Genomic DNA, 57030 nt, shown 5'->3' on the forward strand with positions numbered 1-57030 from the left:
CGGCGAAAACCCTGCGCCGCCCCGGCGCTGGTGAGCAGCATATTGTTGGGCCCTGGCGTGCCGCAGGTAACCAGAGCAAACCCCGCCAGGGGCAGTAACCAGTTCAGATCCATCTCAACCTCTTGTCGATGCAACGCCCCCGTTATGGGGAAAGCCTTCTAATATGCAGAGCCAACCCCGTGGCGACAAGTCAGAAATGCCTCTTTCTAGGCCACCTCCCCCATCAGCACAACACGGCTCAATACCAGAGCATCACCACGCAGAGCGCCGTCAGCAGACCGAGGGATCCGTTGAGTCGGCGCCAGCCCCGATCCGAGCTGATCCAGTTGCTCAGCTGATGGCCGAACAGTACCCAGACAAAGCAGACCGGCAGGGCCACCAGCACAAACATGACCATCACCGCCAGCTGACTCGACCAGTAACTGGCGCCGGGCAGGCTGAACAGACTGATGGCGGAGATCCCCATCATCCACGCCTTGGGATTGAGGAACTGAAAGCCCAGCCCCTCCAGCATGGTTAGCGGACGGGCGCGCCGGGCCGGATCCCCCGGCGCACCAGCCACCGCGATACGCCACGCCAGCCACAGCAGATAGAGGCTGCCGAAGATCTGCAAACCGAGGCGTAATAAAGGCCAGCGCTCGAACAGGGGATAGAGCCCCAGCGCCAGCACCAGTTGCAACACCGGCTGCCCCAGCCCCACCCCAAGCAGATGTGGCAGGGTGCGACGCACCCCGAAGTTAGCGCCGGAGGCCGTCAACATCAGGTTGTTGGGCCCCGGCGTACCGCAGGTGAGTACGGCAAAACCGAACAGGGTGACATACCACTCCATCGTCATATTGTGACTCCTTGCTTGCCACATTGTATCGATACAATGTGTGCTATTTGGTTGTTATCAGGTTGAAATTCACGCTATATTGACAGCAAATTTTGATCAATGGATTTATTGTCACCATGACAATCTGGGCACCCGACCTTGCGGCCTTCGATGGCCCCCTCTACCTCAAGCTGGTCAAAGCGATCGAACAGGGGATCGCGAATGGCGAGCTGCCACCGCAGACCCGATTGCCTACCCACAGATCCCTAGCGGATCGTCTGGGTGTCACCGTCGGCACAGTCACCCGCGCTTACAGCGAGGCGGAGCGGCGCGGCCTGCTGGCCGCCCGGGTGGGCCACGGCACCTGGGTCAAGGGAGCGAACACGGATCCCGCCAATGAGTGGGTGATCCGCCAGGAGGAGGGGCACCGCATCGAGCTGTGGCAGAACCTGCCGGTGCAGCTGGATCGGGCGGCCATCATTCGCCCCATGCTGGGGGAAGTGGCGGACGGGGATCTCAACGCCCTGCTCGGCTACGACAAGGAGGCGGGACGGCCGGATCAGCGCCAGCAGTTCGTCAACTGGTTGGCGGAGCAAGGGGTGGCCTGCAGTGAGGATCGCCTGCTGTTCAGCCACGGCGCCCAGCACGGCATCATGCTGGCGCTGCTGGCGACCGGCTGCGTGGGGGAGACCATCCTGTGCGAGGGGCTGAGCTACCCCGGTATGCTGGGTAACGCTCGCCAGCTGAAGAATCAGGTGGTGGGGCTCGCGATGGACGAGGAGGGGCTGCTGCCCGAGGCGCTGGACGCCGCCTGCCGCACCCGCCGGGCCAAGCTGCTCTACCTCACGCCAACCCTGCAAAACCCCACCACCGCCATCATGAGTCTGGCGCGGCGGGAGGCCATCGTCGCCATCGCCCGTCGCCACGATCTGCTGATCATCGAGGATGACGTCAACGGCCTGCTGCCCCAGCAACCGGTGATCCCTCTGGTCAATCTGGCGCCGGAGCGGGTCATCTATCTGGGTAGTCTGGCCAAGATCGCCTGCGGCGGTCTGCGGGTGGGCTTCGTGCTGACGCCCCCCGCCCTGCGCAGCGCCTTCGCCCAGACCATGCGGCTGTCGAGCTGGATGGTGAGCCCTCTGCTGATCGAGCTCGCCTGCAAAATGGTCAGTCAGCGCCAGATCATGCCGCTGGTCGAGCAGCAGCGGGAGATCCTCAAACGCCGCGGCGAACTGCTGCGCCACCTGCTGCCTGCCGCCCGCTGGCAGCCGGGCAGCATGCACGCCTGGCTGCCGCTGCCGGAGCCCTGGCGCAGCCAGCAGTTTGCCGCTGCCGCCGATGCCCTTGACGTTGGCGTGGCGAGCGGGGAACACTTCGCCGCCGGTCAGTTTGCCGCTCCGCAGGGGGTGCGCCTGAGCCTGAGCCAACCCGCCACCGACGCCCGGGTCGGCGAGGGGCTGGCCCGTCTGGCCCAACTGCTGCAGGGGACGCCCCCCAGCAATCCCCTGCTATAGTCAGGCCAGCCGACCTGACCTTCACGCTTCATCGTCATTGCCAAGGAGATGCTGTGCCCCCCATCAGAGCCGCCCTGCTGCTTGCCACCCTGTTGCTGGGTGGCTGCGCCTCGTCAACGACCCACCAGCAGCTGGGGGCCGCGCTCAATGAATTGGAAGGGGAGTTGCAACGACTGGAAGAGGAGCTGGCGGCGATGAACGGCCTGCACTATCAAAAGGCGATCGATGCGCCGCTCAGTTTGCGCCGCGCACTCGGGGCGCCGCAGCCCACGCCAGAGGGACTGGTGCCGGTGGCCAGCAAGCTGGAAGATGGGCCACTCCTGCGCTATCAATACCGACTGCCAGCGGGGATGGCGAGCCTGCCCCAGGACAACCTCTGCCAGCGCTACGAGTTCGAGCTGCGCCATCTGGGCCGCCTCGGCAAACTGAAATTAAGCTGGCTGGGGGAACAGGGCAAGGGGTCGCGGCTGATCCGCCAGAGCGACTGCCCCTTCGGGACGCAGATCCGCCCTCGGCAATAACAGGTTGCCGCCCTGATAGGTGGCATAACCGATTGAAATAACAGCCCATAGTGCGCCCTCCAGCACACTGCTGGCTACTGTCAGCTTTTCACTCAGCGAGTGCTGTGCCTATGTTCCTCTTGGGTCTACCATAATCAACCTAATGGTTTGCTCACAGGAAGTACCTGCATGACGATACTGCTGCTCGAAGAGGATCCCCTGCTCCGTAGCGCCATCACCCGGGAACTGACCGAACAGGGGGTGCCCGCCGACCGGATCCACTACCACAGCCATCCAAACCACGAGCGCAGTGGCCTGCTGGCCCTGCTGCAACAGCACGCCTTCGACGCCATCATCTGTCAGCAAGACAAGCAGCAGGATCTTGACGGAGCACGGCTGCTGCACGAAGCGCACTATCTCGGCCTGCTGCAACCCGGTTGCGTATTGCTGCTGCTCGATGCCGATCAGAGCGAGCAGGAGTTTCTCCCCTCGGATCTCTACTTCTCCCTCTATCTGCCCCTCCCCTTCATGACCCAGCAGCTCACCGCGGTGCTCGGCCAGCTGGTGAAGTTAAGCAACCTGACCCGCACGCTGGCCGCCCCCATTCTGCTGCGGGAGTGGCAACTGGCTACCGCCCTCTGTGAGGACCTGCTGTTTCAACGGGAGAATCGCTCGCTGACCCCCTGGCTGGATCGGCTCAAGGGCTACCTGCTGCTGCAATCAGCCGAGCGGATCACTGCCGCCCAGCACTATGCCCTCTGTGCCAACGAATATCAGGCGAGCTGGCCAAGGGCCGGGCTCTTCTACGCCATGCTGGGGCTCGGCAAATTGCAGAGCGCCCAGACCGACTTGCAGCGCCATCAGGCCAGCGTCTCGATGGCCACCCGGCTGGAGCTGCAACTCGCCAGCCAGCTGCATCAGCATCACTGGTTGGCGGCCTGGGAGACCATGGGAGAGCTGCTGCGGATCCGCCCCCATCAGCCGCGCTGGCATCAGCTGGCGATGTTGCTCGGGCTGGTGCTACAAGATGAGGAGAAGGTGCTGGAGCAGGCCAATAGCCTGACCCTGCGCCACTTCGGCGAGCAGCGCGTCCGGCTCGCCATCGACAGCTTCATGCTCAATGCCAGTCTGGCGGTGCTGTGGCACGCCCCTTCCAGCAACCGGATCCGCTCCCTGCAACAGGAGTGGGAGCACCTCAAGCGCACCGTCCACCTGCAACCCCACGAATATGAGCTGCTGCAGGCGTTGATGCTGGGGCTGGATTACCGATTTGACGAGGCGCTGATCCTGATTGCCCACCACCAGCCGGATGAGGGGAGCGACAACCACCTCACCCTGCTGCTCGGCTTTGCGGTCAGCCAGTTCTGTGGTTTGCCCCACCACGCCCAGCGCTACCTGACCCAACTGACCCAATACCGCGTCAGGGTGGCGCCCCACCCGCTCACTCGCCAGCTGTTCCACCATCTGGTGACCGAGCTGGGCCAGCGCCTGACGGCGAGAGAGCAGCGGCTGAGCGAACTGCGCCAGCTGCGCCACAAGGCGATGCAGGCCAGCCAATATCAGACAGCCCTGCAAGCGGGCTTGCAACTGCTGGAGGAGTTCCCCGCCCTGCCGGGCGATGCCTGGCAACTGCTGGAGCTGCTGCAACACTGCTGGCCAGCGGGTATGGCCGCCCCCAGGGTGGCGCTGCTGGTCGATACTCTGGAGCGGCGCCTCAAGCACAGCCCCGCGTTTCTCGATCAACATGCCCAGCAGTACCAGCGCACCCTGCAGGAGATCCGCACCCATCTTCAGCCGCACCTCTCCGGCAGCGGCCCCTCCTGCCTTGTCGCAGGGCAGCCCGAGCCGTGATGATGCTGGCGGCGTGCAAACCGGCATTGTCGGCAAAGCCAATATAGAGAGAGGGGAGCCTTGGCTCCCCTCTCTCTATTTGTTCTCTGTCAGCTGATGGTGCTTAGTGCCAGACTCAAACCAGCGCGTCACTCTCCAGCGCCGCCTTGAGAAAATCTTTCCAGCTGATGATGCCGACCAGGGCGCCATTCTCCAGCACCGGCAGGCAGGAGACCCCCTTCTCCAGCATCAGCTTGACGCCGTCGCGCACGGTGAGATGGGGAGCGATGGTGACGAGCTGACGACTCATGATCTGGTGGGCCCGCTTGTTGAGGGTTTCGGTATCACGGCTCATCTCGGCTTCGGAGTCGAGATAAGGGCTGATGGCACGGAACAGATCCCGATCCGAGATGACCCCCACCAGCTCCTCCTCTTCCAGCACCAGCAGGTGGCGAAAGTGAGCCTGCTCGAAGATATCCTTGATGACACTGAGTCGATCATCCATTGAAACGGTGGCGACCCGGGTCGTCATAATATCCCTGATATGCATGCTAACCTCCCGTAACCAAACTGGTTTCTCTGTTATGGCATGTTTTTGCAGCGCCAGCCAGTGGCCAGCCCTTCGCTACAGTGCAAATCAGCGTCATTTCACGTAAGATCCGCGCCAGTTTTTCTCCTCCATTTTGAGCAAGCAGATCCCACCCATGATAGTTGCCAGTCAAATCGAACTGATCCGCGGCGGCCGCAAGCTGCTGGACAACGCCTCCGCCACCATTCACCCCGGCCACAAAGTGGGTCTGGTGGGCAAAAACGGCTGTGGCAAGTCCACCTTTTTTGCACTGGTACGGGGCGAGCTGGCCATCGACAGCGGCACCTTCAGCCTGCCCGCTGGCTGGCAGATCGCCGGCGTCGCGCAGGAGACCCCGGCGCTCGACTGCTCCGCGCTCGAGTACGTGATCGACGGCGACAAGGAGTTCCGCTCGCTGGAAGCCCAGCTGGTACAGGCCGAGCAGGATGACAATGGCTTGTTGGTGGCCGAGCTGCACGGTCGCCTCGATACCATAGGCGCCTACAGCATTCGCGCCCGCGCCGCCGAACTGTTGCACGGCCTCGGTTTCAGCGACGATCAGCTCAGCTCGCCGGTGCGCAGCTTCTCCGGTGGCTGGCGCATGCGCTTAAACCTCGCCCAGGCGCTGCTCTGCCGCTCCGATCTGCTGCTGCTCGATGAACCGACCAACCACCTGGATCTCGATGCGGTGATCTGGCTGGAGAAGTGGCTCAAGGGCTATCAGGGCACGCTGGTGCTCATCTCTCACGACCGCGATTTCCTCGATTCGGTCATCAGCCGCATCATCCATATCGAGAACGGCAAGCTCAACGAATACACCGGCGGCTACTCCGACTTCGAACTGCAGCGCGCCGAACAGCTGGCCCAGCAGCAGTCGATGTACGAGAAACAGCAGCGGGAGATGTCCCACATGCAGGCGTATGTGGATCGCTTCCGCTACAAGGCCTCCAAGGCCCGTCAGGCCCAGAGCCGCCTGAAAGCGATGGAGCGGATGGAGAAGATCCTGCCCGCCCACGCAGACTCCGAATTCAGCTTCGAGTTTCGCGAGCCGTCTGCCCTGCCGACCCCGCTGATCGCCATGGAGAACCTCTCTGCCGGTTACGGTGACAAGGTGATCCTGGAGAAGATCAAACTCAATCTGGTACCGGGTTCGCGCATCGGTCTGCTCGGTCGCAACGGCGCCGGCAAGTCCACCTTTATCAAGATGCTGTCGGGCTCCAACCCGCCGCTCTCCGGCAAGCTCGAAGTGAGCGCCGGGGTGAGCATCGGCTACTTCGCCCAGCATCAGCTGGAGACCCTGCGTCTCGATGATTCCCCGCTCGATCATCTGGCCCGCCTCGCGCCGGACAAGACCGAGCAGGAGCTGCGCAACTATCTGGGCAGCTTCGGCTTCCACGGTGACAAGGCGCTCGACAAGGTGGCCCCCTTCTCCGGCGGCGAAAAAGCGCGGCTGGTGCTGGCGCTGATCACCTGGCAAAAGCCGAACCTCCTGCTGCTCGATGAACCGACCAACCACCTGGATCTGGAGATGCGCCACGCCCTCACCATGGCGCTGCAAGGCTTCGAAGGGGCCATGGTAGTGGTCTCCCACGACCGTCACCTGCTGCGCACCACCACAGATGACTTCTATCTGGTGCACGGTGGCCGGGTCGAGCCGTTCGACGGCGATCTGGACGACTACCACAAGTGGCTCGGCGAGCAGGAGAAAGAGGCCAACGCCAAACCGGCCGATGGTCCCGTCGCTGCCAACTCGGCAGTGGCGCGCAAGGATCAGAAGCGGCGCGAGGCGGAGTTTCGGCAAGCGACCCGTCCCCTGCGCCAGAAGCTCGAAAAGCTCGAAGCGAGCATGGAGAAGCTGCAAGGCAAGCTTGGCGACATCGAGAGCCAGCTGGCCGACCCCGCCATCTACGAAGAGAGCGCTAAAACCAAGCTCTCCGATCTGCTCAAATCCCAGGGCCCCCTCAAGGAGCAGCTGGAAGAGGTGGAGCTGGAGTGGATGAGCCTGTCCGAAGAGCTGGAAACCATGGAGCAGGCCTTCTTTGCGTGACGAACAACTGATGGCCAGCGAGCGGGTCGCGGTCCACGAATTGCCGACGCCGATCGGCTTCTGGCACTGGAGCGGCAAGGTCTATGGTGAGCGCAGCCAGGATTGGCTCACCGTGCAGGAGCAGGGGGGCAACGTCAATCTCGCGCTGCTGCTGCACCGGCTCGATCAGCTCGGCATCGTGGTCGATCTGACCGACCTGCAACCGGCGCTGGTGCAGACCGAAGCGGTGCTGACCCCGTGGCGCGCCCTGCGCCAGAGCGCCAAAACGCGACTCGACGAGCAGCAGTATCAGTCGATGCTGGCCCACGAGCTGGAGCTGGAGCGGCTGCAACAGGGCGTCCTGTTGCAGATCCTGCGCAGCCTCTCCCTGTTTCGCGGCAACAGCCGCAATTTGTTGAACTATCTATCGTTACTGGGTGCCCAGCAGGGCCCCCTCAGAGATCTAATATGCTGAGCTACCGCCACGCCTTTCACGCCGGCAATCATGCCGACGTGCTGAAACATGCCGTTCAGGCCCTGATCATCGAGTCCCTCAAGAAGAAGGAGAAACCCTTCATCGTGCTGGACACCCATGCCGGTGGCGGTCTCTACGACCTGCGCGGCGACTGGTCCCAGAAGAAGGCCGAGTATGCCGACGGCATCGGCCGCCTGTGGGACGAGCGGGCCCAGTGGTCTGCCATGGCCCCCTATCTCGGCGTCATCGAAGAGATGAACAGCGATGGCCAGCTGCACTACTACCCCGGCTCGCCGGAGCTCTCCCGTCGCCTCACCCGCGAGCAGGACAAGCTGGCGCTGATGGAGCTGCACAACAACGAGGTCGAAGACCTGCGCGCCAACATGGGTTACGACCCCCGCGTGGCCGTCCACCACCGTGACGGCTTCGAGGGGCTGATCGCCCTGCTGCCGCCGACCCCGCGCCGCGGGCTGGTGCTGATCGACCCGCCCTATGAGCTCAAGGAAGATTACTTCGCCGTGGTCGACACCCTGAAAAAGGCGCAGAAACGCTGGGCGACCGGCATTTACGCCCTCTGGTATCCGATCCTCGGGCAGGAGGCGGACAAATCCCGCGACATGCTGCGCGCCATCAAGCGGGAAAACTTCGGCAACGTGCTGGTTGCCGAACTGGAAGTGGCCGGTCAGACCGCCGACTGGGGCATGAACGGCTCAGGCATGCTGATCATCAGCCCGCCCTGGATGCTGGACGAGCAGATTGAAGCCTTCCTGAAACCGCTGTGCGCCAAGCTGGCGCAGGGCACCGGTGCCCAGTACAAGGTGGAGTGGCTCAACAAGGCCGAAGGTTAATCCCCCGCCCCACAGCGACCACAAAGTTGAAACGCAAAAGCCCCGTCACGGGGCTTTTGCTTTTGGTGCGGCCAGTGTGTGCGGCAGCCTGAGCCTGCGCCCTCTATGAGCGGGCGGGCAGATCCTGTTTCAGCGCAACCAGCAACAGGGCCAGCAGGCCAAAGGGCGGAAACAGACAGAGCAGGGAGCAGATAAGGGTGATCAGCGCCGGATGCTCGCTCTTGCGGCGCGCCAGTCGCCAAGCGATGACGCCGACGATGACCATCAGCAACGCAATGAACTGGCCAAGCAGGGTGGCATTGATATTCATGAAAGATCCTTTTTCATGGGCAAGTGTGAAGAACCTGTACTTTATCGCCTTGGTTGCGATTGGCAACCGCTGAACCGCACCGGCCACTCGCCCGTTGATAGGTTCTCTCTATTTTGGCAATAGATGAGAATGGTTTTCATTTAATCTCATTTCGGCGGATACTCTCATCATCAACAGAGGGAGCCGCCATCATGAAAAAGACCATCAGCTTTGCCATCCTGCACTTCGGTGTCGCCTTTACCGTGGCCTACCTGCTGACCGGTGAACTGCTGACCGCCAGCCTGATTGCCCTGATCGAGCCCGCCGTCAACACGGTCGCCTTCTACTTTCATGACCTTGGCTGGCACAAATTCAAGCCAAATCACAGCCTGCAGGCCAAGACCAGCAGCTTCGCGGTGGTCCACTTCTCGGTGGCCTTCGGAGTGGCCTTCCTGCTGAGCGGCGAGCTGCTCACCGGCGGCGTGATGGCGATGATCGAACCGGCCATCAACACCCTGGTGTTCTTCTTCCACGAGCGGCTGTGGCGCGCCCGCAGTCAGCAACTGGCGCTGGCCTGATCAACCGGGCAACCCGCCTCCCCCCTTTATCGCGGCCACAAAAAACCCGACATTCCGGCCAGGAGTGTCGGGTTTTTCACATCAGCAAAGATCTCTGTCTGGATGCATCATCCGATGCCCCATCAATAACGATCAGGCTTTCTTGCAGATGGGATCAACGATAAAGGCATTCTGATCAAACTTCTGCCAGGCGCCGGTGCCGACCCCATCGACCACCAGAATGGAGACCACGCCGAAATCGACAAAGATCCCGAGCAGAGTAGTGGCATCGAACGACTTTGAGACCGGCACTGTCACCGAGTAGCAATCCGCGCTTTTGACCGTGATGGTGTAATTCTCTTTCTTCTTGAACGAGGTGATCACATTGCCGTGGCCCAGCAACATATCGTTGACGTAGATCTCCGCATCGGGATCCTGACTGCGAATGGAAACCTGCTGACTTGTGCCGTTAAACATGGCCGCACAACCGGACAGCATGATGGCCAGCAAGGCCCCCGTCATCAACCTGAACATAGCTAACCTTCTTGTTATTAAGAAAAGGCCGCAAATCTAGCACGCCTCTAGAACTGGAGTGAAAGTACAATGTTGCAGGCCTGCCTGAATGCTCAAAATAGCGACCACTCCTGACCAGTTTTTAAACAAGCCGGCCTCATCCAGCAACAGTTCCCTTCCCCACTGGAGTACCGCGGCAAAACCGGTCGCCAGCACATGCTGCAGAGCAAAATGCGCTCGGCTCCCCTGCTGCATTGCCCTGAAGAGTGTGCTGTAGTAGGCAGATATGCCCTCCTCATTGCTGGAATCTATCGATGAACAAGACCTTGCTTGCCACCCTGCTGTTTGCCCCTCTGCTGGCCAGCGCCGCAACCCCCTCCTTTGACTGCACCAAAGCGTCCGGGTCGGTCGAAACCCTGATCTGCAAGGATGCCGGACTGGCCGCCCTTGATAACGAACTGGCGGCACTCTACCCCAAGGCGATTGCCGCGCTCTCTCCTGAACAGCTCAAGACAGAGCGCGCCATGCAGCGCGGCTGGATCAAGGGGCGTAACGACTGCTGGAAGGGGCAGGATCTGCGCCAGTGTGTGGAGGATAACTACCTGCTGCGGATCACCGAACTGCAGATCAGCGGCGGCCAGTTGATGGTGCCGGCACCGGTCAATTACAAGTGCGGCAAGAACGTCATGCTCTCTACCTACTTCTATAACGATGCCAAGCTGCCCGCCGCAGTGATCAACCTGAGCGAGGGCGACAAGCAGCAACAAGTGCTCGCCTATGAAGCCCCCAGCGCCAGCGGTGCCCGATATGAAGGGCAAAATCTCACCTTCTTCACCAAGGGGGACGACGCCACGCTGGAGCGTTACGGCCAGCCAACCCTCACCTGCATGGAAAATCCGACCAAGGGCTGAGGCTCATAGGGGCGGCTCGTTTTGCCGCCCCCCACCTTGACTAGATAGCGATATCCAGCGGTTTTCCTTCCCGCACAATCCGCAACTTGAGCGACCCCGGCTTGCCGGTGCTGAGCAGTTCACGCACCTTGTCGATCTCGAGGGGACGATAAGCCACCCCGTTGATCTGCTCCAGAATATCGCCGTTGGCCAGACCATAGGGGGCAAGATCCCGTTCGTCGCTGTAGTAGATCTGCAGATGCTCGCCATCAAAACGCACCCCGATATTGCGCAGGATTGGGGGCACTTTGCGCGCCAGGCTGTCGGCGTCGTAGCAGAGCATCATCCGCCCGGGCATGATCGCAAAGCGATTGAAGCGGTTAACAAAATCCAGCCCCAGACCATACTGCTCATTGCTGTTTTCCGACACGCGCAACTCACCGAGCTGGCGCTCATCAAAGTGCAGGCCGGTGAGGATATGGTCACGCCCCTCCACCATACCGCTGGCGTCCACCCCTTTGCGTGGCGTGGCATCTTCGCCAGAGATCGCCTTCTGGCTCGCCATAAAGTCGATAAAGGCATGGTCGGCATAGCTCTGATCGGCCCCGGTATCCAGATACATGCGCACGCTGCTCTCGCCGTGGGTCAGATACACTGCCGGGGAGCGGTTGTAGCTGTCTTCATAGCCGATGCAACGCTCGAACGTAGCTGCCGACGGTGCCGTCAGCAAAACAGTTAGCTGATGCTTGTCGCGATCAAACACCCAGTTGAAACGGCGGATGGTGTCGATCCCGAGGATGCCATCAATACGGCTGCCGAGAGACTGGGAGAAAAGATCGAAATCAACGGTTGCCCACAGATCGCTGTCATCAATGGTGACCGACCCCAGCGAGAAGGGCTGCGGCTCAACAAAACCAAGCTGCTCGCTGCCCAGTTGGCTCGAAACGCTGTTCACAGTGGCAAAATCAGCCTGATAGGCCCTGGGCAATTCGCTTAAGGTCAGCGCCTTGAAACGGCTGGCCAGACGACGATCGATAAAGGTGATACTGGCCCCGGTATCCAGCAAAAACTGGTACTGCTCACCAGCGATGGTGACGGGGATCAGGGGGGCACTTTCGTAATGCACTGTCAGCACCGGGCCGGGTGCATTGCGCTTGGTGGATGAATCCGGGGCTGTGCAGCCTTGGACGACGAACAGGGCCAACATGGCCAGCGCCACTTTTAACTGCGACTTCATAACTCTCCTTCCCGATAGCAGATGCCCCCGCAACGCCACCGCATAATGCTATCTTGTTGATTTATAGATAAATAAGCTATTTAAGCGGGGAGTACGGACAATAACAAAGAGTTTTATGCTGATTCAAGCCAGATATGACCATTAATATTCTATGGAGATAGTTCAAGAATGGTTGTTCACGCTATCTCGGCGCGTCATCAATCGTGGGTGAAAATTGATTAATTTATTGATCTTGCACAGAAATCCTCAATATTGAGCTTTCTCTCCACAGCGCCATGGTTAATATTGCCATTTGGCGACACTTGCCTCGTCGGAGTCTCCCATGAGCCATGCCAACCCCATCCCGTTGGTGAAACGCAGCAGACTGGAAGCTGAAATTCAGGGGCGGTAGCCATGCCACTTCCCCTGCCTGCCAAGCCGGTGCCTCACCCACAACATGCAAATCAAGGTGGTGTATGGAAACACAAACTTTGCAGATTGTTCAGGACTTAAATAATTGGCAATCGACAAATTGTCTGTATTTAGGCAGCTAATTAAGTCAGAGTCATTTAAATCACTCCCCTGATTGAATTAACACTATTCTATCACTCGCCATAGAACCATAACATGAACCATAAAGAAATTGCCGATGCAATTAGAAACAAAAAATTCTCAGAGCTTACCTTATTAGATTGCCCTATTTTGTTAGAGCAAAACAAATATTATTATGGATTTCGCTATTTTTTACTAGATGCAAAAGGCATTGATACATCTACAGCACTGGATGACATACTTAAAAAACATGGAAGTCTAAGTAAAGCATATGAGTATCTAGGGACGATAGCTAGAGATATCTATCCTAATATTGGAGATGAGTATATATCCGAATCATATTTTCAACGAGCAGTTTATTATGATATAAACAATACTAATGCTTGGTGGAGTCTATATCGTTTAAACAATGACAGCGATGCGTTTTTTAAATCACTGAAACTAGATTATGACGCCAATAATTTTGGCTTAGTGTCAAAAAAACTGAATGATACATATCTGTCTCTTTCTTATATGCCCTCCGATCGTCAACGCAAAGATGACTGGTCTTTGCTTCTTCAAATAACCCAAGATGATAGGGTATCTCTAAATGATAATGGTAAACAAATCTTGGCACTGGCATATTTTCATCTAGGTGATTTTGAAAATGGCATAGATATAATAAACTCCCTCAGCAAGGTACACTTAAATATTGCCAGCAAATATTACACTGCACATAAAATAGATAAAGAAACCGTAATATCAAAAATTTCAACACATGAAAAAGCAAGATTTTTGCTCGAAGAGCCTGAAAAACTATATAAAGAATATTTGGATGATGTAAAAGAAAGTGAACAATCAATATTAAAGTCATCATTAATGGAGATAGCATTTAAGGCAAAACTCCATTCAGATGTCATAAAAATTTACTGTACTAACCAAGAGAGTGATGAACCTTTCACATATAAACTTAAATCTAAGACGCTCTTCGCTATTTCAAAATTTTTATTGGGTGAGAATGTTGACAATGGTATATTGCAAGAGATAAAAAATCGCTCACATATTATTGATATTGAAAGCACTGGCCTCTATAAGGTGTTTTTACTAGCCATGCATTTAAATACGCTAGAAGGATACTTCGCTGAACATCGAGTCTTAGAGACCCCCATTCATTTCAATCATGAATATCAAAGTGCTCAGGAGTTGTTAGATGACCCCGAGTTGACAGCTCACTTTTTATATGATGACCTGTATCAAAAATATAATAAGCTAGAAGAGGACTGGAATTACACGCAAAGCACTAGCAATTTAAAACAACTATTAGAAAAAGAAAGGGATAGTTTATCAAAAAACGAAAGAATAAATATCTTCCGTTTAGAGATACAAAATGAAAATTATGAAAGCGCCTTTAAAAGGATAAATGAATTTCATGATAGATATGAGCCAACGATAACTACTTATAATTTACTTGGCGTTTGCCTAGAAAGGCAAAATCAGTATTCTGATGCTTATCATTACTATAAAGCTGCATTAGAATTAATGAAAAAACACTCTGAATATAGTTATGTTATTATTGGCAATTATTTAAAATGTGCGAACAAAATAAAACAAACCATACCTGAAGGTGAATACAGCTCACTAAGAGAAAAACTAAATTTAGGTTTGGTGAGTGAGTTTATATGGAATATGTCTATAGGTGGTAGACATCGCATTATTTACAAATACTACCCGTTCAATATAAACACAATCGATGCTCTAGTTAATCAATATTTTTATTTTCCGTCAAAAGATCATCTTAATGATCCTATTGAGCTTCCAACCCTAGATGGCATAGGGGGAGATCAGTTAATAGACAGTGATTACAGAATCTGCTCATTCACCGATAACAACAATTCTATGCTAATGTGGTCTCATTATACTCAAAACCATGAAGGCATTATGATTGAATATAAATTTGGACATGAATTACCGGAAGGAGTTGGTGTTAGTAAAGTTGAATATACAAACGAGCATAAAAAAAACAAAGAGCAGAGTAAATATTTATTCAACCAATATTTATTAACTAAAAATAGAGATTGGTCATATGAAAAAGAAATTAGACTTATATCTTATAAAAGAGATAAAGTTTATTTTGAGAAATGCAATCACATTCAACGAGATAGAAATAAAATACATGCAGAAATACTAAGCATTACTTTAGGATGTAAATTCCCTGAAGCAAAGTTAAATCTTATCAAAAACATAATATCCACCATTAACAACAGAAAGGGCGCACATGAACCCAAAATAAAAATGCGAAAGGCCATGATATCTAAAGACAATCCATTTAAATTGGAGTATTTCGATCTTAACTTATAGGTTCACAATGATTCTATACACCGACAAAAATTAAACTGTGAAAACACGTCAATTTATTACTCCATCACATCCTTCTATATTTCATAGGTATTAACAATGACTGACTTCAAGCCCGTAGGTTCGATTAGCGAAGCGTAATCGGACGTTCGCGGTCACAATATGTCGTGATAGCACCCGTTGCCTTTAGGTACCGACTTTCAGATGGCATCTTTATTCACCTATAGCTTTGCTGGTGTAACACATCCCAAGGAGATTTATGAAGCCTGACTTAACCGGCACTCGGATTATACTGCGCACCATTGGCCCGCAGGATGCCGCCGATCTGTTCGAGATTTATGGCAATCCGCTGACCATGGAGTTTGCCTCTGATCCCTGCTTTACCTCTCCCGCCATGGTGGCGCAGATGATGGCGAGCGTGGTGCGGCTGGAGCAAGCGGGTGAGTCGCTGGAGTGGGCGATTGTCGAGCGGGAGGGCAACAAGGTGATCGGCACCTGCGGCCTGCACAGTTTCAGCGAGGCGGGCCGCTACTGCGAGGTAGGCTGCCTGCTCAATGCGGCCTATTGGCGCAGAGGGTTTATGTCGGAGGCGCTGGGATTGCTGTTCGCCCACGCCAGCACACTGGGAGTCACCTGCCTCACCGCAGATATCGATGCAGATAACGTCCGCTCTATCGCCCTGTTTGAAAAGCTGGGCTTCAAGGCGCATGCAGGGCGCTATCAGCGCATGCTCCCCTTTATCTGACCCGAAACCAGAGGCATAACCCCCTCGCCACTCAGGCGTTGTAGCAAAGCCCAGCTGTAAAAAACAGACAAAATAGAACTCCCACCTTTCCAGCTATCACCATTACATTCACGCCAGTTACAACCCTCTTACCGGCCACGGGGCGCTTGTCATATACTCTTGTGCTCTTATGACACGCCGGGGAGGCGTTGATATGCAATCACAGACTCACACCTATATCGTCAATGACAGCCCGCAGCCTTGCCTGCAGGCCGGTTCGGGCGAGCCGCTGTTGCTGATCCATGGCGCGCTGGCCAACCATACCCTCTGGCTCGAACATATCGAGCAGCTCTCACGTCACTACACCGTCTATGCTCCCACCCTGCGCCACTTTGGCGAGGCGGGCAAAAACGGGCCTTTTGGTCTGGAGACCCACGCCAGTGATCTGCTTGCCCTGCTGAAACAATTGCCGTGCGGGCCAGTGCATCTGGCGGGCTGGTCATACGGGGCGGATGTTGCCCTGACCGCTGCCCTGATGGCTCCGGAGCAATTCATAAGCCTCTATCTGGTTGAGCCAGGCTGCCCGGGAGCCCTCGATGAACAGGGGATCGCTGCCTTTATGGCCGATGCCGGAGCCATGTTTGGCCCCGTGTTTGGCCAGGTTGCGGAAGGCTTGCTGCAAGAGGCCGTGGCGACCCTGATCGATGGTTCGGGTGGTCATGCAGGCTATTTTGCTGCACAACCGCTCAAGTGGCAGCAGGCACAGTTGGCAGAAGCCGATAGCCTGCCCAAGCAGTTGAGCCAGAGCGAGCGACCAGATTGGTCCCCCGGGCGCCTTGCCATGCTCAACATGCCCACCTGCATCGTGCAGGGCGTAGATACCAGAGCGCTGTTTGCGCTGGTCTGTGAGGCTATTGGCAACGCCATTCCCGCCTGCGATCGCTTGCAGGTGCCAAACGCCGGGCACCTCTACCCCATCGAGCAGCCCGCGCTGTTTGTGCAGCATCTGCAACGCTGGCTTGAACAGCAGGCATAAAAAAACCGGAACCCAGGGGTTCCGGTTCTTTTCATTCCAGCCGAGGCTGGCAAACCAGCAAATTAAGCCTGGTTTTTAACTTCTTTCAGACCGCGGAAAGGAGCTTTGGCACCCAGAGCTTCTTCGATACGGATCAGCTGGTTGTACTTGGCAACACGGTCAGAACGGCTCATGGAACCGGTCTTGATCTGGCCAGCAGCGGTACCAACAGCCAGGTCGGCGATGGTCGCGTCTTCGGTCTCACCGGAGCGGTGGGAGATGACGGCAGTGTAGCCAGCGTCTTTGGCCATCTTGATGGCAGCCAGAGTTTCGGTCAGGGAACCGATCTGGTTGAACTTGATCAGGATGGAGTTGGCGATGCCGTTGTCGATACCGCGCTTCAGGATCTTGGTGTTGGTTACGAACAGGTCGTCACCAACGATCTGGATTTTCTTGCCCAGTTCAGCAGTCTGGTAGGCGAAACCTTCCCAGTCAGACTCGTCCAGGCCATCTTCGATGGAGACGATCGGGAACTTGGTGGTCAGGTCAGCCAGGAAGTCGGAGAAACCGTTGGAGGTGAAGACACGACCTTCGCCTTTCAGGTTGTACTCTTTCTTCTCTGCGTCGTAGAACTCGGAAGCAGCGCAGTCCATAGCCAGGGTGATGTCGGTGCCCAGTTTGTAACCGGCAGCGGCAACGGCTTCAGCGATAACTTCCAGCGCTTCGGCGTTGGATTTCAGGTTCGGAGCGAAACCACCTTCGTCACCAACTGCAGTGTTGTAGCCCTTGGACTTCAGCACTTTGGCCAGGTTGTGGAACACTTCTGCGCCCATGCGAACGGCTTCTTTCAGGGTCTTAGCGCCAACCGGCTGGATCATGAACTCCTGGATGTCGACGTTGTTGTCGGCGTGCTCACCACCGTTGATGATGTTCATCATCGGCAGCGGCATGGAGTAAACACCCGGGGTGCCGTTCAGCTCGGCGATGTGGGCGTACAGCGGCATGCCTTTGGCAGCAGCGGCAGCTTTGGCGTTAGCCAGGGAAACAGCCAGGATGGCGTTGGCGCCGAACTTGGATTTGTTCTCGGTACCGTCGAGGTCGATCATGATCTGGTCAACGGTGGCCTGGTCCTTGGCATCTTTACCCAGCAGAGCTTGAGCGATCGGGCCGTTTACGGCTTCGATGGCTTTCAGCACGCCTTTACCCAGGAAACGGCTCTTGTCGCCGTCACGCAGTTCCAGCGCTTCGCGGGAACCGGTGGACGCGCCAGACGGAGCGGCTGCCATACCAACAAAACCACCTTCCAGGTGAACTTCGGCCTCAACGGTCGGGTTACCACGGGAGTCGATGATTTCACGACCGATCACTTTAACGATCTTGGACATGTGTATTTCCTCAGGTTTCGTAAAAAAACAACAAAAATATGCCAAAAAAAGCGGCTGTGGCACAGTGCCCCAACCGCATTTATTTTCAATTACTTCAAATTACGCTTCTGATACTCGCCTGCCGCCTTCACAAAACCGGCGAACAGAGCGTGGCCATCACGAGGAGTAGAGGTGAACTCCGGGTGGAACTGCGCAGCCACGAACCAGGGGTGATCCGGGATCTCGATGATTTCCACCAACTTCTTGTCGGCGGAGAGACCGGTCACTTTCAGACCTGCCGCTTCAATCTGCGGCAGCAGCTTGTTGTTTACTTCGTAACGGTGACGGTGACGCTCGTAAATGGTCGGGCTGCCGTACATCTGACGCACTTTGGAATCTTCGACCAGGTGGCAGAGCTGGGAACCCAGACGCATGGTACCGCCCAGATCGGACTTCTCGGTACGGGTCTCGACGTTGCCCTCTTCATCCACCCACTCGGTGATGAGGCCGACGACCGGATACGCGCAATCTTTCTTGAATTCGGAGGAGTGAGCCCCTTCCATGCCCGCCACGTTGCGAGCGAATTCGATCATGGCAACCTGCATGCCGAGGCAGATACCCAGGTAGGGGATCTTGTTCTCGCGGGCATACTGGGCAGCCAGAATTTTGCCTTCCACACCGCGCTCACCGAAGCCACCCGGCACCAGGATCGCGTCCAGACCTTCCAGCAGCTCGGCGCCACGGGTCTCGATGTCCTGAGAGTCGATGTACTTGATGTTGACGGAGTGACGGGTCTTGAGACCACCGTGCTTGAGCGCCTCGTTGACGGACTTGTAGGCGTCCGGCAGGGAGACGTACTTGCCGACCATACCGATGGTCACTTCACCAGTCGGGTTGGCCTCTTCGTAGATAACCTGTTCCCACTCGGACAAATCAGCTTCTTTGCACTCCAGACCGAAACGCTCGGTGAAGTAGGAGTCCAGATTCTGGGATTTCAGCAGTGCCGGAATCTTGTAGATGGAGTCGACGTCTTTCATGGAGATGACGGCGCGCTCGGGCACGTTGCAGAACAGGGCAATCTTGGCGCGCTCGTTGGCCGGAATGGCACGGTCGGAGCGGCAGATCAGCACATCCGGCTGGATACCGATGGAGAGCAGCTCTTTGACGGAGTGCTGGGTCGGCTTGGTCTTCACTTCACCGGCAGCAGCCAGGTAAGGAACCAGCGTCAGGTGCATGAACATGGCGTTGTTGCGACCCACTTCGGCAGCCAGCTGACGAATGGCTTCGAGGAACGGCAGGGACTCGATGTCACCTACGGTACCGCCCACTTCGACGATGGCAACCTGATGGCCTTCGGCACCGGCAATCACCCGCTCCTTGATGGCGTTGGTGATGTGCGGGATAACCTGAATGGTGGCGCCCAGATAGTCACCACGACGCTCTTTACGCAGTACGTCGGCGTAGATACGGCCGGTGGTAAAGTTGTTGCGACGGGTCATCTTGGTGCGGATGAAACGCTCGTAGTGGCCCAAATCCAGATCGGTTTCGGCCCCGTCCTCGGTTACGAACACTTCACCATGCTGGGTCGGGCTCATGGTGCCCGGATCCACGTTGATGTACGGGTCCAGTTTCATGATGGTCACATCCAGACCACGGGCTTCCAGAATGGCTGCCAGAGAAGCTGCGGCAATGCCTTTGCCGAGGGATGAAACAACGCCACCAGTAACAAAAATATATTTGGTCGTCATGCTGAACCTGAAAGAAGTTTAGGGAATTTTAAGGGGTGCTTCGGGGATGAAGCAGGACGGGGAAACAGTATACCAAAAACCCCTCTCCCAAACAATGAGCAAAAATCTATCAGGCTCACCGCCCCCCCATCTTGCGCCAAATCAACTTTGCTCGGTTTCCTTCGCCTTATCCCAAGCGGCATCGAGCTTTTCGAGGGTGCAATCGGTCATTTTCAAGCCTTCTGCGGCGATTATCTGCTCAACCTGACGAAAGCGACGTTCGAACTTGGCGTTGGCGCCGCGCAGCACCTGCTCCGGATCCTTGCCCAGATGACGCACCAGATTGACGGTGGCAAACAGCAGGTCGCCGAGCTCGTCGCTCACCCGCGCCTCGTCCACATCGGCCATCAATGCCTCTTCCATCACCTCGTCGATCTCTTCGTGGATCTTGTCCACCACAGGCCCCAGCGTCTTCCAGTCAAAACCGACAGTGGCGCAGCGTTTCTGAATTTTGGCGGCGCGAGTCAGGGCCGGCAGCGAGAGCGGGATATCGTCCAGCACGCTCTCTTTGTCGAGGGCTGCCCGCTCTTTGGCCTTTTCCGCTTCCCAGTTCGCTTTTACCGCTTTCTCGTCGCCAAGGTCTGCATCGGAGAAAACATGGGGATGACGGCGAATGAGCTTTTCACTCACCGTATCCACGATATCGGCGAAGTCGAACAAGCCCCGCTCTTTACCCAGCTGGGCGTAGAACACCACCTGAAACAGCAGATCCCCCAACTCCCCTTTCAGCCCCTGCCAATCTTCGGTCTCGATGGCATCGGCCACCTCGTAGGCCTCTTCCAGGGTGTGCGGCACTATGGTCTGGAAGTTCTGTTTCAGATCCCAGGGGCAGCCGTTTTGCGGATCACGCAAACGAGCCATGATGTCGAGCAGTTGGGGCAGATCGTAACGTTGGGACATGGGATATTCGCTTTCGATTCGTTCAAAAAGGGTCGTAAATGCAGACCGGCCACTGGGGCCGGTCGGTTCGCTATCAAAGCCGCTTGGCGCTAATTACATCATTGAGCTGACTGAGCTTGGCCAACGCCCGGTTGAAGGCATTGATGTTGTAAATCTCCAGCTCCATGTCGATCTCGGCGGTCTGCTCGCGCACGTTGGAGCGCGAGCGCACCCCCATCACATTGATCTTCTCGTTGGCCAGCACGGTAGTGATATCGCGCAGCAGGCCGGAGCGATCGTTGGAGATGATCCGGATGGTGAGGCCGTAGCCGCCGGAGTAGTTCTCCCCCCACACCGCATCGATCAGCCGCTCAGGGTTGCGCCGTGACAGCTCCTTGAGCTGCTCGCAATCTTCCCGGTGGATGGACACCCCGCGCCCCATGGTGATAAAGCCCTGAATGGAGTCCCCAGGGATCGGCTGACAGCAGCGGGCAATATGGGTCATCAGATTGCCAACCCCTTCCACCACGATATGGTCTTTGGGCTTGTGGCGCATCGGCGCATTGGCCTTCTGCTCCAGCTTCTCCAGCAGGCGGCGATCTTCCTCTTCCGCCGTCGGCTTGTTGTAACAGGTGTCGAGATAGTTGAGCACCTGGTTGATGCGGATATCGCCGCTGCCGATACCAGCCAGCAGATCGTCGGTGCTCTCCAGATTGAAGCGGCGCAGCATGTTGCCCTTGTCGATCTTGGACATGCTGAGGTTGTGGCGATCCAGCTCCTTCTCGAACAGCTCGCGACCGGCCACGATATTCTTGTCCCGATCCAGTTTTCTGAACCAGGTCGCCACCTTGGCCCGCGCCCGGCTGGAGCGCAGGAAGCCGGCGTTGGGGTTCATCCAGTCGCGGCTCGGGTTGGGCTCTTTCTGGGTGATCACTTCCACCTGATCCCCGGTCTGCAGCGCGTAGGTAAACGGCACGATGCGGCCGTCAATCTTGGCGCCGATGCAGCGGTGGCCGATCATGCTGTGGACGTGATAGGCAAAATCAAGCGGGGTGGCGCCTGCCGGCAGGTCGATGACATCCCCTTTCGGGGTGAAGACGTAGACCCGGTCCTCGAACACCTGACTGCGCAGATCTTCGAGCAGGGAGCCGCTCTCGGAGAGATCCTCCTGCCAGGCGAGCAGCTTGCGCAGCCACTCGATCTTGTCTTCGAAGGTGTTGGCCTTGCCGCCAGCCTGCGCCCCTTCCTTGTAGCGCCAGTGCGCCGCAACGCCGAGCTCGGCATCCTGATGCATCTGGTCGGTACGGATCTGGATCTCGACAGTCTTGCCCTCCGGCCCCACCACTACGGTGTGGATCGATTGGTAGCCGTTGGGTTTGGGGTTGGCGACATAGTCGTCAAACTCGCGAGGAATGTGGTGGAACTGGGTATGCACGATACCGAGCGCCGCATAGCAATCCTGCAGCCGCTTGGTCACTACCCGCACCGCGCGCACGTCGAACAACTCGTTGAATTCGAGGTGCTTCTTCTGCATCTTGCGCCAGATGCTGTAGATATGTTTCGGCCGACCGTACACCTCGGCGTCAACTCCCGCCTCTTTCAGGCCATTACGCAGGGATTGCACAAACTCGCGGATGTAGCGCTCGCGGTCGAGCCGCTTCTCGTCGAGCTGCTTGGCGATCTGTTTGTAGGTATCCGGGTGCAGGTAACGGAAGGCGAGATCTTCCAGCTCCCACTTGAGCTGGCCGATGCCCAGACGGTTGGCGAGCGGCGCATAGATGTTGGTGATCTCCTGGGCCATCAGCACCCGGGTCTCTTCATCTGCCGTCTTCGCTTCCCGCAGGCAGGCGATCCGCTCCGCCAGCTTGATCACCACGGCGCGCACATCCTCGACCATGGCGAGCAACATGCGACGCACGTTGTCGACCTGCTCCGGCGAGGTTTCGCTGCGATGGAGGGTCTGCAGGGAGCGGATGGCCTCCATCTCCAGCACCCCTTCCACCAGCTTGGCGATCTTGGAGCCGAAGTCCTCGTCCATCCGCTCCTGGCTGATGAGACCGGCTTCGACGAAGGGGTAGATGATGGCCGCTTTGAGAGTGCCGATATCCATGCTGAGCATCTGCAGGATGCCCACCATTTCGATGCCACGCACCAGCAGCTTGCTGGTCAGCGCTTCGTCACCGAGCGTCAGACAATACTGGTAGACGGTTCGCAGCTGATCCTTTTCACTGTCACTCAAGGAGAGCGAGCTAACCCACTCTTCCAGGGTGAAGTTGTCTTTCAAATGAATATCGCGAACCGCAACCATGGTATCAATCCTTTAAATTATCGGGCCGAAAGCTGTCACTTTCTCCCCTCATGAGATTGCCTCAAATGGGGATTTCCAGCGCACTTTTCAAGGCATATTGTCCAGAAAGACAATAGAGTGCGCCAACAGGCCCTGCCGAACGACGAGGGTCTAGATTACCCCAATCACATCAGCTCAAACAGACGCAGACACGCCAGATTACATATCCGCATCGCCGTACCGATGAGCAGGATTACTTCATATACACACCTGCTCAAAGAGTAACGAACATGCCGGATGACCTATCCGGCATCGCCGAACTGATGAGTCATTTACTCCCGTTCAAACAGCGCCATGGACTCCAGATGACCGGTGTGAGGGAACATGTCGAGCATGCCGAGGCGCACCAGACGGTAACCCCCTTTCACCAGCACCTGACTGTCCCGCGCCAGGGTGACCGGGTTACAGGAGACGTAGACCACCCGCTTGGGGGAAAGTTTCACGACGTGTCCCATCACTTCCAGCGCACCGGGGCGAGCCGGATCCAGCAGCACCAGATCAAACCCTTCCCGCGCCCAGGACATGCCGACGATGTCATCGCTCAGGTCGGCCTTGTAGAAACGGGCATTGGTGATGCCGTTGCGACGGGCGTTCTCTTCGGCCCGCTGCACCATGGCCAGTTCACCTTCGACACCCACCACTTCGCGAGCCTGACGGGCCAGCGGCAGGGTGAAGTTGCCTATGCCGCAGAAGAGATCGAGCACCTTGTCATCCTTGCTCGCCCCGAGCCATTTCAGCGCCTGCTCAACCATGCTCTGGTTGATGGGGCCGTTGACCTGAATGAAATCACCGGGAGCAAATGCAAGAGACAGGCCATCCAGCGAGTAGGATGGTGAAAATTGTTGCTGCAGCGCTTCGATGCGATCATCGGCCGCCTGCAGGTAGAGGTCGATCCCCTGCGCTTTTGCAAACTCCACCAGCAGGGCGCGATCCGCCTCATTGGGGCGGCCGGTGTGACGCAGCAGCATCATGATCCCCTGCTCGGCCTGGATAAGCTCGGCATGGCCCAGTTCGCGCTGGCTCTTGAGGCGATTGAGGCATTCACGCAGCGGGGCAATCAGCGCAGAGAGCGGCTCGGCCAGGACAGGGCAACTGTCGATCTCCACCAGATCGTTGCTGTTGCGGCGGCGGAAACCGACCCGGGTGCAGCGACCGTTCTTGTCAAATTTGATGGCCAGACGACAGACCCGGCGATAGGCACGATCTTCACCGGTCAGTACCGGCTCCAGCGCCGGCGCCTTGATGTTGCCCAACCGCTCGAACAGGCTGACCAGTCCCGCCGCCTTGGCGGCTTGCTGATCGGCAACCGACATGTGCTGGGCACTGCAACCGCCGCACTCGCGATAGTGGCTGCAGAAGGGGGCGATACGATTGGCCGCCGGAGTCACCACCTGTTGCAAGGCGGCGTGACCATACTGTTTTTTCTCTTCGGTGATGCGTGCCTTGACGGTCTCGCCGGGCAGCGCCCCTTCGACGAAGATCGCCTTGCCCTGATGGCGACCGATACCGACGCAGTGGTGATCGAGGGTGTCTATCGTAAATTCAATGCGTTGGAGCTGGGTGGACTTCTTTTGGGGCTTGAAAAACTGGGCCATAAAACTTGGTGCCTATAGGTGGCTATGTCATGATTGTGGAATCTGCTGCCGGGTATTGTCCCACAAGAATAATAGTATGACCAAATACGGCCACAGAGCCCGTGTATTGCCATCAACCCTATCGCCAACCCTGTTCACTGGTGGCCTGTTCGTATGACCAAATATGGCCTGAGAGCACGCGTTCTCGCCTTCACCATCCTGCCAACCCTGATCATCGGTGGCCTGATGGCCGGTTACTTCACCTTCCACCGCTACCAGCAGCTGGAAAACAACCTCATTGATCAGGGGATCAACATCATCGAACCGCTGGCGATCGCCAGTGAATACGGGATGACCCAGCACAGTCGCGAATCCCTCAAGCGGCTGATTGGCCTGACCCACCGCAAGAACTCCCCCTTCATCAAGTCCATCGCTGTCTTCACCCAGGACAACCAGCTGTTCGTTACCTCGAACTATCACAGGGATTTCACCCGACTCAGACTGCCCGATGGCGAGCCTATTCCGGATCTGACCAGCGTGACGTTTCAGGGGGACGACATCATTTTGCGCACCCCGATCCAGGCTGAAACCAGTCTGGATGGCTTCCCGCTACCCAGCGATGTAGAGCCGCCGATGATCGGCTACATCTCGATGCAGATGGCGACCGATAGGGCCATGCTGCTGCAGTACCGCGACACCTTCTTTGCGGTGATCATGGTGCTCATCGGGGTCGCCTTCAGTACCCTGTTTGGCTTCCGGCTGGTCAAGAGCGTGACCCAGCCCATCACCAACATGGTGCAGGCAGTGCACAAGATCAGGGAGGGGCGGCTCGATACCCGGGTCAGCGGCCAGCTCACCGGCGAGCTGGATATGCTGAAAAACGGCATCAACGCCATGGCCAAGGCGCTCTCCGAATATCACGAAGAGATGCAGCAGAATATCGATCAGGCCACCTCTGACCTGCGCGAAACCCTGGAGCAGATCGAGATCCAGAACGTCGAGCTCGACATGGCCAAGAAGCGGGCGCAGGAGGCGGCGCGGGTCAAATCGGAGTTTCTGGCCAACATGTCCCACGAATTGCGTACCCCGCTCAACGGGGTCATCGGTTTTACCCGCCAGTTGCTGAAAACCAGCCTGACCCCGAGCCAAACCGACTACATGCAGACCATCGAGAAGTCGGCGCGCAACCTGCTTGGCATCATCAACGACATCCTCGACTTCTCTAAGCTGGAAGCGGGCAAGCTGCAGCTGGAGCATATCCCGTTCAGCCTGCGCGACACCCTCAACGAGACCATGCACCTGCTCGGCCCCAGCGCCCACGACAAACAACTGGAGCTCTCCCTGCGGGTGGATGCCGATGTGCCGGACTACCTCACCGGCGACCCCATGCGTCTGCAACAGGTGCTGACCAACCTCACCGGCAACGCCATCAAGTTCACCGAACAGGGCAACGTCGATGTCCATATCGAGCAGACCGGCAGTGGCAACCACAAGGTGAGGCTCAACGTCCAGATCCGTGATACCGGCATCGGCATCTCCCAAGAGCAGCAACATCAGCTGTTCCAGGCCTTCAATCAGGCCGACTCCTCCATCTCCCGCCGTTATGGCGGCACGGGCCTGGGCCTCGTCATTACCCAGAAGCTGGTGCAGCAGATGGGCGGCCAGATCCGCTTTGAATCGGAGCTCGGCAAGGGCTCCATCTTCTCGTTCAGTCTGGATGTGGAGGTCTCCCCCCTGCCCCAGACCGATCAACTGCCGCTGGATCGGATCCGTGGCAAACGGCTCTGGCTGCTGGAACCGGATCCCTTCGCGCAAGCCTCCCTGCTCGCCCTGTTGGCGGAGTGGCACCTCGACGTGCACCCACTGACCAGCGATGATCCCTGGCCCGAGATGAGCGAGCAGGAGATGGTGATCATCGGCAGCAGCACCCTGCATACGCCGCAGCAGGTGATCGGCCGTCTCGACAGACTGAATGGCCAGCAGCAGAACATCATAGTGCTGCTCAGCAGCCACGAGCCGGCGCTCTATGAAGCGATGCTGGCCCATGGCGCCCAGCACTGCCTCTCCAAACCGGTCAACCACCGCAAGCTGCTGCACGCCCTGCTCTCGCCGGAATCGAGCCGCCAGAAGCTGCCCGCCCAGCCTGCGCCGCGCCAGTTGCAGCCAATCAAGGTGCTGGCGGTGGATGACAACGCCGCCAACCTCAAGCTGATCGCCGCCATGCTCAAGGAGATGGTGAGTCAGGTGGTGGTGTGCAAAAACGGCAAGGAGGCGGTCAAACAGGCCCAGAGCCAACCGTTCGACATCATCTTCATGGATATCCAGATGCCGATCATGGATGGCATCAGCGCCACCCAGGCGATCCGCAACCAGTCCCTCAACACCACCACCCCGATCGTGGCGGTGACCGCCCACGCCATTCCCGGAGAGCGAGAGCGGCTGATCCGCCAGGGGATGGACGACTATCTGGCCAAGCCCATCGACGAGAGCATGCTGGCCCAGCTCATCACCGACTTTGCCCATCGCCGTCACCAGAATAATGGTGCCCAACAGATCGACTGGACACTGGCGGTGCGGCAGGCGGCGGGGAAAGAGCATCTCGCCAGAGAGATGCTGACCATGCTGTTGGCCAGTTTTGACGAGGTCGAGCCGGTGCTGGATAGCGCGCTGGCTGGAGAAATTGAAGATAGCGAGGTGCTGGCCCAGCTCCATCGCCTCAACGGCGGCTGTGCCTATTCCGGGGTGCCGGGGCTGCAACGGCTGCTCTCCCAGCTGGAGCAACAGCTGCGTGACGGCGTGCCGGTCAGCGAGCTGGAACCCGAGCTGCTGGAGCTGCAAGATGCGCTGGAACTGGTGCGCCAGGAGGCGCCCCGCTATCTCGGCAAGGCTTGATGAGCTTGACCTGAACTGTATCGGCCCCCGCTTTTTCTGACGCGAGGGCCGCCAGATGGTAAAGTTGCGCCGTTTACACAGGAGTCAGCATGACCAACAACGATATTCTGCGCCGTCTGCGCTACGCCCTCACCATCAGCAACGACCAGATGGTCGAGATGTTTGCCAAGGGCAACCTGACGGTCACTCACGCCCAGCTGCACAGCTGGCTGATGAAAGAGGCGGCGGAAGGTGAAGAGCAAGAGGCAGGCTATGTCGCCTGTCCCGACTCGGCTCTGAGCCAGTTCCTCGACGGTTTCATCATCGCCCGCCGCGGCGTGCGGGAAGATGCACCGGCCCAGGTGATCCCGAACCGGATCAACAACAACATGATCCTGCGCAAGCTGCGCATCGGTCTCAACTTCAAGGAAGAGGATATGCTCGGCACCCTCAAGCTCGCCGACTTCAACCTCTCCAAGTCCGAGCTTAGTGCACTGTTCCGCTCCAAGGATCACAAGCACTATCAGGATTGCGGGGATCAGATCCTGCGCAACTTCCTGATCGGTCTCACGGCCAAATACCGCGGCTAACCAGCCGCGCGACTGACCAGACCGGGCCTTCGACATGTGCCAGCGACTCACTCCTCCCACGTTCAGCAGACTGGCTGTGGCAGGGGGATGGCGCTGGCGCTGTCTTCTTCCCCTCTTCTTTCTGCCACTGGTTCTGCTGCTGGGCGCCTGTACCCCGTCCGAGTACCAGCTCTCGACCCGCTATCAGAGCGCCAACCAGAACGAGCGGATCGCCTTTCTGATCCTCCATTACACCGATGAAGACGATGCCAACTCCTTGCGCCTGCTGACCGAGCTGGAGCACAAGGTGAGCGCCCACTACCTGATCCCCCGCGACAGCCACGAGACCCCGCTACCGGTCTATCAGCTGGTGCCGGACAGCGCGCGCGCCTGGCATGCGGGACGCAGCCGTTGGCACCAATATGCCGGGCTCAATGCCAGCTCCCTTGGCATCGAGATCGTCAACCTCGGCTATCCAGCGGAAGATGAGCCGCTGGCCCCCGATGCCCGCCGCTGGCAACCCTATACCCCGCAGCAGATAGCTGCCGTCGGCGCCCTCAGCCGGGAGCTGGTCGCCCGCTACCAGATTCCACCGACCCAGGTGCTGGGCCACAGCGATGTCGCCCCCGAGCGCAAGCAGGATCCCGGCCCCCACTTCCCCTGGCGCCAGCTCTATCTGACGTACGGAGTCGGCGCCTGGCCAGATGAAGGTCGGGTGGCCGAGCTACTGGCCAGCCCCTTGCCCCACTGGGATGCGGCCATGTGGCAGCAGCAGCTGGCCCGCTATGGCTATGGCCTGCCCCGGAGCGGCCAGTGGGATGAACAGAGCCGCGCCGTCATGGGCGCCTTTCAGCTCCACTTTCGCGCCAGCAAGGTCGATAGCAAACCGGACCGCGAGTGTCAGGCCATCCTGATGGCGCTGCTCGAAAAATACTTCCCCTAATACTCATCCATTGCCCCCGTTGCTGCGTACTGTTTGATAGCCGTTAGCTATCAAACAGTTAGGCACAAGCAATTGTCCCTGCATTTTGCAAGGCGTTATTCTGACTGCGTTCCGAAAGAGAATTTCAAACCGATTTCCAAATCTGGAGGTGAATGATGAAAAGCCCGATTGGTCTTGATACTGCTCAATCACAAGCCCTGGCAGCCGAGTTGAACAAATTGCTGGCCAGCTACCAGATCCTCTACATGAACGTGCGCGGCTTCCACTGGAATATCCGTGGCAACCAGTTCTTCGAACTGCACCTGAAATTTGAAGAGATTTACAACGACCTGCTGCTGAAAGTCGATGCACTGGCCGAGCGGATCCTGACCCTGGATGGCGTGCCCATGCACAGCTTCAGCGACTACCTGCAAGTCTCTGCCATCCCGGAGCAAAAAGGGCTGCACGATGGCCGCGCCTGTGTCGAATCCCTGCTGGAGAGCTTCCGCGAACTGCTGGTCGCCCAGCGCCGTATTCTGGGCCAGGCCGCCGAAGCCGGTGATGAGGGCACTGCCTCCATCCTCTCCGACTATGTGCAGCAGCAGGAAAAACTGGTCTGGATGCTGCGCGCTTATCTGGCCTGATAGTGAACCAAGCCGACTACAGCGTACGTATGCTGGCTTGAGTAAGTACCGGGCCGAAAGCTCCTGACCAGACCACGTCCCAATCCGTCTGATTGTTATGTTCTGTTGCAAACCTGAGTTGTCTCTCCTTCTATCCACCCGCTTGCCGCCCTGTTTGGGCGGCTTTTTTTGTTTTTGATCTGCATCAAGGGAATCTTAATTGGCAAATTGAATGCCTATTAAGTTTTTCGCGAGAGGAATAGAATCGCCACAAAACAGACAACTGAAATGTCCAATTAGGAGAGACATGATGTTTTGTGTGCAATGTGAACAGACAATTCGTACCCCGGCAGGCAACGGCTGTGCCTACGCACAAGGCATGTGCGGCAAGACGGCGGAAACCTCGGATCTGCAGGATGTGCTGATCTACACCCTGCAGGGGCTCAGCGCCTGGGCGCTGGCCGCCCGCGAGCAGGGCATCATGGATCGCGAGGTCGATGCTTTCGTGCCCAAAGCCTTCTTCGCCACCCTCACCAACGTCAACTTCGACTCGAATCGCATCGTGGCCTACGTCAATCAGGCCCTCGCCTATCGCCAGCAGTTAGCCAATCGTCTGACCGCCATGGCGGTGCAGGTCAACGACTTGCCACAGTCCGCTTACTTCGAACCCGGTGCCGAACTGCTGGAACAACTTGCCCATGCCGCGCCAGCCGCCCCCAATCGGGGCAAGAGCGAGGTGAACGAGGACATCATGGGGCTGCGTCTGCTCTGTCTCTACGGCCTCAAGGGTGCGGCCGCCTATATGGAGCACGCCCGGGTGCTGGATCAGCAGAGTGACGAGGTGGCCGCCGAATTCCACCGCATCATGAGCTGGCTCAGCACAGATCCGAGCGAAATGGGTCGGCTGTTCAGCTGTGCCATGGAGATCGGTCAGCTCAACTTCAAAATCATGGAGATGCTGGATCTGGGTGAAACCAGTGCTTTCGGCCACCCGGAACCGACCCGGGTCAGGGTCACGCCGATCCCCGGCAAGTGCATTCTGGTCTCCGGCCACGACATGATGGATCTCAAGCTCATTCTGGAGCAGACCAAGGGGACCGGCATCCATGTCTACACCCACGGTGAAATGCTGCCCGCACTGGCCTACCCCTTCTTCAAACAGTACCCCCATCTGGTGGGCAACTACGGCTCCGCCTGGCAGAACCAGCAGAAGGAGTTTGCCAACTTCCCGGGCGCCGTGGTGATGACCTCCAACTGCATTATCGACCCGAACGTGGGCAACTACAGTGACCGCATCTTCACCCGCTCCATCGTCGGCTGGCCGGGCGTAACCCATCTGGAGGGGGATGATTTCTCCGCCGTGATCGCCAAGGCCCAAGCGCTGGAAGGCTTCAAGCACACCGAGCTCGAGCACTTCATCACCATCGGCTTTGCCCGCAACGCCCTGATGCAGGCTGCGCCCGCAGTGATTGAGAAGGTCAAAGCCGGGGAGATCAGCCACTTCTTCCTGGTAGGTGGCTGTGACGGCGACAAGGCCGAGCGCGCCTACTTCACCGAGTTTGCCAAGGCGGCGCCGCACGACAGCCTGCTGCTCACCCTGGGCTGCGGCAAATACAAGTTCAACAAGCTCGACTTTGGCGACATCGGCGGCATTCCGCGTCTGCTGGACGTGGGTCAATGCAACGATGCCTACTCCGCCATCCAGTTGGCGCTGGCACTCTCCGAGGCGTTCGAGTGCGGGGTCAACGATCTGCCGCTGACGCTGGTGCTCTCCTGGTTCGAGCAAAAAGCCATCGTCATTCTGCTCACCCTGCTCTCCCTCGGGGTGAAAGACATTCGTACCGGCCCGACCGCACCCGCCTTCCTCACCCCGGCGCTGCTCAAGGTGCTGGAGGAGCAGTTCGGCCTGAAAGGGACCACCACCGCCGAGGCTGACTTGGCCGAGATCCTGGCGGCCTGATCGGCACCTCATGTTGTAAGCGTTTGGCGAGCCGTCCGGCTCGCCTTTTTTCTGGACCCGGCTTTTTCATCAGACGTTTTTCGAACCGTTTCAAACCTAAGGAGCCTTGTGATGACCTATCTCACGCTCACCTGCATTGGCCGCCAACAGAACACCCACGACGTCGTGAGCTGGCAGCTGGCGCCGCTTTCTGGCAGCCTCCCTCCCGTACTAGCTGGCCAGTGCATAACCTTGCACACCGAGATAGACGGCCAGCCGGAGTACCGCGCCTATACCCTCTCCTCCAGCCCGCAGGATGCATGCTGGCAGGTGACTATCAAAGATGTGGGACGAGTCTCCCGCCATCTGCATCAAACCCTGCAAGTGGGCGACGAGATCCGGGTGGATGGTCCCTTTGGCGACTTCAATCTGACCGCCTTGCCCTGCGAACGACCACTGCTCTTGAGCGCCGGTTCCGGCATCACCCCCATGTGGTCCATGTTGCGGAACGAGCTGGCCAAACGGCCGGATGCCGATATCCGCTTCATTCATAGCGCCCGCTCGCCAGCAGATGTGATCTTCGCAGATGACTTGGCTGCAGTGGCTGAGGCCCATGCCGGTGTACGCCATGCCCTGATTCTGGAAGATGCCCCAGCAGATCACCCCTGGATTGGCAGGCTCACCCCCGCCATGCTGGCCGAACTGGCCCCAGATCTGCGCGAACGCCATGTCTATCTCTGTGGCCCGGCCCCCTATATGGCGGCGGTCAGGACCATGCTGACGGAACTGGGATTGCCGCCGGAGCAGCTGCATCAGGAGTCCTTTGGTCTTCCCCCCGCAGAGCCCGCCACGACCACCAACGAGCACTTCTGGCTGACCCTGAAAAAGAGCGGCAAAAAGGTGAAGATCCTGCCGGGTCAGACCCTGCTGGCGGCGCTGGAAGCGGCGGGCGAAACCATAATGGCGGCTTGTCGCGCCGGGGTATGTGGCAGCTGTCGTTGCACCACCACAGGTGACATCGAGCGCCAGAGCGTGATGACCCTGAGTGCGCAGGATCTGGAGAGCGGCGTTGCTCTGGCCTGCTCCTGCACCGCAAAAGGGGATATCGGCCTCGATTATTGAGGCGTGGTGAAGGCTTTTGTGAGGTGCGGTGAAAGCGTCATCGGTATCCCAACCTTTTCCCAAGTAGACAGGGGCGCTAGACTCTGCCCCAGTTTCACCAGAACACGGGATAAAAAATGACAATACTGGTCACAGGGGGCGCCGGCTATATCGGCTCCCATACCCTGGTTGAACTCTTGAACGTCGGGCAGCAGGTCGTGGTACTCGACAACCTCTCCAACTCCTCACCGGAGTCACTCAAGCGGGTCGAGCAGATCACCGGCAAGCCGGTCACCTTCGTCGAAGGGGATGTGCTGGACAGAGCCTGCCTGCAGCAGCTGTTCGCCAACCACCAGATCGAATCGGTGATCCACTTCGCCGGTCTCAAGGCGGTCGGGGAGTCGAGCCAGATCCCGCTCACCTACTACCAGAACAACATCAGCGGCACTCTGGTGCTGTGCGAAGAGATGGCCAGGGCTGGCGTTTTCCGGCTGGTATTCAGCTCCTCGGCCACCGTCTATGGCGATCCCGCCTCGGTACCGCTGCGGGAAGATTTCCCCACCAGCGCCACCAACCCCTATGGTCGCTCCAAGCTGATGGTGGAGGAGATCCTCCGTGATCTCGCCAAATCCGATCCCCGCTGGGCTATCGTGCTGCTGCGTTACTTCAACCCGGTCGGCGCCCACGAGAGCGGCCTGATTGGTGAAGATCCCAACGGCATCCCCAACAACCTATTGCCCTATATCAGCCAGGTGGGTGTCGGCAAGCTCAAGGAGCTGGGGGTATTTGGCAACGACTACCCGACCCCGGATGGCACCGGCGTACGTGACTACATCCATGTGGTGGATCTCGCCATCGGCCACCTGAAAGCACTGGCGCGCATCAAGAGCGACACCGGCGTCTTCACCTACAACCTGGGCACAGGTCAGGGCTACTCGGTACTGGAGATGGTCAAGGCGTTTGAAGCGGCCAGCGGCCGACCCATTCCCTACCAGATCAAACCCCGTCGCCCGGGCGACATCGCCGAGTGCTGGGCAGAGCCAACGCTGGCCCGTGCCGAGCTGGGCTGGCAGGCAGAACGCGGTCTGGAGCAGATGATGGTCGATACCTGGCGCTGGCAAAGCAACAACCCGAACGGCTATCAAGGCTGATCTCTCGCGGGTTGATAACAAAACGCCCCGACATTTTCATGTCGGGGCGTTTTATTTTGCGACGTTCAATCAGTGGGTCTGACTGCGCAGCAGCGGCACACGGGCCAATCGGGGGGCGATGCGCTCTATCAGCCGATCCGCCAGCGGGGTCAGCAGCAACCAGGGCAGACAGAGGGTCGCCAGCCCCAGTGCGCCGACGTAGACATCGGTAAACCAGTGGGCGCCAGCCAGAATGCGCGGCGCGGAAAAGATCGGCACCATCAGCAATGCGGTGACTCCCGCCCAGCGCGGCAGATAGCGCAAGGCATAGCCGGCGAAGATCATCAGGAACAGAGCGTGATCGCCGGGGAAGCTGTCACCGGAAGAGTCCTTGGTCGGAATAGCACTGATCTGGGTCACCCGCAGCGCATCGGCCACCATCAGGGTCGGGCTGGGTCGCTCCACCGGCAATCGGTGACCAAGCTGGTTGATCACCAGTGCACTTAGCAGCATCACTATACCCATCGCCACCAGCTGGCGACGGCCCGCCAGATCCCGGGCGAAGAAGCAGCGCGCCAAGATCAGCCCCATACAGGCCAGCACCGCCAGATCGAACAGCCGGTTATTGGTGATGGCCACCAGATCGGCCCACAGAGCCGACTGTCCGAGCCAGCCGTTAACGGTGTGAAAAATCGTGAGGTCCCACTGATCCCAGGGACCGTGAGCGGGCAGCGCAGCCCAACTGATGGCCACCAGACCACCGACCAGATAGCAAAGCAGGAACTTGCCCATGGGGACTCTCCTTTGGAAAAGGGCGATATCGTAAAACTGTAGCGTGCGTCACAAAACCGAAGAATTGTAAGAAAGTGCGACACAATATCAAGTCTCAAATAAAGCCTGCCAGCCCATTCCAATCTCGCATATCCCAACAGCGCCAAGATTTCTGCCTCCGGTGCTGCATCTGTGGGCCTCTCACCATGAGTGCGGCTTGTGCCACCACCGCAACACCCCCTAGAATGCGCACTTCCCTTTACTGCGAAAGGAAGCGGTATGCATATTCACATTCTCGGGATCTGCGGCACCTTTATGGGTGGTCTGGCGGTGTTGGCAAAACAGCTTGGTTACCGGGTGACCGGTTCGGATGCCAACGTCTATCCCCCCATGAGTACCCAGCTCGAGCAACAGGGCATCGAACTGACCGAAGGCTATGACCCCTCCCAACTCGATCCGGCGCCGGACCTGGTGGTGATCGGCAACGCCATGAGCCGCGGCAACCCCTGTGTTGAATATGTGCTGGACCGTAATCTGCCCTATATCTCCGGCCCCCAGTGGCTGCTGGAGCACGTGCTGCAGGATCGCTGGGTACTGGCCGTTGCTGGCACCCATGGCAAGACCACCACCGCCAGCATGTTGGCCTGGGTGCTGGAGTACGCCAAACTGGAACCCGGTTTCCTTATTGGCGGCGTGCCGGGCAACTTCCCGGTCTCCGCCCGTCTCGGCTCTGCCCCCTTCTTCGTCATCGAAGCGGACGAGTATGACTGCGCCTTCTTCGACAAACGCTCCAAGTTCGTCCACTACCACCCGCGCACCCTGGTGATGAACAATCTGGAGTTCGACCACGCGGATATCTTCCCGGATCTCGCCGCGATCCAGCGCCAGTTCCACCACCTGATGCGCACCGTGCCGAGCAACGGCCGGGTGCTGTTCCCGCAAGCCGATGACAACCTCACCGCCGTGCGCAAGATGGGCTGCTGGAGCGAAGTGGAGCTGGTAGGTCAAGACGACGCCAAGTGGCAGGCGGTCAAGCTGGCCGATGACGGCTCCGCCTTCGAGGTGTGGCTGGATGGTGAAAAACAAGGCGAGGTGCACTGGGAGTGCATCGGCGAGCACAACGTCAACAATGGCCTGATGGCCATCGCTGCCGCCCGCCACGCCGGTGTCATGGTGGAGCATGGCATCGCAGCCCTCTGCCAATTCAAATCCCCCAAACGGCGGATGGAGCTCAAAGGCGAAGTGGCGGGCATCAGCGTCTATGACGACTTTGCCCACCACCCCACCGCCATCGAGACCACCCTCGGCGGCCTGCGCGCCAAGGTAGGCTGCTCACGTATTCTGGCGGTGCTGGAGCCTCGCTCCAACACCATGAAGCTGGGGGTTCACAAGGAGGAGCTGGCTGGCTGCTTCGATGGCGCCGACGAGGTGTTCTTCTTCCAGCCGCCCAACATCGGCTGGGATCTCGGCGAGGTGACGGCCCATATGACCCGTCCGGCCAAGGTATTCAACGATCTGGAGACCCTGATCAACCGGCTGGTGGCCGAGAGCCGCGATGGCGACCATATTCTGATCATGAGCAACGGCGGCTTCGGTGGCATTCATGACAAGCTGATCGCCCGCCTCAAGGATTACCACGGCGAACTATGAACAAAGCGATCACCCTGGCGCTGACCGGCGCCTCCGGCGCCCCCTACGCCCTGCGCCTGCTCCAGTGTCTGGTGCAGGCGGACTATCGGGTCTACCTGCTCGCCTCATCGGCAGCTCGTGTGGTACTCAAGACCGAGCAGCAGCAGGATTGGCCCGGCTCGCCGAAAGAGCTCTCTGCCTATCTTTGTCGCCAATATGGCGCCAAGGAGGGGCAGATTGTCGCCTGCGGCAAGGAGGAGTGGTTCTCACCGGTGGCCTCCGGCTCGGCCGCGCCCAAACAGATGGTGGTCTGCCCCTGTTCCATGGGCACCGTCTCGGCCATTGCCAACGGCACCTCGGACAACCTGCTGGAGCGGGCAGCGGATGTGGTGATCAAGGAGCGCGGCCAGCTGATCCTGGTGCCCCGCGAAACCCCCTTCTCGGCGATCCATCTGGAGAACATGCTGAAACTGGCACGGCTCGGAGTGACCATCATGCCCGCTGCGCCCGGTTTCTATCATGAGCCGAAAAGCATCGAGGATCTGGTGGACTTTATGGTTGCCCGCATCCTCGATCATCTCGGTGTCGAGCATGAGCTGACCCGCCGCTGGGGCTATGGCCACCAGTGAGGTGACGGCCATATCCGGCCATAAAAAAAACGGCGCCACTCAATGAGTGACGCCGTTTTTTCGTTAAGCCGTGTTAGCGAGCCTGAATTGGCGCCGTCACGTACTTGAACAGGAAATCAGTCACCTCTTGGCGCACCGGGCGCTGAGGTTGATTGATCATCTGCATCATCACATAGCCAAAACCGGTCAGAGAGCGGGCCAGATCTTGTGCTGACAGCACGCTGGTGATCTCCCCTGCATCCATGGCGGTTTGCAGCTCGCTGGCGATCAGCTCAAGGCACTGATCGAGCAGCCGGGTATAGCGGGGCCATACCTCTTCCCGAACCGATGAGCTCCACTCCAGCCAGATACCGGCATAATCCGGTTGATCGTAGGCGGCATCGACAGAGAGGCGTACATGACGCTGGATCTTGTCGAAAATGGAGCCCTGGTCACCGTATGCCTGCGACAGCATTTGGTTCACAAAGCGTTCGATCTCGGCCAGCACCTCATCTACCAACTCCTCGCGGGTGTTGAAATAGTTGAAGACGGTAGCCACAGAGACCTTGGCCTGTTCGGCTATCTCGGCGTGACCTGCACGGCCAATGCCGCGACGGGAGAACACCTCGATGGCACATTCCATCAATTGGGAGCGACGAGCTTCCGGCGACAGCCGGGTACGACGTCTTATTTCTGCGCGTGGTTCCATAGTTTTTATCATCTAATAGTTATTGATTATGGTGTTTATAGTATTTTAACTAATCATGCCTGAGTGCCTGCTAACTCTATCAATTAAAATAAGCCGATAAAAGCACCACGTATCTCTAGCACCCTTCAACATGAGTGGTAGAATCATCGGTTTTGATATTCATGAACGGCCAAATCCCCTTTGGCCTTATGGGAGTAAGTGATGAAACACACCGTCGAGGTGATGATCTCCGAGGCTGAAGTAGCCGCCCGGATCGCCAAATTGGGTGAAGAGATCACCGCCCGCTATCAGGGTTCTGACGAAGTCGTGATGATTGCGCTGCTGCGCGGTTCCTGCATCTTCCTGGCCGATCTCTGCCGCCAGTGCCAGCTGCCCCTCACCCTGGACTTCATGACCGCCTCCAGCTACGGCTCCGGCATGCACAGCACCCGTGACGTCCGCATCCTCAAAGACCTGGACGACGACATCAAGGGCAAGGATGTGGTGATCGTGGAAGACATCATCGATACCGGTTACACCCTCAACAAGGTGCGCGAGATCCTCTCCCTGCGCGAGCCAAAATCCCTGGCCATCTGCACCCTGCTGGACAAACCCTCCCGCCGCGAAGTGCAGGTGCCGGTCGACTGGATTGGCTTCGCCATTCCGGACGAATTCGTGGTCGGCTGTGGCATCGACTACGCCCAGAAGTACCGCAACCTGCCGTTTATCGGCAAAGTGGTACCCCAGGAGTAAGCCAGGTTCAGAAATATCACGGGTGAAGCGGCCTTGCGCCCTTTACTCTGTGCAGGCGGCCTTGGCCGCCTTTTCTGTATCGAGCCGGATTCAACCATCACAGAGGTTGCAATGAACGCACTGGAAATCAGCGGCCTGAAAAAGACCTATCAGGGGGGCGTCGAAGCCCTTAAAGGCATCGATCTTACCGTCAGGCAGGGGGATTTCTTCGCCCTGCTCGGCCCAAACGGCGCGGGCAAGTCCACCACCATCGGCGTCATCAGCTCGCTGGTGAACAAGAGCGCCGGCAAGGTGAAGGTGTTTGGCTACGACATCGACAGCGATCTGGAACAGGCCAAGGCTCAGCTCGGGCTGGTGCCGCAGGAGTTCAACTTCAGCCAGTTCGAGAAGGTGATCCAGATTGTCACCCATCAGGCCGGTTTCTACGGCGTGCCCAAGGCGGAAGCCAAGATCCGCGCCGAGAAGTACCTGCGCCAGCTCGATCTGTGGGAGAAGCGCGACATGCCTGCCCGCACCCTCTCCGGCGGCATGAAGCGCCGCCTGATGATCGCCCGCGCCCTGATGCACGAACCCAAGCTGCTGATCCTCGATGAACCGACCGCCGGGGTCGATATCGAGATCCGCCGCTCCATGTGGACCTTCCTCAAGGATCTCAACGAGCAGGGTGTCACCATTATTCTCACCACCCACTATCTGGAAGAGGCGGAGATGCTCTGCCGCAACATCGGCATCATCGACAAGGGTCGTCTGATCGAGAACACCAGCATGAAGAATCTGCTGGGCAAGCTGGGTCGCGAGACCTTCCTGCTCGACCTTGCGCCAGGTTCTGCCGTACCCGAGGTGCCAGAGTTCAACGGCCGTATGCCGGATGAACGCACCCTTGAGGTGGATCTCGACAAGAGCCAGTCACTCAACAGCCTGTTCGAGCAGTTGTCGAACCAGCAGGTGCAGGTCGTGAGCATGCGCAACAAGGCCAACCGACTGGAAGAGCTGTTCGTCAATCTGGTCGAAGAGGGGAGAAAAGCATGAATCTGGCCATCTATTACATCGCCTTCAAGAGCATTCTGGCCAAGGAGGTGAGCCGCTTTACCCGGATCTGGATCCAGACCCTGGTGCCACCGGCCATCACCATGAGCCTCTACTTCGTCATCTTCGGCAACCTGATCGGTTCGCGCATCGGTGACATGGGTGGCTTCACCTACATGGAGTTCATCGTGCCCGGCCTCATCATGATGTCGGTGATCACCAACTCCTACTCCAACGTCGCCTCCTCCTTCTTCAGCGCCAAGTTCCAGCGCAATATCGAGGAGATGCTGGTCGCGCCGGTGCCAAACTACGTCATCATCGCCGGTTACGTGGGCGGGGGCGTGGCACGCGGCCTCTGTGTCGGCCTCATCGTCACCCTGGTGTCGCTGTTCTTCGTGCCGCTGCAGATCCACCATCTGTTCAGCGTCTGCTTCACCGTGCTGCTCACCGCGATTCTCTTCTCGCTGGGTGGCCTTATCAACGCGGTGTTTGCCAAGACCTTCGACGACATCAGCATCATCCCCACCTTCGTGCTGACACCGCTCACCTATCTGGGCGGGGTGTTCTACTCCATCAGCCTGCTGCCCCCCTTCTGGCAGAGTGTCTCCCAGGTGAACCCCATCATCTACATGGTGAACGCGTTCCGTTACGGCTTCCTCGGCATCTCCGATGTGCCGCTCGGCACCGCCTACCTCATCATCATCGGCTTTATCGTGGCCCTCTACGGTATCGCCTGGTGGCTTATCTCCCGCGGCACCGGGCTGCGCCACTAATGACCAAAACGGGCACCTCGCGGTGCCCGTTTTCATTGTCCGGCCCACCTCAGGATGACCTAGACCCGGATGGCGTGATCCTTTAGCAGCCGGGCGGTGAGCTCAAGCTTCTCGTTGCGCTCGGCAGCCCGCTCGGGAACCGTGACGCCCCCCTGCTCATCGACCCGCTCCTGACCGAAGGCATCGTCGATAGCCTGCGCCATGGCGGTGCGACCAGCAGCGAGCTCGGGATCGATCAGGCTCTCCTGCATCCGGATCCGGTTCTCGCTGGCCGCCAGCTGCAGTTCATCCAACTGGGTGGCGAGAGTGACAATCCGGTTATCGACCCGCTGGGCCAGTTCGAAGAGACGGTTTTCATTCCCTGCCGCCATCGCCAGTCCATCTAGCTGCTCCCCTTTGCGCTGATCAAAGTTGCTTACCGCACGAGCAGCCAGCTCCAGTGCATACGCCTTGGTTGCCATGGCGTTGACTCCGCCCTCCCAACCGACATCTGACCCCACCCCCAGCGTCACGCCAAGGGTAGTATGAAACTTGGCTCCCTCCGGCCCGAAAGCCGCAGTGGCACCGGCCGATGCACCGACACCCAGATTGGCGGAGGCGCGTACCTTGGCCGAAAGGCTATAGGCATCCGCATACTGACTCTTGAGCAGATTGAGCTGGGCACTCCCCTCTGCTTTCATACCAGCAAAGGCCGAGGCGTTGGCCGTTACGCTGACCACTGGCCCATTGGGGGTCATGATAGCCGCTGCACCGGCCTCCAGCTTGGCATTGGCGACCACCTCGGCCGAGCCTGCCAGCTTGGCGTTAAGCAGGTTGCCGATAGTCCAGCTCCCCTCAACCGACAACCCCAGCCTGCTCACCAGCTCGGCACTGGCCCCGATGCGCAGCAGACTAAGGTCATGGGGCCCCGGTGTGTAACGCGATCCGTCGGTATCATTGACGATCTTGTTCACCGGATTGAACACCAATGAGCCCTCCGCCTTGCCAATCACCAGCTCGGCCTTGGCACTCGCCTTGTTCTCCTGGGTCAGAGCCACCTTGCCGGCAAACTCTCCTACCGGCGTGTCGCGACGCCCCTCCCACTTGCCAATCTCGATCTTGGCGAAAGCCTCCACCAGCGCACTGGTACTGACCAGCCCGAGCCCGCCAAAGGCCTTGTGGCTCACGGGCTCACCCGGTTTCAGCTCCTTGCTGGCAGCAGAGAGAGAGCTCTTGAGCTCGGCCCGTACACCACTCTGATAGTGCTTGCCTGATGCGGCCTCTCCCTGCCAGAGCGCCTTCTCCTGCGCCTCGCGCTCAAGCCAGGGCTCATCCAGTCCATCCACAAGCGCGGTCAGCAGCTCGGTCCTGAGCAGGCCAATCTCCCCCTGCTTGCTCACCTGCTGCTGAATGCTGAGATCCAGAACCTCCTTGAGGTGGCCCAGCTCCAGTAGCTGACTGTGGGTCAACAGGATATCGCGACCATTCTCCTCGGCAGTGGCTTGGGGCTTGAGCTCACCCAGTGCGGGCAGAGCCTGACGCAAGGTCCCGCAAAACAGCTGCCACTCGTGGCTTTCTGCGACCTCTTCACGGGTCGGCACCCGCTCCAGCCGCCGCGCCATCATCCCCTCACTCACCCCGAACATCAGATCGAGTCCCCCTTGCAGCTCCTGCTTGAACAGGTCGTTGGCCCCCTCCTGTTGCAGGCGAGCCAACTCGCTGCACCACTGGCGGACCTGCTGGTTACTCTCGATAGGCTGATTGACCCTCCCCTGTTCGTTGCAGACCCACGCCAGCTGAAATGAGGGAGGCTTGCCACCCTGTGCCAACGCCTGACGGCGGACAGCGATGTCATCGACCAGTTTTTGCAACACGGGATCCTGCTGACGGGAGCGGTTCTTGCCCGAGTCGATCCAGAACTGCAGCACCTGTTCGATCTTCGCCAACCCGGCCAGTGAAGGCGTTGGCTGGGCCTGGTAGTGCCGCACCGCCTGCTTGACTGCCTTGAGTTCCGGGCTCTGCCGATGGCCAATACCACGGCGGATCCCCCTATCGAACTCCCGGTTACCAGCATCCAGCAGCCGTAGTCTGGCGTTGCCAAGACAAGCAGTAGCAGGTGGAGTGGCATCAGGGCTTGTCTGCTGATGACGGCTTACATCGATATCCGGGGAGGCAATTTTCATGGCAAGAAACCTGCGTTGATGAGAGAGAAGATCCTCAGCGTACGCCACCCCCCCTTGTCACCCTGTCAGCGATGGTCCCGCTTTTTTAGGATTCGGACTGACCCGTAAAAGATGTCTGTCAGCTCACAATTTCGGCACAATCATTCGCCCCGCCGACCAAAAACGCTAAAAAAATGACGACAAGTGATAAGCAGCCACCGATCAGCCGCATAGGGTGTCACTCTCCCCCTGCCCGAGGTTTGGCCATGTATCACGCTCTCATCACCGCCCTGTACACACAACTTGGACTTCCGCTTCCGGTGGCCGGACAGACAGCCACCACCCTGACCATCAACGACGAACTGGTGCTGACGCTGGCAGAGGATGAGGACCATCTGGTGATCTATCTGCTGCTACCGGGCCACGCCATGCCCAACACGCCCCTGCTCAACCACCTTGGCGACGAGCCGGTGTTTCTGCTGGATCAGACCGAGCGGGGAGAGACCCTGATCTGGGCCCGCGAGTGGCTCGATCACCTGACGGTCGACAGCTTGTTGGTACTGCTCGAGCGGGCCATCGAGCTGGCTGCCGAACTGCTGACCCACCAGCACGACCGGGAGCAATCGACACAGCCTCAGCATCCCGCCTCCACAACCGCAACCATCAGGGTCTAGCGCCCCCCCATTCTGGTCACTGCCCCGCAAAATCGAGATTTATCTTGTTCGGCATGGGTTTAGTCATTGCGGCTCCATCGGTAATTGTTAGAATTTACCCCCTCTCTATAAAGAGGTAGAACATGCCTGCGTTGTTGCGCATGCTGGCCAATCTGGCTCTGGGAGGATTCTTCCTCGCCTCCGCCGGGTTCAAGCTGGTCTCCCCCGCCCTGTTCATCGAGCAGATCGCGGCCTTCGGGCTGATCTGGCCGTCACTGATCCCGCCAGTGGCCTGGGGGCTGATTGCCCTTGAGCTCTGCGCAGGGCTTGCGGTCATCGCCAACCGGCGCTGGGGACTCTGGCTGGTGATCGGGCTGCTCGCCCTATTTATTCCGGTGTTGGGCTATGGCGTTGCCATCGGGCTCGACATCTCTTGCGGCTGTCTGGGCAGGGCTGATCTCAGCTCGTTGCCGGAGGCCATTGTGCGGGATCTGCTGCTACTGACGCTTGCGGGCGCCCTGCTGCGAACTTCCCGCCCCGTTTTTCCCGTACTAAAGGAGTAGTGACATGATGACATTGCGATCCCGCACCCTGCTGGCCTCGCTGATCGCCGCCAGCTTTGCCCTTGCGGGCTGTGGCGATAACCAGTTCGAGCAGGAGGTGAAGCTGGAGCAGTCGGCTGTACAGCTGGCACAGGAGGCGCAGCAGGGGGGCTATCAGCTGCTGACCGTGGCCGAGCTGAAGACCCGGATGGACAAGGGTGAGGAGTTGGTGATCATCGACACCATGCCCTATGAGGACTCCTACAAGAAAGAGCACATCCCGGGCGCCAAGAACTTTGTCTTCGTGAAGGAGGCCAAGTCCGGCGACAACTGGAGCGAGATTGTCGAGGGGAGCGGCACGGCGGAGCAGTTCCAGGCGCTGCTGGGTGAAGACAAGTCCCGCCCTGTGGTGATCTACTGCGGCTTCGTCAAGTGCGGCCGCAGCCACAACGCTGCCGCCTGGGCGGTGACTCAGGGCTATCAGCAGGTCTATCGGGTGCCGGGCGGCATCTTTGCCTGGAAAGGGGCCGGTTACCCCGTCTCTGCCGAGTAACCGCGTTTGCCCACAAGGCAACACAGCCGATATGAAAGAAGCCCGCAACTGCGGGCTTCTTTCATATTACGTGGCACTCAGGGTTAGCTGGCGGCCTGCGTCTGCACTGTCTCCACGTTGGCCAGCTGTTGCTTGCCCAGCAACCGCTTGGTGATCATCGCCGCCATGATGGAGCCGTTGACGTTGAGGGCGGTGCGGCCCATATCCACCAGCGGCTCGATGGCGATCATCACCCCCACCAGCGCGATGGGGAAGTTGAGGGTGGAGAGCACGATCAGCGCGGCGAAGGTGCCGCCACCGCCGACGCCAGCCACCCCGATGGAGCCCAGCGCAATCACCGGCAGCAGAGTCAGCAGGAACAGGGGATCAAACGGGTTGATACCGAGCATGGGAGCAATCATCGCCACCATCATGGCCGGATAGATGCCGGCGCAGCCGTTCTGGCCGAGGTTGGCACCGAACGAGGCGGCAAAGTTGGCGATGCTGGCGGGCACCCCAAGACGCTGCTGGGTCTCGATACTGAGCGGGATGGAAGCCGCGCTGCTGCGGGAGACAAAAGCGAAGGTGAGCACGCCCCATACTTCCCGCAAATAGTGCAGCGGGTTCTGGCCGATCAGCAGCAGGATCACCATGTGCACCGCAAACATCGCCAGAATGGCGACGTAGCAGACCAGAATAAAGCCGAGCAGGCTGAGGATCTCGCTCAGGGGATAGTGGGCTACCACCCGGGCGATCAGCGCCATCACCCCATAGGGGGTGAGCGCAATAACCACCCGCACCATCTTCATCACCCACAGTTGCAGGGTGTCGATGGCCACGGCGGCGCGAGCACCAGCCTGTGGATGCTCCGCCTTCAACTGCAGCAGGGCAACCCCCGCCAGCACGGTAAAGATCACCACGCCGATCACCGAGAGGCTACGGCTACCCGCCATATCGGCGGCAAAGTTGGTGGGCACCAGCGAGAGCAGCAGGGCCGGCAGAGTCTGGGCACTGTCGATGGTGCTCATGCTCTGTTGCAGGGTGGCGCTGTCGCTACCGTGACTCAACAACCCGGCTGCGGTGAGACCGCTCAGGTGGGTAATGGTCATCCCCACCACACCGGCGATCATCACCAACGTCAGCATGGAGCCGATCAGCACGGCGCTGATCTTGCCAAGGGACTGGGCCTGCTCCAGCTTGTTGATGGCGGAGAGGATGGAAGTGAACACCAGCGGCATCATCACCACCTTGAGCAGACTGACATAGCCACCGCCGATGATATTGACCCACTCCAGGGTCTGCTGGACGCCGGCATCATCGGCGCCCCACCCCAATTGCAGCGCCAGCCCGAACAGGGCGCCAAGCAGCAGACCCGCAAGTACCTTGCGCGAGAGCGGCACAGTAGAGGGAATCCGGGTCAGGGCAAAACAGAGCAGACAGAAAACAAGCGATGCAATCAGGACAAACATCATGAGTACCTGTAGTGGCCATCAGGCCGAAAGTGGATAGAAACGAAGGGAAATGCGGGCTGGGCCGCAGAACAAAACGCCGGAATGCAGGAGAGTGCTGGCGTGAAAAAGCAGCGGATGCCCGAGGGGGCGTCCGCTGGCAATCGGGGGAATTACTTCTTTACGGGGGCGTCGTACTGTTCGGGTTCGTCGCTATAGACGCAGACATTCCACTTCGCAGCCAAACCATCTTCCGCCAGACAGTAACGCTCGAAGAAAGCCTTGATCTCCGCGCGCTGGCAGTGGGCTTCAAAGGCTGCCATATCTTGCCAAATCTCGTTGAACACGATGGGGAAGCTCTCCCCCTCGGCAAACGGGCTCGCGATGTGGCGGGTCACCCGATATTGCAGGCAGCCATCCTCACGCAGGGTGTTGGGCTCGAGCGCCTGCAGCACCTGAAACAGGGCCTGCTCCTGACCGGGTTTGGGCAGGAATTGGGCAATGCAGTAAACCTTCTTGGACATGGGGTCCTCCTGGTTGTGGCGGGCTCAGGCTTGCTGCAGCGTGACCACTTGATTGTCGATAAGGCGGGCCTTGCCAAGATAAGCGGCCATCAGGATCACCAGCTGCGCGCTCTCGTCTGTGGCGGATTCGAGGGTGGCGGCATCGACGATGTCGATGGCATCGGTACGAAAACCGGCGTTGTCGAGGCGTTGGCTGGCCTGCGCCACCAAGGAGGGCAGGTGGTGGTCACCCGCTTCGATCTGCTCGGCGATCCAGTTCATGGTGCGCGCCAGCTCGGGGGCAATGGCCCGCTCGGCGGCAGTCAGGTAGCCGTTGCGCGAAGAGAGTGCCAGCCCGTCTTCGGCCCGTACGGTGGGCACACCGACGATCTCGATGGGCATCGCCATGTCGGCCACCATCTTGCGAATGAGCGCCAGCTGCTGGTAATCCTTCTGGCCAAAGCAGGCCACATCCGGCTGTACCAGATTGAACAGCTTGGTGACGACGGTACTGACACCACGGAAGTGACCCGGGCGCAGCGCCCCCTCCAGCAGATTGGAGAGACCCGGCACCTCGACGAAGGTCTGGCTGGCCAGCCCCTGCGGATACATGATCTCCGGGGTCGGGGTGAACACCATATCGACCCCGGCCGCTTCCAGCGCAGCGCAATCCTGCTCCAGAGTGCGCGGGTAGTTGGCAAGATCCTCGGCCTTGTCGAACTGCATCGGGTTGACGAAGATGCTGACCACCACCTTCTCGGCGTGGCTGTGCGCCTCTTTCACCAGCGTCAGGTGGCCCTGATGCAGATTGCCCATGGTGGGCACGAATGCGATGGCACGCCCTTCACGGCGCCATTGGCTTATCTGCTCACGCAGAACGACGGGATTATTTACGACCAACATCAGCAGTTCACCTTCCGATAAATCAAAAAGAGAGACGGGTTGCATCCACAGATAGCGCTCGGGCGGGATGGGGCACGAACATGGCTATCAGCAGTTCACCTTTAGATGAATCAATAAGATACGGATTAGCTATACAGATTAACTGTGCAAGGCTGAGAAGCAGAGACGGGGGCCGCAGCCCCCATCATGCAACCGCCAGGATCAGTTGAAGCAGTGCTCCGGGCCGGGGAAGCTCCCCTCGCTCACCTGCTGCACATAGAGGCGGATGGCGGCACGCACATCGCCGGTCTCGGCCAGGAAGTTCTTGGTGAACTTGGGCACATAGCCGGAGGTGACGCCAAAGGCATCGTGCATCACCAAAATCTGACCGTCGGTCGCGGGGCCGGCACCAATGCCGATCACCGGGATGCGCAGTGCCTTGGTGATGCGCTCGGCCAGCGCAGTGGGCACACACTCGAGCACCAGCAGCTGGATACCGGCCGCTTGCAGTTCGAGGGCCTGACGGTAGATCTCCTGGGCCTGAAACTCATCGCGCCCCTGCACCTTGAAGCCACCAAAGACATGAACGGATTGCGGAGTGAGACCGAGGTGACCACACACCGGCACCCCGTTGCGGGTAAGGTGGCGGATGGAGTCACACAGCCAGTCGCCCCCTTCCATCTTCACCATGCGGGCACCGGCCGCCATCAGGCGGGCAGCGTTCTGGTAAGTCTGCTCGGGGGTGGCGTAGCTCATGAACGGCATGTCGGCGACCACCAGTGCCTTGCTGGCACCGCGTGCCACACAGCGGGTGTGATAGACCATCTCATCCATGTTGACCGCCAGGGTATCCTGACCCCCTTGCAGCACCATGCCCAGCGAATCGCCGATGAGCAGCACGTGGGCCCCCTCGTCGTCGAACAGCTTGGCAAAGGTGGCATCATAGGCGGTGATGGCGGTGAACTTTTGACCCTCCTGCTTCATCTTCAGCAGGCTGGCGGTGGTGATCTTGCTCATAGAGGCTCCTGTACGTCTGCACGCGGGGCAATGATGGCCAAATCATTGTGCGGGCAGCGGGCAACCAGTCGGGCGAGCGGGGTGCCGCAGGGCAGCACCAGAGCAGGCGCAATTTCGGCAAGGGGCAGCAGCACGAACTCCCGCTCCTTCATGCCGTAGTGGGGTACGATCAGGCGCTCATGGTTGATCACCTGATCCCCATAGAGCAGCAGATCGAGATCCAGAGTTCTCGGCCCCCACCGCTCATCTTTGCGCACACGTCCCTGTTCCAGCTCGATTTTTTGTAATTGATCCAGCAGCGCAAGGGGCGCGAGCCGGGTATTGAGCCGGGCCACGGCATTGACGTAGTCCGGCTGGTCAGCAGGCCCCATCGGGCGGCTGCTGTAAAACGACGAGGCCTCCACCAGCACAGATTCCGGCAACCTTGCCAAGGCGGCAACGGCGCGACGAGCCTGACCCAGCGGGTCAGACAGGTTGGAACCAATGGCGATGAAGACCTCGGTCATCACGTCTGTTGTCACTCGGCCACTTTCGGTTTGCGGCGACGGGGACGACGACGGTTGCGACTGTTGCTACTGCGCTTCTCGCCATCGTGGCTGCGAGCCTCGCCGCGCTCACCGCTGGCCGGGCGACGGGTCGCTTCACGCTGCAGTTGCGGGCGCACATCCGGATTGGAGGCGACATAGCGCTCCCACCAGCTGGCCAGCTCGCCGAGACCGCGCTCGACCCGGTTGCGCAGCAACAGGAAGTCGAACGCCGCGCGGAACTTGGGATGCTCCATGGCGCGCTCGGGGTGCTTGCCCTGACGACGGGTCAGCCGCTGTTGCAGTGCCCAGATGTCGCGGACATCTGTGGTGAAACGGCGTGGAACGGCGATGATCCGCACCTGATTGTCCAGTACCTCGTTGATCGCCAGCATGAAGGCGTCATACCAGGGCAGGCCGCTCTCGTTCTCCAGCACCCGACCACGGGCCTCGACGCAGCCCCACAGCAGGGTGGCGTAGAGGAAGGCGGGGGTGACGCGCTTGTCTTCACGAACCCGGGTGTCGGTATCGATCAGTGCCTGCTCGATAAACTGCTCGTAGGGCGAGTTGCCGTGCGGGGTAAACAGCGCAGCCACTTGCGGGAAGAGCTGCTGGAACAGGCCATACTCGCGCAGCAGTTTGTAGGTCGCCAGACCGTCGCCAGCCAGGAACAGCTTGAGGGTCTCCTCAAACAGGCGGGCAGCCGGGATGTCTTGCAGCAGTGGCGCCAGCTCCTTGATGGGGGCGGCAGTACGCGGGCTGATGGTCATATCCAGCTTGGCGGCAAAGCGCACGGCGCGCAGCATCCGCACCGGATCTTCACGATAACGGGTCTCGGGATCGCCGATCAGCTCAAGCTTGCGCTCGGCCAGATCTTCCAGACCCCCTTCAAAATCGTGCAGGGTGAAATCTTTGGCGCTGTAGTAGAGGGCGTTGACGGTAAAGTCGCGGCGCTCGGCATCCTCTTCGATGGTGCCGTAGACGTTGTCGCGCAGCAGCATGCCTTCATCAGACTGGGCCGACACATGTTTGCTGGTATTGACCTGATGGTGGTGACCCCGGAAGGTGGCCACTTCGATCACGTCACGACCAAAGACAATGTGGGCCAGGCGGAAACGACGGCCAATCAGGCGGCAGTTGCTGAACAGCGCCTTGATCTGCTCCGGCGTCGCATCGGTTGCGATGTCGAAATCCTTGGGCGTCTTCCCGAGCAGCAGATCCCGGACTCCGCCGCCGACCAGGTAGGCCTCATAGCCCCCTTTGTTCAGGCGATAGAGCACCTTCAGTGCATTCTCGCTGATCTCTTTGCGCGAAATAGGGTGCTGATCACGGCTTAAGGTACGACGTTGACCGGCGACACGGGCTGGAATGGGGGATTCCACCGACTGCTCGCCGTCTTCCTTGCCGAGCACCTTGCGGCAAAAGTTTGCGATCTGGGAAAAAATGGTACACCTCTTCATGACTTCTAAATTGACGGGAGGCCAAAAAATAGCGGCCTATCATAGCTCACGCCTAACCAAATGAAAAACCGTGCTGACAATTGATCCCGCATGAAACCGTCTGCCAGCGAAAATAGCGGTCAATCTGCACATAGCTCAGGCCTGACCAAATGAAAAACCGTGCTGACAATTGATCCCGTTTGAAACGGATCATCCCGATAAAATCACAATCAACAGCGGCAATTTACGCTCAATCAAACAAAAATCACCTGGTCGACTCAGCAATCCGCGAGCGGGATCTTCTCGCTGGCGGGCACCCGTTCGAGCAGCCAGTTGGCGATGCCCCACCGGATGATCTCGTCGATCCGGCTCGCCATCAGCTCGGGCGGCGGGCACTGGCCGAGGAAGTGCAGCGCCTGCCACAGGGCCGGTCGCACCTCATCGAGCGCCAACGCCGGCGCATGGTTCTGCTTGGAGAGCTTGTTGCCATCTGCCAGCACCGCCAGCGGTAGATGCACCCAGTCGGGCACCGGCGCCCCCAGGGTCTGGTAGAGGGCAATCTGGCGCACCGTGGGTTCGAGCAGATCGGCGCCGCGCACTATCTCGGTGATGCCGCTGTCCATATCATCCACCACTACTGCCAGGTTGTAGGCGTAGAGTCCGTCGCGGCGACGGATGATGAAATCCTCCTCAGCGAGCGCCGCAGGGACCGCGATATGGCCCTGCAAACGATCGTCGAAGTGGTAGACCGGATGGTGCTGGCGCAGCCGGGCGGCGCAACCTTCGGCCGCAAGCCCCAGCGTGCGGCAGTGGCCGCTGTAGAGACCGCCCGCGGCCATGATTTCGCGCCGGGTGCAGCGGCACCAGTAGAGGTCCCCCGCCCGATAGAGCTGGTCGATGATCTCGTCATAACGGCCGTGGCGCGCACTCTGGAACATCACCTCCCCATCCCACTCGAGACCATATGCCTCAAGGGTTTTGAGAATAAGGTCGGCCGCCCCCGCCATCTCCCGCGGCGGATCGATATCTTCGATGCGCACCAGCCAACGTCCCTGCTGCGCTCTGGCCTGCAAAAAGCTGCCGAGGGCGGCGATCAGCGAACCGAAATGAAGCGGGCCTGAGGGTGAGGGGGCAAAGCGGCCGACATAGGGGCGTGCAAGGGGTGAAGACAGGGGATTCACTGGCATGGCTGTTCGGGTAAGCGATTCATTGAGGCTGCATTCTGGGGCGCGACCGCCAAAAGCTCAATAAAAAAGGGAGCCCGCGAGCTCCCTTTTTCATATACCAGAGGGTCGGGATCAACCGGCCATCTGTTTTTCCTTGATCTCGGCCAGCGTCTTGCAATCGACACAGAGGTCGGCAGTCGGACGGGCTTCCAGACGACGGATACCGATCTCGATACCGCAGTGTTCGCAGTAACCGAAATCATCGTCTTCAAGCAGCTGCAAGGTCTTCTCGATCTTCTTGATCAGCTTGCGTTCACGGTCGCGGGTACGCAGTTCAAGAGCGAACTCTTCTTCTTGCGCGGCACGATCCACGGGATCCGGGAAGTTGGCAGCCTCGTCTTTCATATGGTCGACGGTACGATCAACTTCCTGCATCAGTTGGTTGCGCCAGGCACCCAGGATCTTGCGAAAATGCGCCTTTTGTTGGTCATTCATGTACTCCTCACCCGGCTTTTCCTGGTAAGGCGCGACACCCGCAATGGCCAGGGGGCCCAGAGATTTCCTGTTTTCGCCTGTTGGCATGCCCTGTCTCCTAATTCAGCACGCTACCCGTGCCATCCATAAATTGAGGGCGACATCTATAGCAGAAGGGTAACGGGTAAGCAAACGAGCCGTACCAATAATGTTACCCACTCCAATATTTATGCACTCCCCTCGGGTAACAGGTGACCAGATTCAAACGGGATAAACCCTTGAGCCACCATGCCTTGCACCCCAACATGGGGCCGATAGCATAAAATTTCAACCCCCGCCGCGATTGCCTGCTCAATTAGCAGACTATAGTGCGGATCTATATGGGTTGCAGGGCGCATCCGGCTTATTCCGGAGTGCAACACCATAAAGAGCAGCACGGCCCTGTGGCCCGCTGCTTTCATCGCCATCAATTCGCGCAAATGCTTGGCACCACGGGCGGTGACCGCATCGGGGAAGTAGCCCATGCCCGGTTGCTCCCGCTCGTCGAGCAGGGTGACCGATTTTACCTCGATGTAACAATTGCCCTTTTCGTCATCTTCCAGCAACAGATCGATGCGACTGTTCTCTTCGCCATACTTCACCTCGGTGCGCAACCGGCTGTAACCCGCCAGTGGAGCGATAGCCTCCTGCTCGATCAGCTCCCGGGCAATCTGGTTGGCGCGCGCCGTGTTGACGCAGATAAAGTGGCCCGCCGGGCTCTCGGCGATCTCCCAGCTGTTGGGCAGCTTGCGCTTGGGGTTATCGGAGGTGGAGTACCAGACCCGGGTGCCCGGATCGGCACAACCGGTCATGGCACCGGTATTGGCGCAGTGGATAGTGATGACCTCGCCGTTATCGAGTTGCACATCGGTCAGAAAGCGCTTGTAGCGGGCCACCAGCTGGCCCGATTGCAGGGGGGGATCAAAGATCACGGGTTAGCCCTCCGCGCGTCTTCTTTTACCCGGGCACGCAGCGGCCAGCAGGCAAGCGGTTTGTAGCGAACCCCGTCCGGGGTCGAGATGGATTGATAGAGGCAGAACTCATCGGCCTGCAGCAGAAAATTTGGGGCAGGCAGGATGGCTGGCGCCTCGCCCGCCTTGCGCGACAGGGTGACGTGGGGGCGATAACCCTGCTCGCCATTGCCAAGGCGCTGCTTCTCACCGTGGCGGCGCAGCGCCTTCGCCAGCACGGTCAGCTCGTTGGGCCACTCCTTCGGGCCAATCCAGGCTGCCTTGGCCCGGCTGAACCAGCCGGTCTCATCCAGCCTGATGGAGAACGGCGGACAGTGCTGACGCTCTACGGCGGCGATCAGGCGGCGGGTGGTCAACTCGTCCGCCTCACCCAGAAAAGCCAGGGTCAGGTGGAGGTTGGCTTGTGGCACCGGCTGACCGGGCCAGGGCAGCTTATCGCGCCAGGCGATGAGCTCGGGGGCGAGCTCCTTGACGGGCAGGGCAAAAAAAAGTTTGGCCATGTGGTGATAATGCCTTTTTCACGCTCATTGGATGGGCCCATTCTATGGCAGCCATCCGGCCATGTCTCGCCACCCTCCCGCCCGAGTGACCATCTCCGCACATCCACTCACGGTGGTGCGGGTGGCTGTGGCAGAATAGGCGCCGTTTTACCGGTTGCCACAAAAGGTGCTCATCGCTTTGTCCCAGCTCCCCATCGTTTCGGTATTACCCGAACTCTTTGCCGCCCTCGACAGCCACACCAGCGTGATCCTGCAGGCGCCTCCCGGCGCAGGCAAATCGACCCTGCTGCCGCTGGAGCTGGTGCGTCAGAACCGGCTGCCCGGCCGCATCATCATGCTGGAACCAAGGCGCCTGGCTGCGCGCAATATCGCCACTTTTCTGGCGCGCCAGCTGGGGGAGAAGGTGGGCGAGCGCATCGGCCTGCGAGTGCGTGGCGAGAGCCGCACCAGCTCAGCGACCCGGCTCGAGATCGTCACCGAAGGGGTGCTGACCCGGATGTTGCAGCAAGACCCTGAGCTTACTGGCGTTTCGCTGGTGATCTTCGATGAGTTCCATGAACGCAGCCTGCACGCCGATACCGCATTGGCCTTCGCCATCGAGAGCCAGCAGGGATTACGCGATGACCTCAAGCTACTGGTGATGTCCGCAACCCTGGATGGCATGGCACTCGAGACCTTGTTGCCGGATGCCCCTGTGGTTCGCTCGGAAGGGCGCGGTTTCCCCATCGACTACCACTACCGCCCCGCCAATCGCCAGCAGTGGCTGGAGCCGCAAGTCGGCGCCGTGGTGCTCGAAGCGCTGGCCGAGCAAGATGGCAGCCTGCTGGTCTTTCTGCCGGGACAGGGTGAGATCGAGCGACTGGCGCAATGGTTGGCAGACAAACTGCCGGACGACGTGACCCTCGCCCCACTCTACGGCCGCCTCGACATGGCGGCGCAGCAGGCAGCCATCGAACCAGCGCCTGCGGGCCGCCGTAAGCTGGTGCTCACCACCAATGTGGCGGAGACCTCCCTCACCATTGAGGGGATTTCGGTGGTGATCGACAGCGGGCTGGAACGACGGGCCTCCTTTGATCTGAAAAGCGGTGTCACCCGACTGGAAACCCGCCAGATAGCCAAATCCTCCGCCACCCAGCGGGCAGGCCGCGCCGGTCGCCTCGGCCCCGGTATCTGCTACCGGCTCTGGAGCAGCGAGGTGCAGGAGCGGCTCGCCGAGCAGAGCCCGCCAGACATCCTCACTCAGGAGCTGACCGGCCTGCTGCTGGACGCCGCCCAGTGGGGGGCAAAGGTGGAAGATCTGCCGCTTCTCGATATGCCTCCCGCCGCCGCGGTGGCCAGCGCCCAGCGGTTGCTGGTGGCCCTTGGCGCCATGAAGCCGGAGGGTGAGCAACAACTCACTCCCGCTGGCCGCGCCATGGCCGCCTTCGGTACTCACCCTCGCCTCGCTCGCATGCTGCTGCGCGCCCGCGAGCTGGAAGCTGAAGGTCTGACAGGGATTGTCGCCGATGCCGCTTATCTGGTGGCGTTGCAGGAAGAAGATCTGCGAGGATCGGAGCGCCTCTCTGTGCTGTTCCACCGCCGTCAAAACGCCCTGCGCCAGAGCGCGGCCCGCTGGTTTGAACGGCTTGGCGCCCGCCCTGCCAGTGCGCAGGGTCAGTGGCTGGGGCTGCTCTGTGCCCTCGCCTGGCCGGATCGCATCGGCAAACTGCGCAGCGGCAGTCGCTATCAACTCAGTGGTGGGGTGAGCTGCGATCTGGTAGAAGGTCATCCCTGTCAGGGACAAGCAGCCCTCATCGCTATCGAGATGGGGCAGAACGATCGCGGCAGCCGCATCTTTATCGCCGAACCGATAGAGCTGGATGAGCTGGCGCGTCTGCTGCCGGAGCTGGTGAGCGAGCGCCAGTGGTTCGACTGGGATGAACGGGAAGAGCGGGTGCGCGCCGAACGCCAGCAGGTGATCGGCGAGCTGGTGCTGAGCCAGCGACCGCTGACCGAACTCTCCGACGAGCAGAAAGGACGCTGCCTGCTGCAAGGCATTCGCCGCAAGGGGCTGCATGTGCTGCCCTGGGACGAGAGCAGCGAAGGGCTGCTGGCCCGTCTGCGCTGCGCCCGCGACTGGCTGCCCGATGAGGAGTGGCCCGCGATGGATGACGAGAGCCTGCTGGCCACGCTGGAACAGTGGTTGCTGCCAGCGGTGAGCGGCATGACCCGGCTGGAGCAGTTGAAAAAGCTCAACCTCGGCGACATCCTGCGCCAATCCCTGCCCTGGCCGTTGCCCAAACGGCTGGACGAGGCGCTGCCGAGCCACTTTGCGGCACCGACCGGCAGCCGGGTGCGGATCCGCTATCAGCCAGGGCAGGCACCGGTGATCCCGGTGCGCATTCAGGAGATGTTCGGGCAAGGTTCGACCCCCTGCGTGGCCGATGGCCGGGTGCCGCTGGTAGTTGAGCTGCTCTCCCCCGCCCAGCGACCGCTGCAGATCACCGCCGATCTGGCTGCCTTCTGGGCAGGCTCTTACGAGCAGGTGAAGAAAGAGATGAAGGGGCGCTATCCCCGCCACTACTGGCCGGATAATCCGCTGGAGGCAATGCCGACCAAAGTCACCAAGAAGAAGATGGGCATCTAGGTTCGACGGGTTAATCCCGCTCGGACGTTCGCGAATGCGACATAACAAGTAGAAAGGAAAGCAAAGAGGATTTATGGCAACCCAACGACGCAAGCGTGCCCCCAAGAAGGCAGCGCCCAAACGCACCATCTGGCGCAAGCTGTTCTGGCTTGGCTTCAAGCTCTCCCTGGTGGTGGCGGCCTTTATGGTGGTGTTTGGCATCTACCTCGATACCAAGGTGCGCGAGCGCTTCGATGGCGAGAAGTGGCAGCTGCCGGTGATGGTCTACAGCCGCCCGCTGGAGCTCTACCCCAGCCAGCGCCTGTCGCGGGACCAGATGCTGCGCGAGCTCAACATGCTGAGCTACAAGCAGGTGCGCCAGCCTCACACGCCGGGTGAATACACCATCAACGGCAATCGCATCGAGCTGATTCGCCGTCCGTTCGAGTTCTATGACGGCGCCGATGGAGCCCGCGGCCTGCGCCTCACCTTCAACGGCCCGCGCCTTGAGGGGATCCAGTCGCTGGAGAACCAGCGCCAGCTCGGTTACGCCCAGATGGACCCGGTGCTGCTCGATCGCCTCAATACCGAAGATCGGGAAGATCGCCTGCTGGTGCGTATCGCCGAAGTGCCCGACAGCCTGCTGGTGACCCTGCTCACCACCGAAGATCGCGACTTCTACCAGCATGGCGGCGTCTCGCCGGTGGCCATCATGCGCGCCATGTTCGCCAACCTGATCGCGGGTCGCACCGTGCAGGGGGGCAGTACCCTCACCCAGCAGCTGGCCAAAAACTTCTTCCTGACCCGTGAGCGCAGTCTGTGGCGAAAACTGCAGGAAGCCTATATGGCGGTGCTGATCGACTATCGCTACAGCAAGGACGAGATCCTCGAGTCCTACCTCAACGAGGTCTATCTGGGGCAGAACTTCTCGCAAGGGGTCTACGGTTTCGGCCTCGCCTCCTACTTCTACTTCGGCATTCCGGTCAACGAGCTGGATATCGATCAGGTCGCCCTGCTGGTCGGTCTGGTAAAAGGCCCCTCCTATTACGATCCCTGGCGCTTCCCGGAGCGGGCCAAGACCCGCCGTGATCTGGTGCTGAAGCTGCTGATGGATCACGGCAGCCTGACCCAGGCCGAGTATGAACTGGCCAGCCGTCAACCCCTCGGCATCATCGCCCGTGGCCAGATGAGTTATGGCCGCACCCCGGCCTTTATGGGACTGCTCAAGCGGGAGATCCAGAGCCGCTTCGGCGCCGATCTGCTCAAGCAGTCCGGCCTCAAGATCTTCACCAGTCTCGACCCCATCGCCCAGCATGCGGCCGAGCGAGCGGTCGAATCGGGCCTCGCCGATATCGAGAAACTGCGCGGCAAGAAGAAGCTGGAGGCGGCCATGGTGGTCTCCGACTGGCACAAGGGCGAAGTGGTGGCACTGGTGGGTGGCCGCGATCCCCGCTACGCCGGGTTCAACCGGGCGCTGGATGCCCGCCGCCAGATCGGCTCGCTGGTGAAACCGGCGGTCTACCTGACCGGTCTCTCAAACGGCCTGACGCTCGCGACCCCACTCAAAGATCAGCC

The 57030-nt window shown here is 59.2% G+C and carries 51 protein-coding genes and 1 pseudogene (1 of these 52 only partly in view); 28 read left to right on the top strand and 24 right to left on the bottom strand.

Annotated elements, in window-relative coordinates:
* Together BN1139_RS03920 and BN1139_RS03925 are read right to left on the bottom strand one after the other, a co-directional pair.
* Nucleotides 1-113 (bottom strand): annotated as a pseudogene (locus BN1139_RS03920) (LysE family translocator); the annotation flags it as partial.
* 125 nt (nucleotides 114-238) lie between these two features.
* Nucleotides 239-835: a LysE family translocator gene (locus BN1139_RS03925; protein WP_005335536.1), complete on the bottom strand. Its 597-nt coding sequence runs from the start codon at nucleotides 833-835 to the stop codon at nucleotides 239-241.
* 116 nt (nucleotides 836-951) lie between these two features.
* Between BN1139_RS03925 and BN1139_RS03930 the strand changes: the two genes are divergently transcribed.
* From BN1139_RS03930 to BN1139_RS03940, 3 genes are all read left to right on the top strand, one after another.
* Nucleotides 952-2328 carry an aminotransferase-like domain-containing protein gene (locus BN1139_RS03930; RefSeq protein ID WP_005354542.1) on the top strand — a complete coding sequence of 459 codons (1377 nt, stop codon included), beginning with the start codon at nucleotides 952-954 and terminating at the stop codon, nucleotides 2326-2328.
* A gap of 53 nt (nucleotides 2329-2381) precedes the next feature.
* Nucleotides 2382-2849 (top strand): hypothetical protein, encoded by a 468-nt coding sequence (locus BN1139_RS03935; RefSeq protein WP_005354544.1) that lies wholly within the window; start codon nucleotides 2382-2384, stop codon nucleotides 2847-2849.
* 168 nt (nucleotides 2850-3017) lie between these two features.
* Nucleotides 3018-4679 carry a response regulator gene (locus BN1139_RS03940; protein ID WP_005354546.1) on the top strand — a complete coding sequence of 554 codons (1662 nt, stop codon included), beginning with the start codon at nucleotides 3018-3020 and terminating at the stop codon, nucleotides 4677-4679.
* 115 nt (nucleotides 4680-4794) lie between these two features.
* Here the strand turns inward: BN1139_RS03940 and BN1139_RS03945 are convergent, their stop codons facing one another.
* Nucleotides 4795-5208 carry a CBS domain-containing protein gene (locus BN1139_RS03945; protein WP_005354550.1) on the bottom strand — a complete coding sequence of 138 codons (414 nt, stop codon included), beginning with the start codon at nucleotides 5206-5208 and terminating at the stop codon, nucleotides 4795-4797.
* 154 nt (nucleotides 5209-5362) lie between these two features.
* On the opposite strand from BN1139_RS03945, the gene BN1139_RS03950 reads away from it, so the two are divergent.
* Genes BN1139_RS03950 through BN1139_RS03960 form a run of 3 tightly spaced genes read left to right on the top strand, consistent with a single transcriptional unit; the run spans nucleotide 5363 to nucleotide 8575 of the window.
* Nucleotides 5363-7273 carry an ABC transporter ATP-binding protein gene (locus BN1139_RS03950; RefSeq protein ID WP_005354552.1) on the top strand — a complete coding sequence of 637 codons (1911 nt, stop codon included), beginning with the start codon at nucleotides 5363-5365 and terminating at the stop codon, nucleotides 7271-7273.
* Nucleotides 7266-7727 carry a DUF2390 domain-containing protein gene (locus BN1139_RS03955; RefSeq protein WP_005354555.1) on the top strand — a complete coding sequence of 154 codons (462 nt, stop codon included), beginning with the start codon at nucleotides 7266-7268 and terminating at the stop codon, nucleotides 7725-7727. The genes BN1139_RS03950 and BN1139_RS03955 overlap by 8 nt, the downstream gene beginning before the upstream one ends.
* A complete protein-coding gene (locus tag BN1139_RS03960) occupies nucleotides 7721-8575 on the top strand; it encodes a 23S rRNA (adenine(2030)-N(6))-methyltransferase RlmJ (RefSeq protein WP_005354560.1) in 855 nt (284 codons plus the stop codon). The genes BN1139_RS03955 and BN1139_RS03960 overlap by 7 nt, the downstream gene beginning before the upstream one ends.
* A gap of 103 nt (nucleotides 8576-8678) precedes the next feature.
* On the opposite strand, the gene BN1139_RS03965 is transcribed toward BN1139_RS03960, so the two are convergent.
* Nucleotides 8679-8885: a hypothetical protein gene (locus tag BN1139_RS03965; RefSeq protein WP_005354562.1), complete on the bottom strand. Its 207-nt coding sequence runs from the start codon at nucleotides 8883-8885 to the stop codon at nucleotides 8679-8681.
* Between the two features lie 191 nt (nucleotides 8886-9076).
* Here BN1139_RS03965 and BN1139_RS03970 point away from each other — a divergent pair, with 191 nt between their 5' ends.
* The gene (locus tag BN1139_RS03970) at nucleotides 9077-9442 is read left to right on the top strand and encodes a DUF2061 domain-containing protein (protein WP_005354565.1); all 366 of its coding nucleotides are present in this window, start codon (nucleotides 9077-9079) and stop codon (nucleotides 9440-9442) included.
* A gap of 132 nt (nucleotides 9443-9574) precedes the next feature.
* Here the strand turns inward: BN1139_RS03970 and BN1139_RS03975 are convergent, their stop codons facing one another.
* On the bottom strand, nucleotides 9575-9955 hold the full coding sequence (locus BN1139_RS03975) for a hypothetical protein (protein WP_005354566.1): 381 nt from the start codon (nucleotides 9953-9955) through the stop codon (nucleotides 9575-9577).
* 293 nt (nucleotides 9956-10248) lie between these two features.
* On the opposite strand from BN1139_RS03975, the gene BN1139_RS03980 reads away from it, so the two are divergent.
* A complete protein-coding gene (locus tag BN1139_RS03980) occupies nucleotides 10249-10845 on the top strand; it encodes an MliC family protein (RefSeq protein WP_005354569.1) in 597 nt (198 codons plus the stop codon).
* A gap of 40 nt (nucleotides 10846-10885) precedes the next feature.
* On the opposite strand, the gene BN1139_RS03985 is transcribed toward BN1139_RS03980, so the two are convergent.
* Nucleotides 10886-12061, bottom strand: coding sequence for a retropepsin-like aspartic protease (locus BN1139_RS03985; protein WP_005354573.1), 1176 nt, complete (start codon nucleotides 12059-12061; stop codon nucleotides 10886-10888).
* 606 nt (nucleotides 12062-12667) lie between these two features.
* Here BN1139_RS03985 and BN1139_RS03990 point away from each other — a divergent pair.
* The 3 genes from BN1139_RS03990 (at nucleotide 12668) to BN1139_RS04000 (ending at nucleotide 16686) form a co-directional block, all read left to right on the top strand.
* The gene (locus BN1139_RS03990) at nucleotides 12668-14929 is read left to right on the top strand and encodes a tetratricopeptide repeat protein (RefSeq protein ID WP_005354578.1); all 2262 of its coding nucleotides are present in this window, start codon (nucleotides 12668-12670) and stop codon (nucleotides 14927-14929) included.
* A 256-nt stretch (nucleotides 14930-15185) separates the two neighbouring features.
* The gene (locus tag BN1139_RS03995; RefSeq protein ID WP_005354599.1) at nucleotides 15186-15671 is read left to right on the top strand and encodes a GNAT family N-acetyltransferase; all 486 of its coding nucleotides are present in this window, start codon (nucleotides 15186-15188) and stop codon (nucleotides 15669-15671) included.
* 193 nt (nucleotides 15672-15864) lie between these two features.
* Complete coding sequence (locus BN1139_RS04000; RefSeq protein ID WP_005354601.1) at nucleotides 15865-16686, top strand: alpha/beta fold hydrolase; 822 nt, start codon at nucleotides 15865-15867, stop codon at nucleotides 16684-16686.
* Between the two features lie 62 nt (nucleotides 16687-16748).
* On the opposite strand, the gene eno is transcribed toward BN1139_RS04000, so the two are convergent.
* The 5 genes from eno to rlmD form a co-directional block, all read right to left on the bottom strand.
* A complete protein-coding gene (gene eno / locus BN1139_RS04005) occupies nucleotides 16749-18050 on the bottom strand; it encodes a phosphopyruvate hydratase (RefSeq protein ID WP_005335583.1) in 1302 nt (433 codons plus the stop codon).
* 89 nt (nucleotides 18051-18139) lie between these two features.
* Entirely contained in the window at nucleotides 18140-19777 is a 1638-nt protein-coding gene (gene pyrG, locus BN1139_RS04010; protein WP_005335584.1) for a glutamine hydrolyzing CTP synthase, read from the bottom strand.
* Nucleotides 19778-19918: 141 nt separating this feature from the next.
* Complete coding sequence (mazG, locus tag BN1139_RS04015) at nucleotides 19919-20716, bottom strand: nucleoside triphosphate pyrophosphohydrolase (RefSeq protein ID WP_005354604.1); 798 nt, start codon at nucleotides 20714-20716, stop codon at nucleotides 19919-19921.
* Between the two features lie 73 nt (nucleotides 20717-20789).
* Nucleotides 20790-23003, bottom strand: coding sequence for a GTP diphosphokinase (relA, locus tag BN1139_RS04020; RefSeq protein ID WP_005335588.1), 2214 nt, complete (start codon nucleotides 23001-23003; stop codon nucleotides 20790-20792).
* Nucleotides 23004-23314: 311 nt separating this feature from the next.
* Entirely contained in the window at nucleotides 23315-24637 is a 1323-nt protein-coding gene (rlmD, locus tag BN1139_RS04025; RefSeq protein ID WP_005354607.1) for a 23S rRNA (uracil(1939)-C(5))-methyltransferase RlmD, read from the bottom strand.
* Nucleotides 24638-24790: 153 nt separating this feature from the next.
* Between rlmD and barA the strand changes: the two genes are divergently transcribed.
* From barA to galE, 7 genes are all read left to right on the top strand, one after another.
* Nucleotides 24791-27508, top strand: coding sequence for a two-component sensor histidine kinase BarA (gene barA, locus BN1139_RS04030; protein ID WP_005354609.1), 2718 nt, complete (start codon nucleotides 24791-24793; stop codon nucleotides 27506-27508).
* Nucleotides 27509-27597: 89 nt separating this feature from the next.
* The gene (locus BN1139_RS04035) at nucleotides 27598-28077 is read left to right on the top strand and encodes a YehS family protein (RefSeq protein WP_005335594.1); all 480 of its coding nucleotides are present in this window, start codon (nucleotides 27598-27600) and stop codon (nucleotides 28075-28077) included.
* A 34-nt stretch (nucleotides 28078-28111) separates the two neighbouring features.
* Nucleotides 28112-28999, top strand: a complete 888-nt coding sequence (locus tag BN1139_RS04040; RefSeq protein ID WP_041202808.1) for an N-acetylmuramoyl-L-alanine amidase — start codon at nucleotides 28112-28114, stop codon at nucleotides 28997-28999.
* A 155-nt stretch (nucleotides 29000-29154) separates the two neighbouring features.
* Nucleotides 29155-29622 carry a Dps family protein gene (locus BN1139_RS04045; protein ID WP_005354613.1) on the top strand — a complete coding sequence of 156 codons (468 nt, stop codon included), beginning with the start codon at nucleotides 29155-29157 and terminating at the stop codon, nucleotides 29620-29622.
* Nucleotides 29623-29911: 289 nt separating this feature from the next.
* Nucleotides 29912-31561: a hydroxylamine reductase gene (hcp, locus tag BN1139_RS04050; protein ID WP_005354615.1), complete on the top strand. Its 1650-nt coding sequence runs from the start codon at nucleotides 29912-29914 to the stop codon at nucleotides 31559-31561.
* 111 nt (nucleotides 31562-31672) lie between these two features.
* Complete coding sequence (locus BN1139_RS04055; RefSeq protein ID WP_005354617.1) at nucleotides 31673-32662, top strand: FAD-binding oxidoreductase; 990 nt, start codon at nucleotides 31673-31675, stop codon at nucleotides 32660-32662.
* A 116-nt stretch (nucleotides 32663-32778) separates the two neighbouring features.
* Entirely contained in the window at nucleotides 32779-33792 is a 1014-nt protein-coding gene (gene galE / locus BN1139_RS04060; RefSeq protein ID WP_005354620.1) for a UDP-glucose 4-epimerase GalE, read from the top strand.
* Nucleotides 33793-33861: 69 nt separating this feature from the next.
* On the opposite strand, the gene BN1139_RS04065 is transcribed toward galE, so the two are convergent.
* A complete protein-coding gene (locus tag BN1139_RS04065) occupies nucleotides 33862-34563 on the bottom strand; it encodes a phosphatase PAP2 family protein (protein WP_005354622.1) in 702 nt (233 codons plus the stop codon).
* A 258-nt stretch (nucleotides 34564-34821) separates the two neighbouring features.
* On the opposite strand from BN1139_RS04065, the gene mpl reads away from it, so the two are divergent.
* Nucleotides 34822-36192, top strand: coding sequence for a UDP-N-acetylmuramate:L-alanyl-gamma-D-glutamyl-meso-diaminopimelate ligase (mpl, locus tag BN1139_RS04070; RefSeq protein ID WP_005354625.1), 1371 nt, complete (start codon nucleotides 34822-34824; stop codon nucleotides 36190-36192).
* Nucleotides 36189-36800 carry a flavin prenyltransferase UbiX gene (locus tag BN1139_RS04075; protein ID WP_005354628.1) on the top strand — a complete coding sequence of 204 codons (612 nt, stop codon included), beginning with the start codon at nucleotides 36189-36191 and terminating at the stop codon, nucleotides 36798-36800. The genes mpl and BN1139_RS04075 overlap by 4 nt, the downstream gene beginning before the upstream one ends.
* Nucleotides 36801-36873: 73 nt before the next feature.
* Here BN1139_RS04075 and BN1139_RS04080 read toward each other — a convergent pair whose 3' ends face one another.
* Nucleotides 36874-37488, bottom strand: coding sequence for a TetR/AcrR family transcriptional regulator (locus tag BN1139_RS04080; protein WP_005335617.1), 615 nt, complete (start codon nucleotides 37486-37488; stop codon nucleotides 36874-36876).
* A gap of 201 nt (nucleotides 37489-37689) precedes the next feature.
* Between BN1139_RS04080 and hpt the strand changes: the two genes are divergently transcribed.
* The 3 genes from hpt (at nucleotide 37690) to BN1139_RS04095 (ending at nucleotide 40019) form a co-directional block, all read left to right on the top strand.
* Entirely contained in the window at nucleotides 37690-38220 is a 531-nt protein-coding gene (hpt, locus tag BN1139_RS04085) for a hypoxanthine phosphoribosyltransferase (protein WP_005354632.1), read from the top strand.
* Nucleotides 38221-38331: 111 nt separating this feature from the next.
* Entirely contained in the window at nucleotides 38332-39249 is a 918-nt protein-coding gene (locus tag BN1139_RS04090; RefSeq protein WP_005354634.1) for an ABC transporter ATP-binding protein, read from the top strand.
* Nucleotides 39246-40019, top strand: a complete 774-nt coding sequence (locus BN1139_RS04095) for an ABC transporter permease (RefSeq protein ID WP_005335622.1) — start codon at nucleotides 39246-39248, stop codon at nucleotides 40017-40019. The genes BN1139_RS04090 and BN1139_RS04095 overlap by 4 nt, the downstream gene beginning before the upstream one ends.
* Nucleotides 40020-40078: 59 nt before the next feature.
* On the opposite strand, the gene BN1139_RS04100 is transcribed toward BN1139_RS04095, so the two are convergent.
* Entirely contained in the window at nucleotides 40079-42181 is a 2103-nt protein-coding gene (locus BN1139_RS04100) for a hypothetical protein (protein ID WP_005354639.1), read from the bottom strand.
* A 245-nt stretch (nucleotides 42182-42426) separates the two neighbouring features.
* Between BN1139_RS04100 and BN1139_RS04105 the strand changes: the two genes are divergently transcribed.
* The 3 genes from BN1139_RS04105 (at nucleotide 42427) to BN1139_RS04115 (ending at nucleotide 43908) form a co-directional block, all read left to right on the top strand.
* On the top strand, nucleotides 42427-42834 hold the full coding sequence (locus BN1139_RS04105) for a type III secretion system chaperone family protein (RefSeq protein WP_005354643.1): 408 nt from the start codon (nucleotides 42427-42429) through the stop codon (nucleotides 42832-42834).
* A gap of 122 nt (nucleotides 42835-42956) precedes the next feature.
* Nucleotides 42957-43376 carry a MauE/DoxX family redox-associated membrane protein gene (locus BN1139_RS04110; protein WP_005354646.1) on the top strand — a complete coding sequence of 140 codons (420 nt, stop codon included), beginning with the start codon at nucleotides 42957-42959 and terminating at the stop codon, nucleotides 43374-43376.
* A 4-nt stretch (nucleotides 43377-43380) separates the two neighbouring features.
* Nucleotides 43381-43908 (top strand): rhodanese-like domain-containing protein, encoded by a 528-nt coding sequence (locus tag BN1139_RS04115; protein ID WP_013723480.1) that lies wholly within the window; start codon nucleotides 43381-43383, stop codon nucleotides 43906-43908.
* A gap of 83 nt (nucleotides 43909-43991) precedes the next feature.
* On the opposite strand, the gene BN1139_RS04120 is transcribed toward BN1139_RS04115, so the two are convergent.
* The 10 genes from BN1139_RS04120 to thpR all read right to left on the bottom strand — a co-directional run bounded on the left by BN1139_RS04120 (nucleotide 43992) and on the right by thpR (nucleotide 52850).
* Nucleotides 43992-45356 (bottom strand): cation:dicarboxylate symporter family transporter, encoded by a 1365-nt coding sequence (locus BN1139_RS04120; protein ID WP_013723479.1) that lies wholly within the window; start codon nucleotides 45354-45356, stop codon nucleotides 43992-43994.
* Between the two features lie 152 nt (nucleotides 45357-45508).
* Nucleotides 45509-45859 (bottom strand): putative quinol monooxygenase, encoded by a 351-nt coding sequence (locus BN1139_RS04125; protein ID WP_005354654.1) that lies wholly within the window; start codon nucleotides 45857-45859, stop codon nucleotides 45509-45511.
* 24 nt (nucleotides 45860-45883) lie between these two features.
* The gene (gene panC, locus BN1139_RS04130; protein ID WP_005335639.1) at nucleotides 45884-46741 is read right to left on the bottom strand and encodes a pantoate--beta-alanine ligase; all 858 of its coding nucleotides are present in this window, start codon (nucleotides 46739-46741) and stop codon (nucleotides 45884-45886) included.
* 201 nt (nucleotides 46742-46942) lie between these two features.
* Entirely contained in the window at nucleotides 46943-47737 is a 795-nt protein-coding gene (panB, locus tag BN1139_RS04135; protein WP_005335640.1) for a 3-methyl-2-oxobutanoate hydroxymethyltransferase, read from the bottom strand.
* On the bottom strand, nucleotides 47734-48243 hold the full coding sequence (gene folK / locus BN1139_RS04140; protein ID WP_005354659.1) for a 2-amino-4-hydroxy-6-hydroxymethyldihydropteridine diphosphokinase: 510 nt from the start codon (nucleotides 48241-48243) through the stop codon (nucleotides 47734-47736). The genes panB and folK overlap by 4 nt, the downstream gene beginning before the upstream one ends.
* 11 nt (nucleotides 48244-48254) lie before the next feature.
* On the bottom strand, nucleotides 48255-49721 hold the full coding sequence (pcnB, locus tag BN1139_RS04145) for a polynucleotide adenylyltransferase PcnB (protein WP_005335642.1): 1467 nt from the start codon (nucleotides 49719-49721) through the stop codon (nucleotides 48255-48257).
* A 257-nt stretch (nucleotides 49722-49978) separates the two neighbouring features.
* Nucleotides 49979-50887, bottom strand: coding sequence for a tRNA glutamyl-Q(34) synthetase GluQRS (gluQRS, locus tag BN1139_RS04150; RefSeq protein ID WP_005354662.1), 909 nt, complete (start codon nucleotides 50885-50887; stop codon nucleotides 49979-49981).
* Nucleotides 50888-50998: 111 nt separating this feature from the next.
* Nucleotides 50999-51448, bottom strand: coding sequence for an RNA polymerase-binding protein DksA (dksA, locus tag BN1139_RS04155; RefSeq protein ID WP_005335644.1), 450 nt, complete (start codon nucleotides 51446-51448; stop codon nucleotides 50999-51001).
* Nucleotides 51449-51567: 119 nt separating this feature from the next.
* A complete protein-coding gene (gene sfsA / locus BN1139_RS04160) occupies nucleotides 51568-52311 on the bottom strand; it encodes a DNA/RNA nuclease SfsA (RefSeq protein WP_005354664.1) in 744 nt (247 codons plus the stop codon).
* The gene (gene thpR / locus BN1139_RS04165; protein WP_005354666.1) at nucleotides 52308-52850 is read right to left on the bottom strand and encodes an RNA 2',3'-cyclic phosphodiesterase; all 543 of its coding nucleotides are present in this window, start codon (nucleotides 52848-52850) and stop codon (nucleotides 52308-52310) included. Before thpR ends, sfsA begins: the two co-directional genes overlap by 4 nt.
* 178 nt (nucleotides 52851-53028) lie before the next feature.
* Between thpR and hrpB the strand changes: the two genes are divergently transcribed.
* Together hrpB and mrcB are read left to right on the top strand one after the other, a co-directional pair.
* Nucleotides 53029-55476 carry an ATP-dependent helicase HrpB gene (gene hrpB / locus BN1139_RS04170; protein WP_005354668.1) on the top strand — a complete coding sequence of 816 codons (2448 nt, stop codon included), beginning with the start codon at nucleotides 53029-53031 and terminating at the stop codon, nucleotides 55474-55476.
* Between the two features lie 73 nt (nucleotides 55477-55549).
* Nucleotides 55550-57030, top strand: the 5' portion of a protein-coding gene (gene mrcB, locus BN1139_RS04175) for a penicillin-binding protein 1B (RefSeq protein ID WP_005354670.1). 838 nt of this gene lie beyond the right edge of the window; the window shows 1481 of its 2319 coding nt (coding positions 1-1481); its start codon is at nucleotides 55550-55552; the stop codon falls past the right edge of the window.

The organism is Aeromonas veronii bv. veronii (assembly GCF_000820225.1).
Taxonomy (GTDB): Bacteria; Pseudomonadota; Gammaproteobacteria; order Enterobacterales; family Aeromonadaceae; genus Aeromonas; species Aeromonas veronii.

What these genes read in the sequence shown, in the direction of transcription:
- BN1139_RS03925 (WP_005335536.1), bottom strand. Translation starts at nt 835, where the DNA reads ATGACGATGGAGTGGTATGTCACCCTGTTCGGTTTTGCCGTACTCACC.
- BN1139_RS03930 (WP_005354542.1), top strand. Translation starts at nt 952, where the DNA reads ATGACAATCTGGGCACCCGACCTTGCGGCCTTCGATGGCCCCCTCTAC.
- BN1139_RS03940 (WP_005354546.1), top strand. Translation starts at nt 3,018, where the DNA reads ATGACGATACTGCTGCTCGAAGAGGATCCCCTGCTCCGTAGCGCCATC.
- BN1139_RS03945 (WP_005354550.1), bottom strand. Translation starts at nt 5,208, where the DNA reads ATGCATATCAGGGATATTATGACGACCCGGGTCGCCACCGTTTCAATG.
- BN1139_RS03950 (WP_005354552.1), top strand. Translation starts at nt 5,363, where the DNA reads ATGATAGTTGCCAGTCAAATCGAACTGATCCGCGGCGGCCGCAAGCTG.
- BN1139_RS03960 (WP_005354560.1), top strand. Translation starts at nt 7,721, where the DNA reads ATGCTGAGCTACCGCCACGCCTTTCACGCCGGCAATCATGCCGACGTG.
- BN1139_RS03965 (WP_005354562.1), bottom strand. Translation starts at nt 8,885, where the DNA reads ATGAATATCAATGCCACCCTGCTTGGCCAGTTCATTGCGTTGCTGATG.
- BN1139_RS03970 (WP_005354565.1), top strand. Translation starts at nt 9,077, where the DNA reads ATGAAAAAGACCATCAGCTTTGCCATCCTGCACTTCGGTGTCGCCTTT.
- BN1139_RS03975 (WP_005354566.1), bottom strand. Translation starts at nt 9,955, where the DNA reads ATGTTCAGGTTGATGACGGGGGCCTTGCTGGCCATCATGCTGTCCGGT.
- BN1139_RS03980 (WP_005354569.1), top strand. Translation starts at nt 10,249, where the DNA reads ATGAACAAGACCTTGCTTGCCACCCTGCTGTTTGCCCCTCTGCTGGCC.
- BN1139_RS03985 (WP_005354573.1), bottom strand. Translation starts at nt 12,061, where the DNA reads ATGAAGTCGCAGTTAAAAGTGGCGCTGGCCATGTTGGCCCTGTTCGTC.
- BN1139_RS03990 (WP_005354578.1), top strand. Translation starts at nt 12,668, where the DNA reads ATGAACCATAAAGAAATTGCCGATGCAATTAGAAACAAAAAATTCTCA.
- BN1139_RS03995 (WP_005354599.1), top strand. Translation starts at nt 15,186, where the DNA reads ATGAAGCCTGACTTAACCGGCACTCGGATTATACTGCGCACCATTGGC.
- BN1139_RS04000 (WP_005354601.1), top strand. Translation starts at nt 15,865, where the DNA reads ATGCAATCACAGACTCACACCTATATCGTCAATGACAGCCCGCAGCCT.
- eno (WP_005335583.1), bottom strand. Translation starts at nt 18,050, where the DNA reads ATGTCCAAGATCGTTAAAGTGATCGGTCGTGAAATCATCGACTCCCGT.
- pyrG (WP_005335584.1), bottom strand. Translation starts at nt 19,777, where the DNA reads ATGACGACCAAATATATTTTTGTTACTGGTGGCGTTGTTTCATCCCTC.
- mazG (WP_005354604.1), bottom strand. Translation starts at nt 20,716, where the DNA reads ATGTCCCAACGTTACGATCTGCCCCAACTGCTCGACATCATGGCTCGT.
- relA (WP_005335588.1), bottom strand. Translation starts at nt 23,003, where the DNA reads ATGGTTGCGGTTCGCGATATTCATTTGAAAGACAACTTCACCCTGGAA.
- rlmD (WP_005354607.1), bottom strand. Translation starts at nt 24,637, where the DNA reads ATGGCCCAGTTTTTCAAGCCCCAAAAGAAGTCCACCCAGCTCCAACGC.
- barA (WP_005354609.1), top strand. Translation starts at nt 24,791, where the DNA reads ATGACCAAATATGGCCTGAGAGCACGCGTTCTCGCCTTCACCATCCTG.
- BN1139_RS04035 (WP_005335594.1), top strand. Translation starts at nt 27,598, where the DNA reads ATGACCAACAACGATATTCTGCGCCGTCTGCGCTACGCCCTCACCATC.
- BN1139_RS04040 (WP_041202808.1), top strand. Translation starts at nt 28,112, where the DNA reads ATGTGCCAGCGACTCACTCCTCCCACGTTCAGCAGACTGGCTGTGGCA.
- BN1139_RS04045 (WP_005354613.1), top strand. Translation starts at nt 29,155, where the DNA reads ATGAAAAGCCCGATTGGTCTTGATACTGCTCAATCACAAGCCCTGGCA.
- hcp (WP_005354615.1), top strand. Translation starts at nt 29,912, where the DNA reads ATGTTTTGTGTGCAATGTGAACAGACAATTCGTACCCCGGCAGGCAAC.
- BN1139_RS04055 (WP_005354617.1), top strand. Translation starts at nt 31,673, where the DNA reads ATGACCTATCTCACGCTCACCTGCATTGGCCGCCAACAGAACACCCAC.
- galE (WP_005354620.1), top strand. Translation starts at nt 32,779, where the DNA reads ATGACAATACTGGTCACAGGGGGCGCCGGCTATATCGGCTCCCATACC.
- BN1139_RS04065 (WP_005354622.1), bottom strand. Translation starts at nt 34,563, where the DNA reads ATGGGCAAGTTCCTGCTTTGCTATCTGGTCGGTGGTCTGGTGGCCATC.
- mpl (WP_005354625.1), top strand. Translation starts at nt 34,822, where the DNA reads ATGCATATTCACATTCTCGGGATCTGCGGCACCTTTATGGGTGGTCTG.
- BN1139_RS04075 (WP_005354628.1), top strand. Translation starts at nt 36,189, where the DNA reads ATGAACAAAGCGATCACCCTGGCGCTGACCGGCGCCTCCGGCGCCCCC.
- BN1139_RS04080 (WP_005335617.1), bottom strand. Translation starts at nt 37,488, where the DNA reads ATGGAACCACGCGCAGAAATAAGACGTCGTACCCGGCTGTCGCCGGAA.
- hpt (WP_005354632.1), top strand. Translation starts at nt 37,690, where the DNA reads ATGAAACACACCGTCGAGGTGATGATCTCCGAGGCTGAAGTAGCCGCC.
- BN1139_RS04090 (WP_005354634.1), top strand. Translation starts at nt 38,332, where the DNA reads ATGAACGCACTGGAAATCAGCGGCCTGAAAAAGACCTATCAGGGGGGC.
- BN1139_RS04095 (WP_005335622.1), top strand. Translation starts at nt 39,246, where the DNA reads ATGAATCTGGCCATCTATTACATCGCCTTCAAGAGCATTCTGGCCAAG.
- BN1139_RS04100 (WP_005354639.1), bottom strand. Translation starts at nt 42,181, where the DNA reads ATGAAAATTGCCTCCCCGGATATCGATGTAAGCCGTCATCAGCAGACA.
- BN1139_RS04105 (WP_005354643.1), top strand. Translation starts at nt 42,427, where the DNA reads ATGTATCACGCTCTCATCACCGCCCTGTACACACAACTTGGACTTCCG.
- BN1139_RS04110 (WP_005354646.1), top strand. Translation starts at nt 42,957, where the DNA reads ATGCCTGCGTTGTTGCGCATGCTGGCCAATCTGGCTCTGGGAGGATTC.
- BN1139_RS04115 (WP_013723480.1), top strand. Translation starts at nt 43,381, where the DNA reads ATGATGACATTGCGATCCCGCACCCTGCTGGCCTCGCTGATCGCCGCC.
- BN1139_RS04120 (WP_013723479.1), bottom strand. Translation starts at nt 45,356, where the DNA reads ATGTTTGTCCTGATTGCATCGCTTGTTTTCTGTCTGCTCTGTTTTGCC.
- BN1139_RS04125 (WP_005354654.1), bottom strand. Translation starts at nt 45,859, where the DNA reads ATGTCCAAGAAGGTTTACTGCATTGCCCAATTCCTGCCCAAACCCGGT.
- panC (WP_005335639.1), bottom strand. Translation starts at nt 46,741, where the DNA reads ATGTTGGTCGTAAATAATCCCGTCGTTCTGCGTGAGCAGATAAGCCAA.
- panB (WP_005335640.1), bottom strand. Translation starts at nt 47,737, where the DNA reads ATGAGCAAGATCACCACCGCCAGCCTGCTGAAGATGAAGCAGGAGGGT.
- folK (WP_005354659.1), bottom strand. Translation starts at nt 48,243, where the DNA reads ATGACCGAGGTCTTCATCGCCATTGGTTCCAACCTGTCTGACCCGCTG.
- pcnB (WP_005335642.1), bottom strand. Translation starts at nt 49,721, where the DNA reads ATGAAGAGGTGTACCATTTTTTCCCAGATCGCAAACTTTTGCCGCAAG.
- gluQRS (WP_005354662.1), bottom strand. Translation starts at nt 50,887, where the DNA reads ATGCCAGTGAATCCCCTGTCTTCACCCCTTGCACGCCCCTATGTCGGC.
- dksA (WP_005335644.1), bottom strand. Translation starts at nt 51,448, where the DNA reads ATGCCAACAGGCGAAAACAGGAAATCTCTGGGCCCCCTGGCCATTGCG.
- thpR (WP_005354666.1), bottom strand. Translation starts at nt 52,850, where the DNA reads ATGGCCAAACTTTTTTTTGCCCTGCCCGTCAAGGAGCTCGCCCCCGAG.